Origin of the sequence: Streptomyces sp. NPDC059785 (assembly GCF_042732375.1) — a bacterium.
Lineage (GTDB): Bacteria > Actinomycetota > Actinomycetes > Streptomycetales > Streptomycetaceae > Streptomyces.
On record NZ_JBHWHV010000039.1, the window covers coordinates 1 to 57671 of the forward strand.

The 57671-nt window shown below is 72.0% G+C and carries 40 protein-coding genes and 2 pseudogenes; 15 read left to right on the forward strand and 27 right to left on the reverse strand.

The annotated features are described in order from the left end of the window. Nucleotides 1-138: 138 nt before the first annotated feature. The 4 genes and pseudogenes from ACFV6E_RS26670 to ACFV6E_RS26685 form a co-directional block, all read right to left on the reverse strand. Entirely contained in the window at nt 139-1824 is a 1686-nt protein-coding gene (locus ACFV6E_RS26670; protein WP_385177193.1) for a ribonuclease J, read from the reverse strand. Between the two features lie 137 nt (nt 1825-1961). Next, a complete protein-coding gene (dapA, locus tag ACFV6E_RS26675) occupies nt 1962-2861 on the reverse strand; it encodes a 4-hydroxy-tetrahydrodipicolinate synthase (protein ID WP_385177191.1) in 900 nt (299 codons plus the stop codon). 211 nt (nt 2862-3072) lie between these two features. Further along, nucleotides 3073-3522: pseudogene (gene thyX / locus ACFV6E_RS26680) on the reverse strand (FAD-dependent thymidylate synthase); the annotation flags it as partial. Nucleotides 3523-3525: 3 nt separating this feature from the next. Continuing rightward, nucleotides 3526-4722: pseudogene (locus ACFV6E_RS26685) on the reverse strand (FAD-dependent thymidylate synthase); the annotation flags it as partial. 181 nt (nt 4723-4903) lie between these two features. Here ACFV6E_RS26685 and ACFV6E_RS26690 point away from each other — a divergent pair. Both ACFV6E_RS26690 and ACFV6E_RS26695 read left to right on the forward strand, forming a co-directional pair. After that, nucleotides 4904-5143: a hypothetical protein gene (locus ACFV6E_RS26690; RefSeq protein ID WP_385177189.1), complete on the forward strand. Its 240-nt coding sequence runs from the start codon at nt 4904-4906 to the stop codon at nt 5141-5143. A gap of 137 nt (nt 5144-5280) precedes the next feature. Beyond that, the gene (locus tag ACFV6E_RS26695) at nt 5281-5838 is read left to right on the forward strand and encodes a hypothetical protein (protein WP_385177188.1); all 558 of its coding nucleotides are present in this window, start codon (nt 5281-5283) and stop codon (nt 5836-5838) included. A gap of 222 nt (nt 5839-6060) precedes the next feature. On the opposite strand, the gene ACFV6E_RS26700 is transcribed toward ACFV6E_RS26695, so the two are convergent. The 5 genes from ACFV6E_RS26700 to rpsO form a co-directional block, all read right to left on the reverse strand. Next, entirely contained in the window at nt 6061-6516 is a 456-nt protein-coding gene (locus ACFV6E_RS26700; RefSeq protein WP_385177186.1) for a hypothetical protein, read from the reverse strand. 17 nt (nt 6517-6533) lie between these two features. Further along, nucleotides 6534-7286: a 4-hydroxy-tetrahydrodipicolinate reductase gene (dapB, locus tag ACFV6E_RS26705; RefSeq protein WP_385465095.1), complete on the reverse strand. Its 753-nt coding sequence runs from the start codon at nt 7284-7286 to the stop codon at nt 6534-6536. 34 nt (nt 7287-7320) lie between these two features. Next, nucleotides 7321-8700: a M16 family metallopeptidase gene (locus ACFV6E_RS26710; protein ID WP_385465100.1), complete on the reverse strand. Its 1380-nt coding sequence runs from the start codon at nt 8698-8700 to the stop codon at nt 7321-7323. Beyond that, complete coding sequence (locus tag ACFV6E_RS26715; protein ID WP_385166292.1) at nt 8697-10937, reverse strand: polyribonucleotide nucleotidyltransferase; 2241 nt, start codon at nt 10935-10937, stop codon at nt 8697-8699. Before ACFV6E_RS26715 ends, ACFV6E_RS26710 begins: the two co-directional genes overlap by 4 nt. Nucleotides 10938-11270: 333 nt before the next feature. After that, nucleotides 11271-11558, reverse strand: a complete 288-nt coding sequence (rpsO, locus tag ACFV6E_RS26720) for a 30S ribosomal protein S15 (protein ID WP_344395211.1) — start codon at nt 11556-11558, stop codon at nt 11271-11273. Nucleotides 11559-11840: 282 nt separating this feature from the next. Between rpsO and ACFV6E_RS26725 the strand changes: the two genes are divergently transcribed. Next, complete coding sequence (locus tag ACFV6E_RS26725) at nt 11841-12164, forward strand: DUF397 domain-containing protein (protein WP_385166294.1); 324 nt, start codon at nt 11841-11843, stop codon at nt 12162-12164. A gap of 73 nt (nt 12165-12237) precedes the next feature. Here the strand turns inward: ACFV6E_RS26725 and ACFV6E_RS26730 are convergent, their stop codons facing one another. Continuing rightward, nucleotides 12238-13764: a PQQ-binding-like beta-propeller repeat protein gene (locus ACFV6E_RS26730; protein ID WP_385166296.1), complete on the reverse strand. Its 1527-nt coding sequence runs from the start codon at nt 13762-13764 to the stop codon at nt 12238-12240. A gap of 13 nt (nt 13765-13777) precedes the next feature. Continuing rightward, nucleotides 13778-15292 carry a type VII secretion integral membrane protein EccD gene (gene eccD / locus ACFV6E_RS26735; protein ID WP_385166298.1) on the reverse strand — a complete coding sequence of 505 codons (1515 nt, stop codon included), beginning with the start codon at nt 15290-15292 and terminating at the stop codon, nt 13778-13780. A 406-nt stretch (nt 15293-15698) separates the two neighbouring features. Between eccD and eccCa the strand changes: the two genes are divergently transcribed. Continuing rightward, nucleotides 15699-19667: a type VII secretion protein EccCa gene (eccCa, locus tag ACFV6E_RS26740; protein ID WP_385166300.1), complete on the forward strand. Its 3969-nt coding sequence runs from the start codon at nt 15699-15701 to the stop codon at nt 19665-19667. A gap of 119 nt (nt 19668-19786) precedes the next feature. Here the strand turns inward: eccCa and ACFV6E_RS26745 are convergent, their stop codons facing one another. The 9 genes from ACFV6E_RS26745 to ACFV6E_RS26785 form a co-directional block, all read right to left on the reverse strand. Next, complete coding sequence (locus ACFV6E_RS26745) at nt 19787-19981, reverse strand: hypothetical protein (RefSeq protein ID WP_385166301.1); 195 nt, start codon at nt 19979-19981, stop codon at nt 19787-19789. A gap of 127 nt (nt 19982-20108) precedes the next feature. After that, a complete protein-coding gene (locus tag ACFV6E_RS26750; protein ID WP_385465102.1) occupies nt 20109-22226 on the reverse strand; it encodes a serine/threonine-protein kinase in 2118 nt (705 codons plus the stop codon). 64 nt (nt 22227-22290) lie between these two features. Next, the gene (locus tag ACFV6E_RS26755; RefSeq protein WP_385465105.1) at nt 22291-24513 is read right to left on the reverse strand and encodes a protein kinase; all 2223 of its coding nucleotides are present in this window, start codon (nt 24511-24513) and stop codon (nt 22291-22293) included. Nucleotides 24514-24523: 10 nt separating this feature from the next. Next, a complete protein-coding gene (locus ACFV6E_RS26760; RefSeq protein ID WP_385465147.1) occupies nt 24524-25675 on the reverse strand; it encodes a serine/threonine protein kinase in 1152 nt (383 codons plus the stop codon). 224 nt (nt 25676-25899) lie between these two features. Continuing rightward, nucleotides 25900-26202 carry a WXG100 family type VII secretion target gene (locus tag ACFV6E_RS26765; protein ID WP_385166304.1) on the reverse strand — a complete coding sequence of 101 codons (303 nt, stop codon included), beginning with the start codon at nt 26200-26202 and terminating at the stop codon, nt 25900-25902. Nucleotides 26203-26279: 77 nt separating this feature from the next. After that, nucleotides 26280-26621 carry a WXG100 family type VII secretion target gene (locus ACFV6E_RS26770; RefSeq protein WP_385166305.1) on the reverse strand — a complete coding sequence of 114 codons (342 nt, stop codon included), beginning with the start codon at nt 26619-26621 and terminating at the stop codon, nt 26280-26282. A 137-nt stretch (nt 26622-26758) separates the two neighbouring features. Next, a complete protein-coding gene (locus tag ACFV6E_RS26775) occupies nt 26759-27955 on the reverse strand; it encodes a S8 family serine peptidase (RefSeq protein WP_385465150.1) in 1197 nt (398 codons plus the stop codon). A 90-nt stretch (nt 27956-28045) separates the two neighbouring features. Then, nucleotides 28046-29644 (reverse strand): hypothetical protein, encoded by a 1599-nt coding sequence (locus ACFV6E_RS26780; RefSeq protein ID WP_385465107.1) that lies wholly within the window; start codon nt 29642-29644, stop codon nt 28046-28048. 2 nt (nt 29645-29646) lie between these two features. Continuing rightward, nucleotides 29647-30093, reverse strand: a complete 447-nt coding sequence (locus ACFV6E_RS26785; RefSeq protein WP_385166309.1) for a hypothetical protein — start codon at nt 30091-30093, stop codon at nt 29647-29649. A gap of 366 nt (nt 30094-30459) precedes the next feature. On the opposite strand from ACFV6E_RS26785, the gene ACFV6E_RS26790 reads away from it, so the two are divergent. From ACFV6E_RS26790 to ACFV6E_RS26800, 3 genes are all read left to right on the forward strand, one after another. Beyond that, nucleotides 30460-30897: a hypothetical protein gene (locus tag ACFV6E_RS26790; protein ID WP_385166310.1), complete on the forward strand. Its 438-nt coding sequence runs from the start codon at nt 30460-30462 to the stop codon at nt 30895-30897. Nucleotides 30898-31021: 124 nt separating this feature from the next. Beyond that, complete coding sequence (locus ACFV6E_RS26795; protein WP_385166311.1) at nt 31022-33088, forward strand: hypothetical protein; 2067 nt, start codon at nt 31022-31024, stop codon at nt 33086-33088. Nucleotides 33089-33092: 4 nt separating this feature from the next. After that, the gene (locus ACFV6E_RS26800) at nt 33093-33653 is read left to right on the forward strand and encodes a hypothetical protein (protein ID WP_385465110.1); all 561 of its coding nucleotides are present in this window, start codon (nt 33093-33095) and stop codon (nt 33651-33653) included. Here ACFV6E_RS26800 and mycP read toward each other — a convergent pair. Then, a complete protein-coding gene (mycP, locus tag ACFV6E_RS26805; protein ID WP_385166334.1) occupies nt 33637-34875 on the reverse strand; it encodes a type VII secretion-associated serine protease mycosin in 1239 nt (412 codons plus the stop codon). The two genes, ACFV6E_RS26800 and mycP, sit on opposite strands and share 17 nt — an antisense overlap. A 107-nt stretch (nt 34876-34982) precedes the next feature. Then, nucleotides 34983-36506: a type VII secretion protein EccB gene (gene eccB / locus ACFV6E_RS26810; RefSeq protein ID WP_385465113.1), complete on the reverse strand. Its 1524-nt coding sequence runs from the start codon at nt 36504-36506 to the stop codon at nt 34983-34985. A 247-nt stretch (nt 36507-36753) separates the two neighbouring features. Here eccB and eccE point away from each other — a divergent pair, with 247 nt between their 5' ends. The 8 genes from eccE to ACFV6E_RS26850 all read left to right on the forward strand — a co-directional run bounded on the left by eccE (nt 36754) and on the right by ACFV6E_RS26850 (nt 49721). Then, nucleotides 36754-38088: a type VII secretion protein EccE gene (gene eccE / locus ACFV6E_RS26815; protein ID WP_385465116.1), complete on the forward strand. Its 1335-nt coding sequence runs from the start codon at nt 36754-36756 to the stop codon at nt 38086-38088. Further along, nucleotides 38085-38900, forward strand: coding sequence for a hypothetical protein (locus ACFV6E_RS26820; protein WP_385166317.1), 816 nt, complete (start codon nt 38085-38087; stop codon nt 38898-38900). Before eccE ends, ACFV6E_RS26820 begins: the two co-directional genes overlap by 4 nt. A gap of 336 nt (nt 38901-39236) precedes the next feature. After that, the gene (locus ACFV6E_RS26825) at nt 39237-42716 is read left to right on the forward strand and encodes an SCO5717 family growth-regulating ATPase (protein WP_385465118.1); all 3480 of its coding nucleotides are present in this window, start codon (nt 39237-39239) and stop codon (nt 42714-42716) included. Between the two features lie 337 nt (nt 42717-43053). After that, entirely contained in the window at nt 43054-44919 is a 1866-nt protein-coding gene (locus ACFV6E_RS26830; protein ID WP_385166320.1) for an ABC transporter substrate-binding protein, read from the forward strand. Between the two features lie 107 nt (nt 44920-45026). Further along, nucleotides 45027-46094 (forward strand): ABC transporter permease, encoded by a 1068-nt coding sequence (locus tag ACFV6E_RS26835; RefSeq protein WP_385166322.1) that lies wholly within the window; start codon nt 45027-45029, stop codon nt 46092-46094. Then, on the forward strand, nt 46091-47143 hold the full coding sequence (locus tag ACFV6E_RS26840) for an ABC transporter permease (protein ID WP_385166323.1): 1053 nt from the start codon (nt 46091-46093) through the stop codon (nt 47141-47143). Before ACFV6E_RS26835 ends, ACFV6E_RS26840 begins: the two co-directional genes overlap by 4 nt. Then, nucleotides 47140-48183 carry an ABC transporter ATP-binding protein gene (locus ACFV6E_RS26845; protein WP_385166325.1) on the forward strand — a complete coding sequence of 348 codons (1044 nt, stop codon included), beginning with the start codon at nt 47140-47142 and terminating at the stop codon, nt 48181-48183. Before ACFV6E_RS26840 ends, ACFV6E_RS26845 begins: the two co-directional genes overlap by 4 nt. Nucleotides 48184-48749: 566 nt before the next feature. Beyond that, a complete protein-coding gene (locus ACFV6E_RS26850; RefSeq protein WP_385166335.1) occupies nt 48750-49721 on the forward strand; it encodes an ABC transporter ATP-binding protein in 972 nt (323 codons plus the stop codon). A 59-nt stretch (nt 49722-49780) separates the two neighbouring features. Here ACFV6E_RS26850 and ACFV6E_RS26855 read toward each other — a convergent pair whose 3' ends face one another. The 5 genes from ACFV6E_RS26855 to ACFV6E_RS26875 all read right to left on the reverse strand — a co-directional run bounded on the left by ACFV6E_RS26855 (nt 49781) and on the right by ACFV6E_RS26875 (nt 57329). After that, a complete protein-coding gene (locus ACFV6E_RS26855; RefSeq protein WP_385177260.1) occupies nt 49781-50734 on the reverse strand; it encodes a bifunctional riboflavin kinase/FAD synthetase in 954 nt (317 codons plus the stop codon). A gap of 354 nt (nt 50735-51088) precedes the next feature. Continuing rightward, a complete protein-coding gene (locus ACFV6E_RS26860) occupies nt 51089-55288 on the reverse strand; it encodes a trypsin-like peptidase domain-containing protein (RefSeq protein ID WP_385465121.1) in 4200 nt (1399 codons plus the stop codon). A gap of 335 nt (nt 55289-55623) precedes the next feature. After that, nucleotides 55624-56529 (reverse strand): tRNA pseudouridine(55) synthase TruB, encoded by a 906-nt coding sequence (gene truB / locus ACFV6E_RS26865; protein WP_385177257.1) that lies wholly within the window; start codon nt 56527-56529, stop codon nt 55624-55626. After that, nucleotides 56526-56975 carry a 30S ribosome-binding factor RbfA gene (rbfA, locus tag ACFV6E_RS26870; protein ID WP_385177256.1) on the reverse strand — a complete coding sequence of 150 codons (450 nt, stop codon included), beginning with the start codon at nt 56973-56975 and terminating at the stop codon, nt 56526-56528. The genes truB and rbfA overlap by 4 nt, the downstream gene beginning before the upstream one ends. A gap of 57 nt (nt 56976-57032) precedes the next feature. After that, nucleotides 57033-57329, reverse strand: a complete 297-nt coding sequence (locus tag ACFV6E_RS26875; RefSeq protein WP_385177254.1) for a DUF503 domain-containing protein — start codon at nt 57327-57329, stop codon at nt 57033-57035. Nucleotides 57330-57671: the final 342 nt, after the last annotated feature.

Below are 57671 nucleotides of genomic sequence, written 5' to 3' on the forward strand. Positions count from 1 at the left end.
GTTCGTCCCGCGCCCGGGGGTGTGGTGCGTCCCCCCGGGGCCGGGGGTTGTGGTGGGGGGGGGTGGGTAACTTGTGGGGGGGGGGGCCGCCCCCCAAAACCGCGCCCCCCCCCCGCTCCTGGTTGGCGCTCGGCCGGGTCAGACCTCGACCACGACCGGGAGGATCATCGGGCGCCGGCGGAAGGTGTCCGAGACCCACTTGCCCAGTGTGCGGCGGATGAGCTGCTGGAGCTGGTGGGGGTCGACGACGCCGTCCTGGGCGGTGCGTTCGAGGACCTCGGTGATCTTCGGGGTGACGCCGGCGAAGGCGGAGTCCTCGATGCCGGAGCCGCGGGCCTGGATGTGCGGCCCGCCCGTGATCTTGCCGGTGCTGGCGTCGATGACGACGAAGACCGAGATGATGCCCTCGTCGCCGAGGATGCGCCGGTCCTTCAGCGCGGGCTCGCCGACGTCGCCGACCGAGAGGCCGTCGACGTACACGTATCCCGCCTGGACCTTGCCGGCGATCTTGGCCTTGCCGCCGATCAGGTCGACGACGACGCCATCCTCGGCGATGACGATGCGGTCGTGCGGGACGCCGGTCAGGGCGCCGAGCTCGGCGTTGGCGCGCAGGTGGCGCCACTCGCCGTGGACCGGCATGAGGTTGCGCGGCCGGCAGATGTTGTAGAAGTACAGCAGCTCGCCGGCGGAGGCGTGGCCGGAGACGTGCACCTTGGCGTTGCCCTTGTGCACGACGTTGGCGCCCCAGCGGGTCAGGCCGTTGATCACGCGGTAGACCGCGTTCTCGTTGCCCGGGATGAGCGACGACGCGAGGATCACGGTGTCGCCCTGGACGATGCGGATCTGGTGATCGCGGTTGGCCATGCGGGACAGGGCGGCCATCGGTTCGCCCTGGGAGCCCGTGCAGACCAGCACGATCTCGTGGTCCGGGAGGTCGTCGAGCGTCTTGACGTCCACGACGAGGCCCGGCGGGACCTTCAGATACCCGAGGTCACGGGCGATGCCCATGTTGCGGACCATCGAGCGGCCGACGAAGGCGACCCGGCGGCCGTACTCGTGGGCGGCGTCGAGGATCTGCTGGATGCGGTGCACATGGCTGGCGAAGCTCGCGACGATGATGCGCTTGCGGGCGCCCGCGAAGACCTGGCGCAGCACGTTCGAGATGTCGCGCTCGGGCGGGACGAAGCCCGGGACCTCGGCGTTCGTCGAGTCGGCCAGGAGAAGGTCGATGCCCTCCTGGCTGAGCCGGGCGAACGCGTGCAGGTCGGTGAGGCGGCGGTCCAGCGGGAGCTGGTCCATCTTGAAGTCGCCGGTGTGCACGACCATGCCGGCGGGGGTGCGGATGGCGACCGCGAGCGCGTCCGGGATCGAGTGGTTGACCGCGACGAACTCGCAGTCGAAGGGCCCGACGCGCTCGCGCTGGCCCTCGGCCACTTCGAGCGTGTACGGGCGGATCCGGTGCTCCTGGAGCTTCGCCTCGATGAGAGCGAGGGTCAGCTTCGAGCCGATCAGCGGGATGTCCGGCTTCTCGCGCAGGAGGTAGGGGACGCCGCCGATGTGGTCCTCGTGACCGTGGGTGAGGACGATGCCCTCGATGTCGTCGAGGCGGTCCCTGATGGACGAGAAGTCCGGCAGGATCAGGTCGATTCCGGGCTGCTCCTCCTCGGGGAAGAGCACTCCGCAGTCAACGATCAGCAGGCGGCCGCCGTACTCGAAGACCGTCATGTTCCGGCCGATTTCGCCGAGGCCGCCGAGCGGGGTGACCCGCAGGCCGCCCTCGGGCAGCTTCGGCGGCGGGCCGAGTTCAGGATGCGGATGACTCAAAAGACTCTCCTCACCACGCGCGCCACGTACCTGACAAGGCACGTGGCGCGCGTGACGTTCGTGCAGTAGCAGTTGTGTTTTTGGGGCAGGTCTGGAAGACCTGCGGCCGTTCGTATTCAGTTATGAAGTCTGTTGATTCAGAGCTGTACCCCGCCGGCGGCGAGATCGATCTTGAGCTGGCTGGTCTCCTCGGGGGAGAGCTCGACCATGGGGGCGCGCAGCGGACCGGCGGGCAGGCCCTGGAGGGCGAGTGCGGCCTTGGTCGTCATGACGCCCTGGGTGCGGAACATGCCGGTGAAGACCGGGAGCAGCTTCTGATGGATCTCGGTCGCCTTCTGCACGTCTCCTGACAGATAGGAGTCGAGCAGGGCGCGCAGCTCCGGGGTGACGACGTGGCCGACCACGGAGACGAAGCCGACCGCGCCGACGGAGAGCAGCGGGAGGTTGAGCATGTCGTCGCCTGAGTACCAGGCGAGACCGGAGCGGGCGATGGCCCAGCCGGCACGGCCGAGGTCGCCCTTGGCGTCCTTGTTGGCGACGATCCGCGGGTGCTCGGCGAGCCGGACGATGGTCTCCGTGTTGATCGGTACGCCGCTGCGGCCGGGGATGTCGTAGAGCATCACCGGCAGCCCGGTCGCGTCGGCGATCGCCTTGAAGTGCCGGTACAGGCCTTCCTGCGGAGGCTTGTTGTAGTACGGCGTGACGGTCAGCAGGCCGTGGGCGCCGATCTGCTCGGCGGTGCGGGCGAGCTCGATGCTGTGCGCGGTGTCGTTGGTGCCGACGCCGGCGACGACGTGGGCGCGGTCGCCGACCGCCTCGAGAACGGCTCGTACGAGATCCGCTTTCTCCGCATTGCTGGTGGTCGGGGACTCGCCGGTGGTGCCGTTGATGACCAGGCCGTCGTTGCCTGCGTCCACCAGGTGGGCGGCGAGCCGCTGCGCGCCGTCGAGGTCGAGTGCGCCGTCCGCCGTGAAGGGCGTGACCATGGCGGTGAGGACCCGCCCGAAGGGGGTCTGCGGAGTGGAGGTCGGAGCCATGGGTAACACGCTACTCGCTGCTCAACGGCTGGTCTGCCCTCGGGGCAGGTGACAAGTCCTGACAAAGGTGGAGCCCGGCACTGCCTGCTCGGGGGTTCAAGCAGTGCCGGGTCCGTTTGATCAGGCTAGATGAACTTCTAGAAATGCCGCAATCGGGACACTTCGACCGGCTGATCCGCACATCTGTACCGACTGGCGCGCCACCGGCGTGTTACGGCGCCACGCGCCCGTTCTTGTTGAAGGCGGCGTAGGTGAGGGGCATGAGCCGGGCCCACTGCTCCTCCATCTTCTCGCCGACCATCTCGATCTCCCGCTGCGGGAAGGACGGGACCTTGGCCAGCTCGTGCTGGGTGCGCAGCCCGAGGAAGTGCATCAGCGAGCGCGCGTTGCACGTCGCGTACATCGAGGAGAACAGGCCGACCGGAAGGACGGCACGGGCGACCTCGCGGGCCACACCGGCGGCGAGCATCTCCTGATACGCCTCGTACGCCTGCTTATACGTGTCTTCCATGGTGCGGCCGACCAGCTCCTGCTGGTCCTCGGTGCCCTCGACGAAGATGTACTTCCCGGGACGCCCTTCCTGGACGAGCTTGCGGGACTCGCCGGGGACGTAGAAGACCGGCTGGAGCTCGCGGTAGCGGCCGGATTCCTCGTTGTACGAGTTGTGGACGACGACGCCGTTCGCCAGGAAGTTGTGCCAGGGGCCCTCGACGGAGAGGTCGTACGTCATCTCCTCGCCGTCCGGCTCGATGGCCACGACAGGGTCCGGAACCGCCTTGGCGATCTTTCCGTCGCGCTGGGCCAGTGCCTGTTCGCCACCGCTCTTGGCCGTGTGGCAGGTCTCGCACGCCGGAGCGAGGTTATTCTCGTCGAGCGCCCGGGTCAGATCGCCTGCCACCGGGATCACGTGGTCGAGAGCGAGCTGCTTTCGCGGGAAATCCTGGCCGCACAGATGGCAGGTGTCCTCTTCCTTGATCAGCCGCTTTCGCTGCATGGAGGTCCACACTCCGATGCCGCGGCGCAGGCTCGGCGGAATCAGGGCCTGAGACGGCTTCGGGGCGGTACCCGCCACCATGACCGCGTCTCCGACGGTGAGTTCACCGGCCTTGGCCCATCCGTCCGGAGTGAACACCGCGTGGTCGACCGTGCAGCGGAGCGTCTTCCCGGAAGCCGTGGTGATCTTGATGAGTGGCTTGACGCCCGACTCGATCACGTCGACGATCTTGGCCCGCTGGGCGAGCAGGGTCTCCTCGTCGTAGCAGCGCACGTGGTTGCGGCGCACCGATTCGAGCTTGCGCAGACGGGTGCTCGGGTGCTCCTCACGGAACTCGGCGACGGCGGACTCGGCCGCCTCCCTGTTGTCGTAGAGCCCGAGGTAGTGGTCGGTCTCGCCGCGCCGCACCTGGGCCATCCACTTGCCTGCCCGGCTGTGCCAGGTGACTCCGCCGGCGGAGTGCGGGAGGCGGTCCTCGACGCCCATGTGCCAGAGCCTGTACAGGTCGGCGATGGTGCGGCGCCGGAGATTGCCCGCCTCGCTCTCCAGAGTGATCTCAGTGTCTCCCGCGATGCACCAGCCCACCCGGTGGCGCATGAACTCGCGGAAGACGAAGATCGGGGCGCTGATGAAGAAGGTCATCGAGTTGTGCTCGAAGGGGCTGCCGTGCCGGTCCCGCATCAGGTAGTTGATCAGACCCTTGGACCGCTCCGGGTCCTTCGTCAACTCGTCCAGCGACTGCTCCCCCACGGTCGAGACCCGGGCGGCGAACAGCACGTCGGAGTCGGCCGCACTGCTCTTCACCAACTCGACGCTCACGTCGCTGCGCAGGTGGATTTTGAGATCGTCGGCGGGGATGTCGGTCACGGTTGGCGGGGTCCTTCCCATCACAGCTCTTGAGGGCGGCGCCCACTCTACGTCGGACCGATAAGGGTGCGATCGGTGCCTTGCCATAATGAAGACGGTGAAACTGGGCACCCTTTCGGTCGTTCACCCGTCTGTCTTGGTGACAGACATCCCGTCCAGCCCCAGAGGAGAAGCGCTCCCCATGTTCCGTCGGCGCGAGCCCGTCCCGTTCGCCTTCATCGCCGAAGCCGACCAGTTCCGCAGCAATGTCACTCCCCCGCCCCGCCAGCGCGCCTCTGTCGGGGAGCTGGCCGGCCGGTGGCTCATAGGTCTCACCGTGGTCGCCGGTCTCGTCGGCTCCCTGCTCATCGGGATGCCGGCGCTGTCCGCCGACCAGTCGTCCGGACACGCGCAGCAGTCCGAGGCGTCCACCCACCGCTGACGCCCCTGCCGTCCGTCCGTCACCAGGGGTTCATGGCCCGCGGAGCACCCCCATGGGCCCCCAAGGGTGGTGAGCGGGGACCCGGCTCGATAGCCTCACCGGGCACAGCCCATGCGTGGATTGAGTGAGGATCAGTCGTGCCCCTGCCCTTCCTGACGGCGGACCGCGCTTTTGACGAGGCGGCCGACGATCTCGCGCTGCCGTTCGACGACCGCGACCGCTGGCGGCGTCCCTACCGCCCCGGCCCCTGGCGGGTAGCCGCCGCCGCACTCGTTCTGCTGCTCGCCTCGTTCGTGCTCTTCGCCGCGGTGATCACCGCGCTGACGGGCACCCTGACCGGAGCAGCGGTCTGCATGGGCGTGGCCGTCGTCGTCATACTGTGCGCGCTGCGGCTGCTGCGCATGGGCGTCTGGGTCAACGCCCGCGGGCTGCGCCGGGTGAGCTTCTTCCTCACGAGCACCGCCCCCTGGGACCGGGTCCAGGCGGTACGGACGGTCCAGCAGCCGGTGCGCTGGCTCGGCCTCCCCCGCACCGTCCAGGGACAGGCGCTGATCCTGGTCCGTACGGACCGCGCCCAGGAGGAGCCGACCGCCCTGCTCACTACGCACAACGCCGACTTCCTGGCCCGCTCGGAGGCGTTCGACCGAGCAGCGGACACCGTAGAGGTCTGGGCGGACGAGTACCGCCGCAACTAGCCCACTGCCAAAGTCCCGGGCCTCTGCCACCCACGACCCGCAGCCGCCGACGCCCGGACCCACGAAGGCCGGTCGGGCGCGCACCCGCACAGGCCGGTCAGGCGCGCACCCGCACAGGCCGGTCAGGCGCGCACCCGCAGAGACCGGTCAGGCGCGCACCCGCAGAGACCGGTCAGGCGCGCACCCGCAGAGACCGGTCAGGCGGGCACCCGCAGAGAGCGATCAGCCGACCCGAACCGGCCGCCCGTCGTGCAACGCGATCGCCCGCTGCATGGCCTTACGGGCCCGAGGAGTGTCCCGGGCATCGTGATACGCGATGGCCAGCCGGAACCAGCTACGCCAGTCGTCGGGCGCGTCCTCCGTCTCGGCCTTGCGCCGGGCGAAGACCTCGTCGGCCGAGTCCCGGTCGATCCGCCCGCCCGGCGTCCGCTTCAGCTCGTCCACCGGCAGACCCCCCTCGGCATCGAGCTCCGCGGCCAGCCGGTTGGCCTTCTGCACGAACCGCGTGTTCGCCCAGAGGAACCACAGCCCGATCACCGGCAGGATCAGCACCGAGACACCGAAGGTGACGGTGATCAGCGTGCCGTCCTGGATGAGCATGACCCCCCGGCTGCCGACCAGGACGAAGTAGACCACCAGAACGGCCGCCGTGACGGCGTAACTGATCTTCGCGCGCATGTACCGGACCCCCTCGCTCAGCCGAGATCCAGGAAGTGTTCCAGGCCGAAGGTGAGGCCCGGAGTCGTCACCACGCGGCGCGCGCCGAGCAGGATTCCCGGCATGAAGCTGCTGTGGTGCAGCGAGTCGTGGCGGATGGTGAGCGTCTCGCCCTCGCCGCCGAGCAGCACCTCCTGGTGCGCCAGCAGCCCCCGCAGCCGCACCGCGTGCACGGGCACCCCGTCGACGTCCGCCCCACGGGCCCCGTCCAGCGCCGTGGCCGTGGCATCGGGCTGCGGCGCGCTGCCCGCCCGCTGCCGGGCCGCGGCGATGAGCTGAGCCGTGCGCGTGGCGGTGCCGCTGGGGGCGTCGACCTTCTTCGGGTGGTGCAGCTCGACGACCTCGACGGACTCGAAGTACGGCGCGGCCACCTCGGCGAACTTCATGGTCAGCACGGCGCCGATGGAGAAGTTGGGCGCGATCAGCACGCCCGTCCCGGCAGACCCGCCCAGCCAGCCCCGCAACCGCCCGAGCCGCTCCTCGGTCCAGCCCGTGGTCCCGACCACAGCGTGGATACCGTGCCCGACACAGAACTCGAGGTTGTCCATGACCGAGTCAGGAGTCGTCAGCTCCACCACGACCTGAGCACCGGACTCGACCAGCACCCCCAGCCCGTCGCCCCGCCCCAGCGCGGCCACCAGCTCCATGTCCTCGGCGGCCTCGACGGCCCGTACCGCCTCGGACCCGATACGGCCCTTGGCGCCGAGAACCGCCACGCGCAGCTTGCTCATGTTGTCGCTTCCTTCTGAGTTACGGACCCGGCCGTCAGGCGACGGCGTCGTGCAGCCGGGCGGCCTGCTTGTCCTTCAGCGGCCCGATGACCGACAGCGAGGGCCGCTGCCCCAGGATGTCGCGGGCGACCGAGCGGACCTCGTCCGGGGTCACCGACGCTATCCGGGCGAGCATGTCGTCGACGGACATCTGCTCGCCCCAGCACAGCTCGCTCTTGCCGATCCGGTTCATCAGCGCACCGGTGTCCTCGAGGCCGAGCACGGTCGACCCCTGGAGCTGGCCGATGGCCCGGCCGATCTCGTCGTCCGAGAGCCCGTGCTCGGCGACGTGGTCGAGCTCGTCGCGGCAGATCTTCAGCACGTCGTGCACCTGGCTGGGCCGGCACCCCGCGTACACCCCGAAGAGGCCGCAGTCGGCGAAGCCGGAGGTGTACGAGTACACGCTGTAGGCCAGGCCGCGCTTCTCGCGGACCTCCTGGAAGAGGCGCGAGGACATGCCGCCGCCGAGCGCGGTGTTCAGCACGCCGAGCGCCCAGCGGCGCTCGTCGGTGCGGGCGAGCCCCGGCATGCCGAGCATGATGTGGGCCTGCTCGGTCTTGCGGCCGAGCAGTTCGACGCGGCCCGCGGTGCGGATGGCGCGGCGGCCGTCGCGCGGGGCGATCGGCGCGGCGGCGGTGTTCCGCAGCGCGCCGGCCTTTTCGAAGGCGGCACGGACCTGGCGTACGACCTTGTGGTGGTCGACGTTGCCCGCGCAGGCCACGACCAGGTGGGTCGGGTCGTAGTGCTTCTTGTAGAAGCGGCGGATGCGGTCCGCGGTGAGGGCGTTGACCGTGTCGACGGTGCCGAGGACGGGGCGGCCGAGCGGGGTGTCGCCGAGCATCGTGTGCGCGAACAGGTCGTGCACGCAGTCGCCCGGGTCGTCCTCGGTCATCGCGATCTCCTCGAGGATCGCGCCGCGCTCGATGTTCACGTCCTCTTCGAGGATCAGCGAGCCGGTGAGCATGTCGCAGACCACGTCGATGGCGAGCGGCAGGTCGGTGTCGAGCACGCGCGCGTAGTAGCACGTGTACTCCTTGGCCGTGAACGCGTTCATCTCGCCGCCGACCGCGTCGATCGCGGCGGAGATGTCCAGGGCGGATCTGCGGCGGGTGCCCTTGAAGAGCAGGTGCTCCAGATAGTGCGTGGCACCGTTCAGCGCGGGCGTCTCGTCGCGGGAGCCGACGTGGGCCCAGATGCCGAAGGTCGCGGAGCGCACGGAGGGCAGCGTCTCGGTGACGATGCGCAGTCCACCCGGAAGAGTGGTCTTGCGGACCGTGCCGATGCCGTTCTCGCCCTTGATCAGGGTTTGGGTACGGGCGACGGCCCGCGCCTCCGAGGAGGTGCGGGCCGTCGCCGTGGAGTTGCTCGATGTCACTTGTCGCCCGCAGCGGAGCTGCTGTCGGCCGCAGCGTCCTTCTTCTCTTCGTCGCCTTCGCCCTCGATCACGGGGATGAGGGAGAGCTTGCCGCGGGAGTCGATCTCGGCGATCTCGACCTGGACCTTCTGGCCCACGCCGACGACGTCCTCGACGTTCTCCACGCGCTTGCCGCCGGCGAGCTTGCGGATCTGCGAGATGTGCAGCAGACCGTCCTTGCCCGGGAGCAGCGAGACGAACGCGCCGAAGGTCGTCGTCTTCACGACGGTGCCCAGGTAGCGCTCGCCGACCTCCGGCATGGTCGGGTTGGCGATGCCGTTGATCGTGGTGCGGGCGGCCTCGGCGGCCGGGCCGTCGGCGGCACCGATGTAGATGGTGCCGTCGTCCTCGATCGTGATCTCGGCGCCGGTGTCCTCCTGGATCTGGTTGATCATCTTGCCCTTGGGGCCGATGACCTCACCGATCTTGTCCACGGGGATCTTGACGGTGATGATCCGCGGGGCGTTCGGGGACATCTCGTCCGGCGTGTCGATCGCTTCCATCATCACGTCGAGGATGTGGAGGCGGGCGTCGCGGGCCTGCTTGAGGGCCGCGGCCAGGACGGAGGCCGGGATGCCGTCCAGCTTGGTGTCGAGCTGGAGGGCGGTGACGAACTCCTTGGTGCCGGCGACCTTGAAGTCCATGTCGCCGAAGGCGTCCTCCGCACCGAGGATGTCGGTGAGGGTGACGTAGTGCGTCTCGCCCTCGATCTCCTGGGAGATCAGGCCCATGGCGATACCGGCGACGGGGGCCTTCAGCGGCACACCGGCGTTCAGCAGCGACATGGTGCTCGCGCACACGGAACCCATGGACGTCGAACCGTTGGAGCCGAGGGCCTCGGACACCTGGCGGATCGCGTAGGGGAACTCCTCGCGGGTCGGCAGCACCGGCACGAGGGCGCGCTCGGCGAGGGCGCCGTGGCCGATCTCGCGGCGCTTGGGCGAGCCCACGCGGCCGGTCTCACCGGTGGAGTACGGCGGGAAGTTGTAGTTGTGCATGTAGCGCTTGCGCGTCACCGGCGACAGCGTGTCGAGCTGCTGCTCCATGCGGAGCATGTTCAGCGTGGTGACGCCCAGGATCTGGGTCTCGCCACGCTCGAACAGCGCGGAGCCGTGCACGCGCGGGATGGCCTCGACCTCGGCGGCCAGGGTGCGGATGTCGGTGACACCGCGGCCGTCGATGCGCTTCTTCTCCTTGATGACGCGCTCGCGGACCAGGGTCTTGGTCAGCGAGCGGTACGCGGCGGAGATCTCCTTCTCGCGGCCCTCGAACTGCGGGAGCAGCTTCTCGGCGGCGAGCCCCTTGACGCGGTCGAGCTCGGCCTCGCGCTCCTGCTTGCCGGCGATGGTCAGCGCGGAGGCGAGCTCCGGGCGGACGGCGGCGGTGAGGGCCTCGAGGACGTCGTCCTGGTAGTCCAGGAAGATCGGGAACTCGGCGGTCGGCTTCGCGGCCTTGGCGGCGAGGTCGGCCTGGGCCTTGCAGAGCACCTTGATGAAGGGCTTCGCGGCGTCCAGACCGGCGGCGACGACCTCCTCGGTGGGCGCCTCGGCGCCGCCCTTGACGAGCTGGATGGTCTTCTCGGTGGCCTCGGCCTCGACCATCATGATCGCGACGTCGCCGTCCTCCAGGGCGCGGCCCGCGACGACCATGTCGAAGACGGCGTCCTCGAGCTCGGTGTGCGTCGGGAAGGCGACCCACTGGCCGTTGATCAGCGCGACGCGGACGCCGCCGATCGGGCCGGAGAAGGGCAGACCGGCCAGCTGCGTGGACGCGGACGCGGCGTTGATCGCCACGACGTCGTACAGGTGGTCGGGGTTGAGCGCCATGATCGTGGCGACGACCTGGATCTCGTTGCGCAGGCCCTTCTTGAAGGACGGGCGCAGCGGGCGGTCGATCAGCCGGCAGGTGAGGATGGCGTCCTCGGAGGGGCGGCCCTCACGGCGGAAGAAGGAGCCGGGGATCTTGCCGGCCGCGTACATCCGCTCCTCGACGTCCACCGTGAGGGGGAAGAAGTCGAGCTGGTCCTTGGGGTTCTTCGAGGCGGTGGTGGCCGACAGCACCATGGTGTCGTCGTCCAAGTAGGCCACGGCGGAGCCGGCGGCCTGACGGGCCAGGCGGCCCGTCTCGAAACGGATGGTGCGGGTGCCGAAGGAGCCGTTGTCGATGACGGCCTCGGCGTAGTGGGTCTCGTTCTCCACTAGCGATTCTCCGATACTTTTCGTCTTTTGTCCCTCCTGCCCGTGTGGCCGGGGGACGGTGGGCGGAGAAGCGCTCCGTCTGGTGCGGACCGGTCTTCGATCGAAGCACCCGGGGTTTAGCTCCCCGGGAGCCACTACCGAGGACCGGCGGCGGCGAGGTGCGCTTCTCCTCGTGCGGTGCGCGGCGGCCGTCTGCCCGGCCGGGCGGGCGGTGCCGCGCTGTGTCGTACGTCGTGCGTCGTGCTACCACACTACAAAGGCGCGGTGACACCGCGCACGTACAGCAAAGGGAGCGGCCCCCTGCGAAGTGGGAACCGCTCCCTTCACGCCGTCTTAGCGGGCGCCCGCCGCACCGCGGCGGATGCCGAGGCGGTCGACCAGCGCACGGAAGCGCTGGATGTCCTTCTTGGCCAGGTACTGCAGCAGCCGGCGGCGCTGGCCGACCAGGATCAGCAGACCACGACGGGAGTGGTGGTCGTGCTTGTGGGTCTTGAGGTGCTCGGTCAGGTCCGAGATACGGCGGGACAGCAGAGCGACCTGGACCTCGGGGGAGCCGGTGTCGCCCTCCTTGGTACCGAACTCGGACATGATCTGCTTCTTCGTGGCGGCGTCGAGCGACACGCGTACTCCTCGTAGTCTTCTTGAATGGCCACCGAGTGCCCCTGGTCCACTTCTCAGGGGAGCTTCCGTGACTCGGGAGGCGGGGATCCGCTGGGCGCGACCACCAGAGCGACTGGCTCCGGGGGTGCGTACACAAACGGCCGTTCCACAGGGTACCAGCCCGGCAGGACGCGACCGCCCCGGTGCCGTGAGCGCCCCGGCGGGGGCGGGGGCGGCCACTAGGGTGAGCGCACGGATCGTCGGGCGCGCCGGGAAGGCGCGCCGGGAAGGGGTCGCTTCGTCATGAGCGAGGCAGGGGACGCGGGCAGCTCGGGGAACGACGAGGTCAGGGCCCGTAAGGAGCGCGAGAAGGACGAGCTGTACGCCCTGGACATCTCGGGCGTGGAGTGGCACGGCGCACCGGGTACGGAGGAGCACGAGGAGCGGGTGGAGATCGCGTATCTGCCCGGCGGCGCGGTGGCCATGCGCTCGTCGCTGGACCCGTCGACGGTGCTGCGCTACACGGAGGCGGAGTGGCACGCCTTCGTGCTCGGGGCGCGGGACGGCGAGTTCGATCTGGAGCCGGCGCCGCCGGGCGGCGCGGCGGACGCGGAGTCCGCGCACTGACGGCACGCGTGCGAACGGTAGGCGCGCGAGCGGTACGGGCGGGGGCGACGGCGCCCCCGCCCGTACCGCTCGGTCAGCCGGTGCTCCCGACGCCCAGGACCAGCCACTGCCACGCCTTCTGGCTGCCGTCGGTGGGGCCGGTCGCGGCCCGGCGGCCGAAGAACAGCCGTCCGTCCTCGACGACGATGTCGTTGTCCTCGACGGCGGTGAGCTCGTACCCCTCGACGGGCAGGTCGAAGTAGAGGTACGGGGTCTCCTCGCCGGTGGCCGGGTCGAGGGAGACGAGTCCGTTCGGTGAGATGTGGTCGTTGCTCTCGCGCAGGGCGAGCAGCCGGTCGCCGCTCATCCGCAGCGGGTAGAGGACCTGGTCGGGGCCGGATTCGAACTTCTTGACGGTGTTCCCGGTGGCGAGGTCGAAGCCCACGATCCAGTTGGAGACGTGCGCGGCGCCCTCCTGCTTGTCGCCGGTGGCGTCGGTCTCCTTGCTGCGCAGGAAGACCTGGTCGTCGCCGACCGCGATCGTCGGGCAGTCCTCGACGGTGTACCGGTCGGTGTCCTCGGTGCACTCCCCGAGGTACCGCCCGCTCTTCAGACCGATCGTCGCGCGGTGCCCGCCCTGCCCGTCCAGCGAGATCAGCTCGGTGATCTCGGCGTCGCCCGCGGAGATGCCGATGACGGCGGGTTCGGCGGAGACCAGGGCGACGCCCCGGGTGTTCCGGGCGACCTCGTACGTCCAGCGGGTCTTCCCGGTGCGCGGGTCGAGCTTGCGGACCTGGTAGGTGGTCTCGCTGTTGGAGCCGGAGACGGCGTCGCCGTTGTAGCAGCGGATCCGCGTCAGCAGGGCCCGGCCGCCGCCCGCCCCCACATAGGCGCAGGAGTCGGCGGCCTTGACGCGCCACAGCCGCTCGCCGCTGTCCATGTCGTACGCGTCCGCGCCGTCGCCCCAGGTCACGGCGACCGTGGCGTGGGTCAGGGTGACGGCGGGCAGGTCCTGGCTCGCGCTGTCCTCGGAGCCGGGGACGGGCATCTCGGCCTGCCAGAGCTTCTTGCCGGTGTCGAGGTCCACGAAGGCCAGCCGGTCGCAGAGCGCGTCGTCGTCCTCGCCGCTGCGGAAGAGCACGGCCGTGCGGTTCTCGACGCTCACCCGCTTCGTCACCCCGCAGACGGGGCCGGCCAGCCGCAGGTTCCACTGCTCGTCGCCGACCGCGGCGTCGGTGCCGAGGGCGAAGCCGACGAGGGTCCGGTTGATGCCCTTGGCGAGGATCTTGTCCGTGGCCCACATGCCGGGCATCTCGTAGCGCTCACCCGGGCTCAGGTCGTCGGCCGAGAAGCGGAAGGCCATCTGCCCCGCGACGCTCGCGGGCCGCTCCTCGACCGTCTCGCGGACGTCCAGGCGATCCTGGGCGGCGGCCTGCCGGTCCGCCGGGACGGACCCGCTGTCGCCGTCCCGGAACAGCCAGACGCCGCCGCCCACCAGCACGGCGAGGGCGACGGCGGCGCCCGCGACGACGAGCGCCGTCCTGCGGCGGCGGTTCTTCCGGCGGTCGTCCGACGACAGCGCGGACTGGGTGTACGCGGACGAGGGTGGCCCGAAGCTCACGGTGTGCCGCCCTTCAGCTCGTCATGGCGCGGGCGGACGCGTACACGTCGAAGACCGCGAGGGCCAGCGGCACCAGGGTCAGCAGGACGAAGCCCTCGGCGATCTCCAGGAAGCGGCCCCAGAACGGGGTGAGACCGCCGCGCGGCAGGATCAGGCCGAGCGCGGTGACGAGGGCGGTGGCCGCGGCGATCACCGCGACGAGCCAGATCGTGCGGATGTCCAGGTCCGTACGGTCCCCGGCCAGGGCCTCGCGCATCAGGGACGGCGGCGGGTTGAGCGCCAGGCCGAGGCCGAGCAGGGCGAGGGCGGCGAGACCCGCCGCGAGCAGGGGCGCGACCTGGGCCGTGTAGCGGAAGAGGTGGGCGCGCATCACCAGCGCGACGCCGGTCGCCAGGGCGAGCAACTGGCCCCAGACGTCGTCGGAGAAGCCGAGCACCGCGCAGGCCCCGGCCGCGACGAGCGCGCAGCCGCCGACCAGGCCGACGAGCAGTTCGTGGCCGCGGCGGGCCTGTGCCTCGATGCGCTCGGTGTCGACCGGGTCCGGCGCGGCGGGTTCGTCGCCGTACGCGCCGCGCCGGGCGGTGTCCGGCGGTTCGAAGCCGATGGGGAGCCGGGCGAAGCGCATGGACAGGCCGGGCAGGAAGGCCAGGGCGCCGACGGCGAGCGGGGCGCACAGCGCGGCCGTCTCGGTGGGCGTCCAGTGCGCGAGCAGCGCCGTGAACACCGTGAGCACGCCGATGGCGGACGCGCACACGAAGGCCACGAACGGGCCGTCGCCGCGCGGCGAGCAGAGGGTGAGGACCACTGAGGCGACCAGGACGGCGGCGCAGCCGAGCAGGAACTGGAGCTTGCCGATGCCCTGGCCGTCGGCGAGGGTCAGCAGCCCGGAGCCCGCCACGGCCGTGTTCGGCAGGGCGCCGAGGCCGAGCGCGATCGCCGAGGCGCGGTCGTCGTAGACCCGGGCGCGGACGGCGGCGAGGACGACCAGGAGGATGCCGGTGACGGCCGCGAGGATGCCCGGCAGGCCGTGCATGTCGTGCCAGGGGTCGGCGGTCCAGGCGACGAAGGCGAGCAGGGCCGGCAGGACGCCGCCGGCGGCGAGTCCCGCGGCGCGGGTGAGGTCGCCGCTCCACAGCGTGCGTTCCCGGGTGACCGCGGCGGCCACGGCCTCGGACACGTCGTCGAAGACGGCCGGCGGCAGCGACTCGGAGAACGGGCGCAGGGTGAGGAGTTCGCCGTCGAGAATGCGCTGGGCCGCGAAGGAGCGGGAGCTGTCGAGGACGGTGCCGTCGCGGCGTACCAGGTGATAGCCGACCGGGGCGCCCTGGGCGGGGCTCTGCCGGGAGAGCCGGAGGATCTCCGGATAGATGTCGGCGACCGGGATGTCGTCGGGCAGGGCCACGTCGATCCGGCTGTCCGGCGCGACGATGGTGACCCGGCAGAAGCCGAGCCCTGTGCCCGCTCCCGAAGGTGCCCCGGGTCCGGGACCGCCGGGTCCCGCGGTCGTCGCGGAGGCCGTCATGCTCACCTGCTGCTCCCCCTAAGTGCGTCAGTGCTTCGGCGCGTCAATGCGTCAGTGCTGCGGTGTCAGTGCTTCGGCGCGTCAATGCGTCAGTGCTGCGGTGTGTCAGTGCTTCGGTGCCGGAACTGCGTCTGCCGTGTGAAGGTCCTGTGCCCGTTTCCCCGGTGTGCTCCGCCGATGGCCCGGCGGGCCGCCGGACCGGGGCCCGGCCGGACGGCCGACGGGCCCCGCGCACCCTCACCCGACGCGAATTGCCCTGCTTGTCCGGCCCGGTTCGCGTGTGCTCACGCGAACATCCGGCACCCTACCCCGCACCGGTCGTACGTGAAGTCAGTAGGATCACGCGGCGGCCTGCGCCCGCCTGACACGGGGCGGCGGGCGGAAGACCCGGGGCCGAGGGATTGGGTGAGCAGTGAGCCACATCGTCGTGAAGCGCCCGCCGCGGGCGCTGCCGTCCGAGGTGCCCGCGGAGGACGTCGTCCTCCAGCCTCCGCCCGAGCTGCCGCGGGGGCATCAGGAGAGCGTCCTGATGCAGCTGCTGCCGACGCTGGGCATGGGCGGTTCGGTGGTCTTCTTCTTCACCAGCGGCCAGCCGTTCATGAAGATCATGGGCATGGTGATGATCGCGTCGACGGTCGCCATGTCCGTCGCGATGGTGGTCCGCTTCCGGCGCGGCTCCCAGGACCAGCTCGCCGACATGCGCCGCGACTACCTCGGCTATCTCGCGCAGACCCGGCGCGCGGCGGTGACCACCGCCAGGGCGCAGCGCGACGCCCAGTACTTCCTGCACCCCTCCCCCGAGCAGCTCTGGGCGCTGGTCGCGGAGGGCAGCCGGGTGTGGGAACGGCGCCCCGGCGACGAGGACTTCGCACAGGTCCGCGTCGGCCTCGGACCCCAGTCCCTCGCCACCGCCCTGGTCAGTCCCGAGACCGGTCCGGTGGACCAGCTCGAGCCGCTGACCGCGGGCGCCGTGCAGCGCTTCGTCGCCACCCACGGCACCCTGGACGAGCTGCCGATGGCGGTCTCGCTGCGCGCCTTCTACCACGTCACCGTCAGCGGCGAGCCGCAGTCCGTACGGGCCTCGGCGCGCGCCCTGACCGGTTCGCTGGCCGCGCTGCACTCCCCCGAGGACCTGATGATCGTGGTCGCGGCGGGGCGCGAGGCGCTGCCGCACTGGGAGTGGGCGAAGTGGCTGCCGCACGTGCAGGCGCCCGGCGCGGTGGACGGCGCGGGCAGCCGCCGGCTGATCGGCGGCGACGCCCGTGAGCTGGAGGACCTGCTCGCCGGACGGCTGACCGGCCGCCCCCGCTTCCACCCGAACGCCGCCCCGCTCGCCGACGAACCGCACATCGTCGTCGTGCTCGACGGGCTGTCGCTGCTGCCCGACTCCGTCCTCGCGTCCGCCGAGGGGCTGCAAGGCGTGACCGTCCTGGAGGTCGTGCCGGGAGAGCTCTCCGGGGCGGGCGGCGATCTGTCCGTCGTCGTCCAGCCGCGGGCGCTGCGCCTGGAGTCCGGGCACGGCGTCGTCTACGAGGGCACGCCGGACGCGCTGTCCGCGGAGTCGGCCGAGGCGCTGGCCCGGCAGCTCGCGCCGCTGCGCATGGCGTCGGGCGGCGACGACGACGAACCGCTGCTGGCCAACCTGGAGTTCACGGACCTGCTGAACCTCGGGGACGCCGCGTCGGTGGACACCAGGCGCACCTGGCGGCCGCGTTCGCTGGCCGAGCGGCTGCGGGTGCCGATCGGGGTCGGCGAGGACGGCCGGCCGGTGATGCTGGACCTCAAGGAGGCCGCGCAGGAGGGCATGGGCCCGCACGGCCTGTGCGTGGGCGCCACCGGTTCCGGCAAGTCGGAGCTGCTGCGCACGCTGGTCCTCGGGCTCGCGGTCACGCACTCCTCCGAGACGCTGAACTTCGTCCTCGCCGACTTCAAGGGCGGCGCGACCTTCGCCGGCATGGCGCAGATGCCGCACGTCGCCGCCGTGATCACCAACCTGGCGGACGACCTGACGCTGGTCGACCGGATGGGCGACTCGATCCGCGGCGAGCTCAACCGCCGCCAGGAGATGCTGCGCGACGCGGGCAACTACGCCAACATCCACGACTACGAGAAGGCGCGCGCGGCCGGTGCGCCGCTCCAGCCGATCCCCTCGCTCGTCCTGGTCATCGACGAGTTCAGCGAGCTGCTGACCGCGAAGCCCGATTTCATCGAGATGTTCGTGCAGATCGGCCGGATCGGCCGCTCGCTCGGCGTGCACCTGCTGCTCGCCTCGCAGCGCCTGGAGGAGGGCCGGCTGCGCGGCCTGGAGACGTACCTGTCGTACCGCGTGGGTCTGCGCACCTTCTCCGCCGCCGAGTCGCGCGCCGCGCTCGGCGTCCCGGACGCCTACGAACTGCCGAACGTCCCGGGCTCGGGCTTCCTGAAGTTCGGCACCGACGAAATGGTGCGCTTCAAGGCCGCGTACGTGTCCGGCGTGTACCGCTCCGCCTCCGGGCCGGCCGCCACGCCGGGCGGGTCGCTGCCGCTGGACCGGCGGCCGGTGGTGTTCACCGCGGCCGAGGTCCCGGTGCAGTACGTGCCGGTGCCCCAGCAGCGCCCCGAGCCGTCGTCCTCCGACACGGACGACGCGCTGGCCGACACGGTGCTCGACGTGATCGTGCGCCGCCTGGAGGCGCAGGGCCCGGCCGCCCACCAGGTGTGGCTGCCCCCGCTGGACAGCCCGCCGTCCCTCGACGGGCTGCTGCCCGGCCTGACCGCGGTCCAGGGACGCGGCCTCACCCAGCCCGGCTACGAGGGCGCGGGACGCCTGGTCGTCCCCGTCGGCCTCGTCGACAAGCCGTACGAGCAGCGCCGCGACCCGCTGTGGGTCGACTTCTCCGGCGCGGCGGGCCACATGCAGATCATCGGCGGCCCGCAGTCCGGCAAGTCGACGCTGCTGCGCACCCTGATCGCCGCCTTCGCCCTCACCCACACCCCGCACGAGGTGCAGTTCTACGGACTCGACTTCGGCGGCGGCGGGATGGTGGCGGTCGCGGGACTCCCGCACGTCGGCGGCGTGGCCTCGCGCCTCGACCCGGAGAAGGTACGCCGCACGGTCGCCGAGGTGTACGGCGTGCTGACCCGCCGCGAGGAGTACTTCCGCGCCAACGGCATCTCCTCGATCGCCGACTTCCGCACCCGGCGGGCCCGCGGCGACATCCCGGTGACCGACCAGCCGTGGGGCGACGTCTTCCTGGTCATCGACGGCTGGGGCAACTTCCGCACCGACTACGAGGGTCTTGAGCCGGCGGTCCTCGACATCGCCGCGCGCGGCCTCGGCTACGGGATCCACCTCGTCCTGACCGGGTCGCGGTCGATGGAGGTCCGGGCGAACCTCAAGGACCACCTGATGAACCGTCTGGAGCTGCGGCTCGGCGACACGATGGACTCCGAGGTGGACCGCAAGGTGGCCGCGAACGTCCCCACGGGTGTGCCGGGGCGCGGTCTGTCGCCGCAGAAGCTGCACTTCATGGCCGCGGTGCCGCGGATCGACGGGCTCACCTCGGACACCGACCTCGCCGACGCGACGGCGGCGCTGACCGCGGAGGCCGCCCGGCACTGGCAGGCGCCCGGCGCGCCCGAGGTCCGGCTGCTGCCGCGCGAGCTCCCGGCGGCGCAGCTGCCCTCCGGCGACCGGTTCCCGGACCGGGGCGTCGCCTTCGCCCTCGACGAGGACAACCTCGAACCGGTCTTCGTCGACTTCGAGCAGGACCCGTTCTTCCTGGTCTTCGGCGAGAGCGAGTCCGGCAAGTCGAACCTGCTGCGGCTGCTGATCAAGCAGCTCACCGAGCGCTACAGCGGCGACGAGTGCAAGCTGTTCGTGGTCGACAACCGGCGCTCGCTGCTCGATGTGTCCCCGGCCTCGCACCTGGCCGAGTACATCCCGATGTCCAACGCCATGGACCACCACATGACGGCCCTGGCGGACCTGATGCAGCGCCGCTCGCCGACGGCCGACGTGACCGCGCGGCAGCTCCGGGACCGCAGTTGGTGGCAGGGCCCGACGGTGTACGTGATCGTCGACGACTACGACCTCGTGTCCACGTCCAGCGGTAACCCGCTCGGCGGCCTGACCGAACTGCTGCCGTTCGCCCGGGACGTCGGCGTGCGCTTCATCATCGCCCGCTCGACGGCCGGCGCGAGCCGGGCCGCCTACGAGCCGTTCATCCAGCGCATGAAGGAACTCGGCGCCCAGGGCGTCGTCCTGGCCGGCGACCCGACCGAGGGCGACCTCCTCGGCGGCGTCCGCCCACGCCCGATGCCAGCGGGACGCGGCATCTTCGTGTCACGGCGCCGGGGCAAGCCGATGATCCAGGTGGGTCTGACGGAGCCGGGGAACTGAGAACCGGCGTCCTGACGGAGTCCGGGTCCTGAGAACCGGCGTCCGGAAGCGGCGGGGCATCCTCGGATCCCCGCCGCTTTCCCTTGCCCCCGGATCCCGCCGTGTCGTGCCCCTCTTCCTCAGTCGTCCGACCCCTGGCGGTTGTTCGCCCAGATGCACAGGACCACGACCACGATCAGCAGGAGGGCGAGCCAGATCCACATCGAGCCGCCGCCTGAGCCGCCGTGGCCGCTGTAGGAGGAGTGGTAGTGGTGGTGGTAACCGCCGCCGCGTCGCCCGCCGATGGCGAGGAGGTGCACATCGCTCAAGGTCATGGACACGGACACTAATGACGCCGAAGCTGGCATGACCACGGCGAAGGGGTCCTTGTGACGGGGCTGTTGCAGCTCGTTACGCGCCCCGGACAGGGGCGGTCCCAGGCCCTCCTCTTCAGGTTCCCGTTCAGAACACCGGGAGCGCGTACAGCGAGTTGTCGTTCCTGATGAACGCCCGGTTGCCGTCGACGGCGAGGCCGTGGGTCTCGGCGTCGGGCAGTTCGAAGGACCAGATGGAGTAGCCGGAGTCGAGGTCCACGGTGGACACCTCGCCGCCGAAGTCGTCGTCGACCATCCAGACGCCGCTGCCCTGCACGAGCACCGGACCGTACTGGCTGCCGGGATCCCGGGAGCTCCAGATCTTCTTGCCGTCGCTCGTGGCGTGCCGTTCGGGCCAGGTGCCCGCGGCGGCGTACACGGAGTCGCCGTGCACGCGCGGCGGCCCCCATTCGACCGGGTCGCCGTACATGTCCTTGCCCGCGGCCTGCCAGAGTTCCTTGCCGTCGGAGAGACGGAGCGCGGTCAGTTTCTTGCCGTTGAGGTACACGGTGGCGTCCGCGACGGCGGGCACGACGGCGATCTCCTTCGCCTGACCGCGCCGCTCCCACACCTGACGCCCGTCCTTCGTGGACACCGCGAACACGTGCCCCTGCGTCGTCGAGAGCACCAGCCGGCCGCCGCCGACCGCCGCCGGGGCCTGAAGCTTCCCGCGGAAGTCCGCGGGCACCCGCGCCGTCCAGCGGATCTTCGCGTCCGCGCGGCCCACGCTGCGCAGCCGGTGGTCCTTCGTCACGACGTAGACCGCGTCCGCGTCGGCCGCGAGCAGCGCCGCCGCGTCCGCGTCCGCCGTCCACTTGGCCTCCCCGGTGGACGCGACGAACGTACGCAGCGTGCCCTCCTTGTCGGCCGCCGCGATCAGCCGGTCGGACAGGGAGAGGTAGCGGGCCGTCATGTCGATGCCGGGCACCGCCCAGCGGCGCTTGCCGTCCACGACGTTGAAGGCCCCGATGCCGCCCCCGAAGGTGCCCACGACCACCACGTCCCGCACCGGAAGCGGCGCCGGCGACTCCTTGCCGACCACCTCGCGCGGCCCCCACAGGGCCTTCGGGTGGCCGTCGACGAGATAGTCGCCGTCGTCCGCGGAGAGCAGCCGGGCGGCCGGGGTCGACACGGCGGCGGGAAAGGTGAAGGGGTCCTCCTGCCGCTCCCGGTCCCGCTCCTTCCCCGGCCCGAACCACCACGCTGCCGTGCCACCGCCCGCGGCGACCACCACTCCGCCCGCCGCGAGGCCGGTCAGCAGCCGCCGCCGCGACGGACCGCCCCGGCCGCCGGGTCCGCCGGTCACGGTCTGCGCGGTCAACTCCCGGATGGCGCGCTCGCGTTCCTGGATCCCTTCGGCCACCGGCCCCCGCCGCCACACCTTCGCGGCGGCCTTCTCGGCACCCTTCGACGGTGCGAAGGCCGCCGCGATCTGCGCCGGGGTGGGCCGCGCCGCCGCGTCCTTGGCGAGACAGGGCGCGATCAGCGCGTACAGCGCGGGCGACAGGCCCTCCGTACGGGGCTCGCCGTGCACGACCTCGTACTGGACCGCGGCCACGTGCGCGCCCTCGAAGGCGCGCCGGCCGGTCGCCGCGTAGACCAGCACCGCGCCGAGCGAGAACACGTCGGCGGGCGACGCGACGCGCTGTCCGAGCACCTGCTCGGGAGCGCCGTACCCCGGGGTGACCGGTATCTGGCCGGTCGTGGTGAGCGTCAGACCGTGCTCGGGCCGGGCGATGCCGAAGTCGATGACGCGCGGTCCGCCCGAGGTGAGCACGGTGTTCGGCGGCTTCAGGTCGCGGTGCACGAAGCCCGTGGCGTGGATGTCCGCCAGCGTGCGGGCGAGCGACGCGGCGAGCGCGCGCACCGCCGCCTCGTCGAGCGGCCCGTACCGCTCGACGGCCTGGTCGAGGGTCAGCCCGGCCAGGAACTCGGTCGCGATCCAGGGGCGTCCGCCCTCCGTCCGCGCGCCGAGGACCGAGGCCACGCCCCCGCTGGTCACCGCCTGCGCGGCCAGCGCCTCGCGCACGAAACGCTGGGCGAGCCCCTGGTCGTGGGAGAGTTCCGGCCGCAGCACCTTGACCGCGGCGACGGTGCCCGCGCCGTCCTGGCCGACGTACACCTTGCCCATGCCGCCTTCGCCGAGCACACCGAGCAGACGGTACGGTCCGAGACGCAGCGGGTCGCCGGTACCCAGGGGATTCATGGCTGAGGCCTTCTCGTGGTCGGGGTGACAGGTCGGCGGGACGCCGGGCGGCGGTCGGGCGGCGTCATTTCAGGGGATAGGCGGCGAGGAACTTGCCGCCGAGGGCGATCACCACCCCCGCCTTCTCATGGGCGATGAAACGCTCCCCCGTGGTCTTGTACGAGAGCGCGGGCGTCCGGGACGACAGATCGATCCCCCAGAGCAGGGACGAGCGCTTCGAGTACGCGTGATCCGTACCGATCACGGGCGCCGCGGTCAGGTCGGCCTTCGCGCCCCCGCCGCCCTTCTCCTCCCACCGCGCCTGCCCGCTGCCGGAGTCGAACGCGACCAGGCCGAGCCCCTTCTCCACCGCGTACACCACACCGTCCTTGACGGCGGGCGGACCGTACGTCTTCCCCGGCCGTTCGGACGCCGAGTCCCAGACCTGCTTGCCGTCGGCGAGCCGCAGCGCCCGCAGTCCGCCGACGCCCAGGTAGAGGGAGTGCTCGTCGGTCGCCAGCGGGATCCGCAGCTTCTCCGGCCCGGCCCCGGACAGCGTCCGCTGCCAGCGGACGGCACCCGTCCCGACATCGCGTACGACGACCTGGACCGCGCCCGAGTTGGTCTCCTGGAGCGTCACCAGGTGGTCGCCGACGACCTTGGCGGAGACGAAGTACAGCCGGTAGCTGCCCTCGGGCCGCGGGGGCAGCGCGCTGCTCCACAGTTTCCGGCCCGAGCCGACGTCGACGGCGCACAGCGACCAGGACTGGGTGGCGAGGAAGCCGTCCATCGAGTACTCCCCCGCGCCGCCCGCCAGATAGACGACGCCGTCGCCCGCGCACAGCACCTGGTTCTGTTCGATGACGCCGTTGAAGTCCGTGAACCGGGCGAACGGGTCACCCGCCTTCCCCGTGGCGAGATCGACGGACGCCAGCGTCATCGGGAACCCGCCCGTCTTCCCCGCGTTGCCCACCGACCCCTCCGGGGCCAGCATCCGCAGCAGCCGGTCACCGTCGACGGCGAGCTTCCAGGTCATCTCCGTCTGGTCGGAGACCCACGCGACCGTCCCCTTCTTCGCGCCGAGACCCGCGAGACCCGTACCGACGACCAGGGTGACCAGGTCGCCGACGGCGAGCGGCGCCGCCGGGACGGTGTCGTCCGGCGGGCCGGCGACCTGCCGCTGCCAGAGCGAGTCGAGCTTCTTGCGCGGGAGCACGCTGTTGCTGGGCCCGGGATCGGCCTGCCCCTGTGACCCCTCCATCCCGGAACCGCCGCTCCGGCTCCACGCCCAGGCGCCCGCCCCGGCGGCCGCCGCTCCGAGCGCGGTACCGCCGCCCGCCAGCAACAGCCGGCGCCGGGACGTCCCGGCGGCCGGTGCCGTCACCGCCGTGTCCGCCTCCGCGGGCGGCGCGGGCAGCCGCTGGGCGACGACGCCCCAGACCTCGCTCGCCCGGCGCGCGATCTCCGCGAGCACCGCGTCCGGCAGATGGTCCGCGAAGTCGCCCGAGCCGTCGTGCAGCCGGGCCGCCAGCTGTCCCGTGGTGGGGCGGCGCGCGGGGTCCTTGTCCAGGCACGGGGCGAGCACCGCGACCAGGGCGGGCGGGACCCGCGTGAGGTCCGGCTCGCCATACCGCACCCGGTAGAGCAGGTCGGCGGCCTGCCCGTGCCCGAAGGGTCCCTGGCCGGTGGCGGCGAACACGAGCACCCCGGCGAGGGCGAAGACGTCGCCCGCCGGCGAGTGCTCCTGCCCGGTCGCCTGCTCCGGCGACATGAACGCCGGAGTACCGACCGCCGCACCCGTACTGGTCAGCCGGTCGTCGCCGATCGCCCGCGCGATACCGAAGTCGATGACCTTCGGCCCGTACGCCGTGACCAGGATGTTGGACGGCTTAAGGTCGCGGTGCACCACGTCGGAGCGGTGCAACTGGCCGAGCGCCGAGCACAGGGCCGCGCCCAGGGCCCGTACGGAGGTCTCGGGCAGCGGACCGGCCAGCTCGACGGCGTCGTCCAGCGGCGGCCCGAGTACGTACTCGGTGGCGAGCCAGGGGGTCTCGGCGAGCGGGTCGGCGTCCACGACCTCGGCGCCGTGCCGGCCGCCGATGACGCGGGCGGCGTCGGCCTCCAGCCGGAACCGGGTCCGGAAGCCCGTGTCCGAGGCGATCCGGGCGTGCATCGTCTTGATCGCGACGGTCCGTCCGCCGGGGGAGCGCGCCAGATAGACGGTGCCCATGCCACCGCTGCCGAGACGGGCGACCGGCCGGTACGGGCCGAACGCCCGGGGATCGTCATGGGTGAGCGGAGTAGGCATACGGGGGTCGTCAGTCCTGGCGTGGGGCGGCGGGTATCGGCGGGACGGCGGCCATCGGCGGGACGGCCGGGGCGGCTACCGGTGGGACGGGCGGGAGCCGCAGCTCGGCGGCGAGCACGGACGCGGACTGGTGGGCGAGGGCGGCGATCACACGTCCGGGGAGCCAGCCTGGGGGCAGGAAGGATGCGGGGGGTGTGGGCGGTGCGGAGTCGAGCACGGTGGGCGAGTAGGGCGGGTGGGGTGAGTAGGGCGAGTAGGGCGCGGAGGGGTGGGGCTGCTCGGACGGCTGGAGTGACTGGGGTGACTGGGGTGGCTGGGATGGCTGGGATGGCTGGGATGGCTGGGATGGCTGGGATGGCTGGGGTGCGAGCTCCGCCAGCAGTTCCGCCGGTTCGGGGCGCGCCGCCGGGTCGCGGGTGAGGCACCGTCCGATGACGGTACGCAGCGCGGCCGGCAGTTCTTCACGTTCCGGGGTGGTATGGCCGGTGGCCGCGTAGGCGAGGGTGGCGCCGAGCGCGTACACGTCCCCCAGGGGCCGCGGGTGGCCGCCCGCGGCCTGTTCCGGCGGCAGGCTGCCGGACTCCAGGCCGGGCAGCCCGGAGCGCGACGCGCCGTCCGGACCCGCGATCCGCACCGCGCCGAAACCGGTCAGGCGCGGCCCGTCCGCCGTGAGCAGCACGGCGGACGGCGACAGGCCCGCGTACGCCAGGCTCTGCCCGTGCACCGCGAGCAGGGTCTCTGCGAGGGCCGCGCCGAGCGCCCGTACCGTCCGCTCGGGCAGTGGTCCGCCGTACACGGTGAGGGCTGTGGGCAGGGGCAGCGCGGGTACGTAAGGGCGGGCGTGCCAGGGGGAGTCGCCCGGGGCGGCGAGTTCGGTCACCGGCCAGGAGGCCGGTCCGAGCAGATAGCGGGAGACGTCCGCCTCCGCCAGGAAGCGGCCGGCGTCGGCGCCCGGCAGCGGTGCGCCGAGCAGAACGGTGCGGTCGCCGTCGGCGGAGCGGGCGATGTAACGGCGCTCGGGCACCGGGATGCGGGCGGAGCTGCGGTCCAGGGCGGTGATCACCGCGTAGGGGCCGATCCATCGCGGGGAACCTTCCCGCGTGCCCGAGCCCGTGCCAGAGTCCACGCCCACGCCCGAGCCCGTGCCCGTGCCCGTGCCCATGTTGTTCTGGCTTGCACCCGCGCTCGCGTCCGCGCCCGGCGCGCTCATGTCCCACATCCCCCTCGGTTCCACGCCGCCACGGTCGCCTCCACCGGTCCGTGGCCGCTTTCCCCTCACGAACGGTCCGCGGGGTGGGCACCTCCCGTGCGTGCCCACCCCGTCGACCTGCTCGCCACGCCGCACGCGCGGCTTCCCGCCACTACGCATGGAGCTGTACGCAGAAGCTACATGTAGTAGCTGGCGGCCTTGTGGTCGCCGCCCTTGTAGTCACCACCGGCGGCGTGCACGACCTTGGCGATGGACACCAGGGCCTGGTGAATGTCACGGGCTTCCTTGTCCCACGCGGCCTGCTGCTGCTTGTACGTCTCGTGGGCCTCGCCCTCCCAGCCCGAGGCGACGCTGGCGACCATCTTCTTGATGTCGTCCAGGTCGCTTTCGAGCTGCGACGCCTGGTTGCCGATCTCGGTGGCGGCGCCGCTCAGCGCCCCGTACTTGACGACGAGTTCATCGTAATTACTGCCGGCCATGCCTACTCCACTTCCCCTTGTTGCACGTTGACGGACCCCCGGCCGGGACGGCCGGACGAGTCACGGACTCGGAATTCTCAGAAGCCGGTGAGGCTGGACTTGGGCGCACCGTCGTACACGTTGATGTTCTGCACGGCCTGGCGGATGTCGTCCTCCGTGCCGTCCTTGATCTTGCGCGTGGCGCTCATGGCCTCGACAAACTTGGCCAGGATGTTGCCCATCCGGACCAGGGACGTGTTGATCTCGTACTGCTTGGTGTTGAAGGCACCGGCACCGATGCCCTTCCACTGACCGGTCTCGAGGCTGTCGATGGTCCCCTGGAGCTTGTGGACCTGGCCCTTGATCGACTCGAACTTGATCGCGATGTCCTGCTCGAGCTTCGCTACCTGGGAATCTGATAGCCGCTGTCCGTCTGCCATGACTGGGTCTTCCTTCCTCGCCTGCTCACTTGCCGCATTGACTTCGATAAACGTTCGGACTTGCCGAGGCGCGTCTCACCGCACGGCGAGACGCTGAACCCGGCCCGGAGACGGGCCGGAATCCTGTGGAGGCAGGGTCAGCCCCTGCGCCGGGCCCGGATCACGGCGAACGTGGCCCCGCCGATCATCGCCACCGCGGCGGCACCGAGGATCGTCCAGAGCGTGCCCCCGGACGAGCCCGAGTCGGCACCGGCCGCCGCGGTCTCGCCGCTCCCCTCATCGGACGACTGCGCCCCCTTGGACGCGGACGCGGAGGGCGAGGCACCGGTCGCGCCCGCCTCGTTCTCCTTCGCCAGCGGGTCGGTACCGGCCGCACCGGCGTCGATCCCACTGTCCGCGAGCACCACCCGCGGCCGGATCAGCCCGTAGCCCAGATACGTACTGGGGTCGTCCTTCGCCCACTTCCGGCTCGCCGTGTCGATCAGGACACGGAGCACCTGATTGGCCGTCCAGCCGGGATGCGCGGACCAGACGAGAGCGGCGGAGGCGGAGGTGAGGGCGGTGGCGGAGCTGGTGCCGCCACCGTTGTCGCAGTAGGCACGGAAGGTGTTGTCACACCACATCGGGAGATCCTCGCCGGGGGCTCCGAGATCGACGTAGTTGCCGTGGGAGGAGAAGTCGGCGACCTTGCCGTCTTCGTCGACTGCGGCGACGCCGACCACGTTGGGGTAAGCAGCCGGATAACCGACGTAATCCACGTCGCTTTCTCCATCGTTACCGGTACCGGCGATCAGGAGCTTGCCCCTCGATACGGCGTACTTGATCGCGGCTTCTTCTTCGTCGTCATGGACAGGACCCGCGAAAGACATGCTGATGATCTTCGCGTCAGTGTCCGCCGCTGCTCTGATCGCTTCCGCCGCCTCAGGCGTCTTCGCCTTCTCCGCCTTGTCCTTCAACTGGGAAAGGACCACCCGATACGGGACGATCTTGGCGCCGGGAGCGAGCCCCTTCAGACCGCCACCCGCGCCTGTTCCCGCAATCAGCTCAGCCATCGTCGTGCCGTGGCCGCCGTAGTCCTTCGTCGCGTGATAGGCGACGGACTTCGGCACCTCATCGGCCAGTACCTGGCCCTTCAGCGAGGAGGTCTCGGGATTCACCCCGGAGTCCAGGACCGCCACCTTCACGCCTTCGCCCGTGCTGACCTTCCACATCTCCTCGGCGTGCATGGCGTCCAAGTACCACTGCTTGGACTGGACGTCGTCCGCCACTGCCCCGGGAGCCAGCACGGCGGACACGACGGCCACGGCGCCGACCATGGAACCCACGACGGACAGCCGCCTGCTTCCGCGCCCTGCCGATGACACGGTCCGCCCACCACGGCGGCTCGTCCCTGACTTCATGCTTCTGTTCGCCCTCGCTCGTGCTTACTCGGCAACCGGCGGCACGTCGCGCCGCTGCTCATTCGTACGGGAGCCGGTCCGGTTGGTGCGCCCCTTGAGAGCGCCCACCACGCCATCGGCATTGGCGAGGGACCGGCGCCCCGCGCGTCCGTTGCCGCCCGGCCCCGTCTCGGGCTCGGGAACTCCGATGACTCCGCGCTGGCTGTTCCTCCCACCGGGAGGCGTATTGGGCCGCTCCGTACCTTCCGCACCGACGACCGTGCCACGCGGAAGCTTCCCCTTCGGAGAAGCCGGCTTTCCCGCGACCGGCTTGCCGCCGATGACACTGGCTCCGCGGCCGGGATTCGCCGGGTTGCCGGCTCCCGGACGTGTCCCGGGCCGGTTGCCGGGGCGAGGGGTTCCGCCCGTGATACCCCGCTGCACGGGTGTCTGCCCCTTCGGACTGTTCCCCCTGCCTGCCGCCTGCCCCGGCATCATGCCCCGGCCCATCGGCGTGCGAGAGGTGCCCTTGGCCACCTCGCTGCCGTTGGCCAAGGGACGGCCCTGCGGTCCCGTAGGCATCTTGGTCCCGCCTGCGGGAATGCCGGTGACACGCCCACCCGTACGAGTGAACGGCAGATTCGGCACACCATTGCTCGGCGGAAGCAGAGGCCCCTGTCCAGGGCCGGAAGTGTGCTGAGTGATCGGCGGGTTGCCCGTCGGAGGGTTCGCCGTCGGGGGCTGCAAAGTGTCGACGCTGTCGATCTCCGTGCTGACATGCCGGTCGGGAAGGGGGTCGACATGACGTGTCTCGTGCGGACCTGTGACGTCGCCGTGGTCACCTGTCGACCCCACGTCGGAGTACAGGACGTGCCGTGTCGTCTCGTGACCGCCGCTCGTGGACGCGAAAGTCGCAACCTGCCCACGGTCCCCCTCGCCGGACCCAGGAGCGACCCACCCCGGAGCCGGCTTCGGCACCCCCACATTCGGCATCGTCTGGAACTTCGGCGGTTCCTGGGCCGCCAGCACTTCCTCCGAAACCGCGTAGAAGGAGGCCAGCCGGTTCATCTGGTTGATGGCCTCTTGCCGGTGCTTCTCCGCGCGCACCGCGCCCGTGTACTCGTCGTTGCTGTCGACCCACTTGTCTTCGGGGATGTCCTCGACCGTCACGGGGTCGGCGCGGCCGTCCCGAGGAGGCATGGACTTGATCACGGAGTCGAGGCCCGTCGCGGCCGCCACTATCTGGATGCCCGCCGTGTCCGCGAAGTCCGCCAGCAGCCCCGCGTGCTTGACGAGCCGATCGCCCCAGTCACGGAAGGCGTCGCCCGACTCACCCACCCAGTGCACCCGGCCGATGTGCCCCTTGAGCATGTCGGCGGCCTCTTTGATGGCGTCGCGGGCGTCCAGCAGGACCTTGCCCGCGCTCTCCAGGTCCTCCGGCCTGGTGTGCGCGACCAGGTCCTTCATCTCGTTCAGGCCGTGGTTCTCGAAGTCCGTACGACTCGCGCGGATCCCGGCGCCACCGAGGAAGGTGCCGTCGAGGAGGTTCGACATCCTGGTGGCCGCGTCGGTGACGCCGACCTGGCCGGCCACGCGCTCCATGTCCGCCGCGTACCGGCCCTCGTTCGGGTGTTCGCCGCCCATGCCTAGAAGTCGCCCCCGTCCTTGGCATCGTTGGTGCGTCCGCCCTGTCCGTCGGCGGAGTTGATCTGCTTCAGCCTGGTCTGGATCTCCCAGAACCGGCGCCGCACGTCCTCTTCCAGGCTGTCGAAGCCGAACCTGGCGCCCTGTACGGCGATCTGGATGGCCTCTATCTGGAGGCCCAGCGTCTTCGACAGCGAAGTGAGGTGTTCGTGGACGCGGTGATACTGCGCGTAGAGACCGTCGGCTTCGGCGAAGCAGCTGCTTCCGCTGCTCAGCGAGGTCCTGGCGATCGTCTGGGCGGCCACCTTCGTCGGGTTGCCCGGTGATCCCTCGAAATCGTTCAGTACGCCGTCGACACGCTTCTGGAATTCCTTGAGCAGGTCTCCGCTGACCTCGAGGTTCGCCTCCCTCGATGTCGAGACACCACCCACCATGTCCGCAGGAAGCACCGACTCAACCTCCCCGTTTTCCCCCGTTGCGCTCCAGGTGGCTCCGAGTCCCCCCGAACGTTCCTGTCTGCAATGTGACCACCCTAGTCGGTTCCTATGACAGTCCCAACTCACATGTGCAACAGCATCGGCACCATCACCGGGAGCTTCACGCGCCCTTCACACCACCGGATGGTTCCGCCGGTGGCTCGGGTTGACGCGCCCCGCGCGAGACGGGCCGCTGCGAACGTCCGGAGCGTTGCGGTCGCGCACCACCGGCCCCCGCGCGGCGACCAAGTTGCGCGAGTACGCCACGGAAAGTCCGCTACTGTGCGCCAGCATTCGGCCACTCCGAGTGCCTATCGGGGTGCGGGGAGGGAGCAGGGCGTGACGTGGGACGAGTGGGAGCAGGCACGGGAACGCGCGGCAGCGCACAGGGGCGGCATGCGCTTGAACCAGCTCCCCGCACAGCGGAGCGGTCCGGGAGGCGGTCAGCCGGATCTGGTGTCCAGTCCGGCCCGGAAGAAGGCCGCGGCGCGGGCCATCGAGGAGCATCTGGAGCCCGATACGCGGCGGGCGGGGGCCTGGGCGGAGGAGGAGACGGAGTCCGCGGTCAAGGAGTTCGGCGCCAGGGACGGGCACGGATGGGTGACGTCAGGGGCGCTCAAGCGGGCGCACAAGACCTGGCACGGCCAGGTCAGGACGCTGCTGAACCGGCTCGGCTCCGAGAAGGAAGCCCTCCGGGGCACCGCCGGGCTCTTCCAGGTGACGGACATCGACGTGGGCGCGCAGCTGCGGCAGCCGTCGGGACTCGATCATCTCTAGACGCCGGGCACCCATCTCTGGGCGACCGGCACCGCTCGCCCGCCTCCGTTCCCTTCTCTTCTGCTGTGCGTACGTACTTGCCGAGACGACCGTTCCGGGGACCATGCCGACCTACCACGAGATCATGACCACCGATCTCTCGACCCTGACCAGCGCCGCCGACCGGTGGGACGGCATGGCCGGTGAGTTCGAGAAGCGTGAAGCGCAGTACAAGCGGGACGTGCAGGGCATCTCCCTCGGGCAGTCGTGGCAGGGGCTGAGCGCGCACGCGGCCGACGCCCGGTTCAAGGTCACGCTCAAGGAGTTCCAGGCGGCCCAGACCGAGGCCAGGGCGGTCGCCTCGCTGCTGCGGGACGCGCACACACAGTTCGTCGCGCTGCGGGGTGCGGTACGGACCGTGCGGCAGGAGGCCATCGAGGCCGGCCTGCGGGTCTCCGAGCGCGGCCTCGTCTCGTACGTGCCTGGCTCCTCGGCCGGCGACCGCGACGGCGGTGGTGACGGCGATCGGGATGCCGGGGATCCGGAGCGGAAGGTCTGCGCGTCCACCGCCTCGTGGCAGGAACGCCTCGACCGTGCGGTCCACGCTGTCGGCGACGCCGACCTGGGCGTCGAGATCGCCCTCAAGGCCGTGGTCACCGACTCCGACACCCTCGACGGCACCAGCGACGGCTTCAACGCCCGGGCCGTCGGGGACGTCGAGCGGTACGAGGCCATGCGCGCGGACGACATCGCCCGCAGGCTGAACAACGGGGAGGACCTGTCCGCCCGGGACCTCGCGGAACTGCGGCGCTCGTTCCGCGACAACTCCGGGGACAAGGTCTTCGCCAGGACGTTCCTCGACGGTCTCGGTGCCGAGGGCACGATCAGAATGACCAATCGCCTGAACGACCTCGTGCATGTGCAGGGCGGCGCGGGTGCGGGCGCGGGCACGTTCTCGACGATCGAGTCCGGTCTCGCGCACACGCTCGCCACCGCCACGAGGGACACCCGGTCCGGCTGGTACGAGGACTGGCGCGCCGATATGCGAAAGGCGGGCGTGGCGACGTACGCGACGGATTTCAACGGCATCCATCTCGACAAGGCCCGCGGTTACCAGTCGCTCGTCACGCTCATGCAGCACGGTGACGGGTACGCGCCGCGGTTTCTCGAGGACGTGGGGGACGACATCATGCGCGCGGAGAAGAGCGACCCCGATATCTGGGATCTGAAGGGTGATTACGCCGGGAAGCACGGTGGCTGGTTCGCGAACGATCCGCTGGACGGGCTGCTCGGCGTGATGAGCCACGATCCGGACACCGCGGCGTCGTATCTCAAGTCCGAGGACCGGATGAAGTACCTGACGGAAGAACGCGATTGGGAGGTGGCCCTCCACGGCACGGAGGGCCCGAAGGGCACGTTCTACAGCAATGCCCTGGACGGCGACGACCGGGCCGGTTTCGGCGCCGCGCTCCAGGCGGCGACGACGGGTATCGATCCGGCGGACAAGGACGCCGCGTTCGTGCGGCATACCGACGACAACAATGCGGTGCTGCGGTCCTCGCTCCGGCATCTCGCGGACCGCGGTGACGAATTCCCCGCCTCGCTGCGGGAGCCCATGGCCAACATCCTCGCCAATCATGGCGAGGCCGTGCACACCTCTGCGAGCGACATCGACATGGCGCACGCACCGCTGAAACAACCCGAACTCTTCGAAGTCATCAAGCAGGTGTCCCGGGACGCGCAGGCCTACGGCACCCTGAACAGCGGCATCAACCATGCCATGGTCACCAACATTCACGAGTCGGACGCCCGACATGCGCATGAGTCGCTTATCCGCGCGGGGCGCACGGTGGGCTTCCTGGAGGAAGCCCGCGTACAGACCATTGGACAGCCGGGAACCGCCGAGTTCGACGGCAAGTGGGCCGTCGACCTGGCCATCGGCCACCTCCCGGTAGCCGGTAGCGAGGTACAGGCGGGGGTCGACTACGTCACTGAACAGTGGCTCGCCGATGAACAGAGGCGATTGGAGGAGAAGACGAGCGATGAGAAGGTCGCCAGCTACGAGAATCGGAATCATCAGTTGATGGCGCTGTCGCAGGAGTGGTGGAAATTGCATAGCCCTAGTAACACCACATCGTTCGACGTTCGGCACACCCTCGACGTAGCCACTGACTCTGGCATCAATCGCGCCAAGGGAGTTTCAGGAGAGTGAGCAGATGAGCCTCATCCGACGAGATCTCCTGCGCACGTGCACTGTTGCAGCGCTCGCATCGTTGCTGGTGACATCCTGCAGCGGAAAACTGCATGACTACGCCATCCCACACTCCATTTGCGAAACGCCCATCAGCCGTCAGCTCACTGAGCCCTTGTTGCAGCCCATCGGCACAGTAAGCGAGTGGACCAGCGTTGGCTTCCGCACGGCGGGAGAATCTTCCTGGTGCGTTGTCTTCGTAAATGGGAATGATGCCGTGCACGTGAACTTCGCATCGCATTCGGGCACCATGGACCCCATGTCAGCCGCCTCACCTGACGATCCAGTGACCGGCCTCCAGAACCCTCGCCCTATCCGCCTGTCCGATAGCGCCGTCGTCGGTGACGACGGCGCCATCGCCACCACTCATTGCAAAGACAAAGCCGGAGCCGATCACTTCACGCTTGCGCTCAAGGTGACCCGTGGTGAGGTTTCCGCTCGGCGTACTGTCGCTATTGAGAGGTTCATGCGGGCCTATATGCCTGCGACGGTCAGGACGTTGGGGTGTCTCAAGGAGAAGGAGTAGGGCGGCGGGCAAGGGCGCGGCGCGCGCGGGCGCGGGCGTCGCGGAGCGCTACCGCCGTGCCTGCGAGGCCGGCCACCAGGACCGCCGCGCCGACCGCCACGTACGTGCCGAGGCGGGCGTTGCGTTCGTCCGCCGTCTCGCCGAGCTGGAGCTTCGCGGGGGTGGGCGCCTCGGCCTTGGTGAGGCCCTCGTGCGGGGCGGGTGACTCGATCGGGTGGTCGTCGTCGGTCAGGGCGCGGACCGGGTCCACGACGCCCCAGCCGACGAGCCGGTCGTGGCCCGCGACGGAGCGCTCCGCGGTCTGTTCGATCTGGGCGACGATCTGGCGCCGGGTCCAGTCGTGGTGCTTGGCCTTGATGAGCGCGGCGACCGCGGCGACGTACGGGGCGGAGAAGCTGGTGCCGTTGTCGGAGCAGTGGCCGCCGCCGGGCACGGTGGAGATCATGTCGACGCCGGGGGCGGCCACGCCGACGAACTCGCCGGACTGGGAGAAGGAGGCGCGTTCGTTGTTGCGGTCGGAGGCGGCGACGGCGAGGACGCCGTCGAAGGAGGCCGGGTAGGTCTCCTTGACGTTGCCGCCGAGGCCGTCGTTGCCCGCGGAGGCCACCACCACGATGTCCTTGGCGAGGGCCGCGTCCACCGCCTGCTTCAGGGCGGGGGCCGGTTTGACGGCGTTCGAGGTGTCCTGGGAGATGTTGATGACGTCGGCGCCCTGCTCGACGGCGTAGTCGATGGCGTCGGCCAGGGTCTCGGCCGTGCCGTGGCTGTCCGCGTCGTTCTGCGTGATCGGGATGATCGTCGCCGCGGGGGCCAGGCCCACGAAGCCCGTACCGTCGGCGGGGCGGGCCGCGATGATGCCGGCGACGCGGGTGCCGTGACCGACCTTGTCCGTGGTGCCCTTGGAGCTGCCGCGGTCGATCTTCTCGCCCTTGTCGTCCTTCGCGGGCAGGAAGTTGGCGCCGTGCGCCGCGTCCACGGCGTGCGTGAGCTGCGGGTTCTTCACGTCCACGCCGGTGTCGATCACCGCGACCCGTACGCCCTTGCCCTTGGACTGGCTCCACAGTTCGTCCAGCAGGACGCGTTGCAGGGCCCAGGGGCGGCCCGAGTACTTCTCGTTCGGGAACTCGCACTGGTCGGTGGTGGAGTCCGCGGCCGCGGGCGGCGCCAGGACGAGGGGGGACAGGGTCAGGGCCGTTGCCGTCATCACGGTCGCGGCCGTCATGGCCGTCGCGCGGCGGGTCACCTTGGTCAGTACGGGCTGTGCATGCGGCATGGTCGCGGCGTCTTTCGTCTCAGGAGCCCTCTCGGGAACCGTCTCGGGAGCCCTTTTCAGGAGCTCTGCGGCTGGCGGGCCGCCGTCGTCGAGAGGCGGGGTCCCGTGGAGAGGGCCTGGGACCAGGCGGCCGGAACGGGGGCCGGGTCCACGTCGGCGTAGCCCAGGCGGGTCTGGGCGAGCTTGGCCTGCTGCTGGAGTTCCTTGCGCTGCTTGTCCGTGATGCCGATGCCGGCGTCGTCCGTGGCGCTGTCGTCGTTGGACTGCATGGCGTACCGCAGGCCGGTGTCGGTGACCAGGAAGACACCGCCCGCGTCGGTCTCCTCGCCCTTGAACTGGCGGTAGAGCTGGCCGGAGCCGGGGGTGACGTACGCGCTGTCGGAGCCGGTGGGCAGGGTCGCGGGGAAGTCGGTGCCCGCCCAGGTGCTCAGGGTGGTGGCGCCCTTGGCGCCGACGTCGCGCAGGACGTTGCAGACGGTGTTGCGGCTGCCCTCCGCGGTGTCCGCCTCGTTGACGGCCTTCGGCGCGGCGGCCGGCCAGTCGCGGTCGGCGGCGAAGGCGGTGGTGGTGGGCACGAACGCGCCCGCGCTGACGTCGAGCGCCCGGCCCGCCTGGCCGAGCCCGACCAGGTCGCGGCTGTTGAGCAGCAGTTTGGCGGTGAAATCGGAGACGGGGACGACCTCGCCCGGTTCGACGAGGTAGTACTGCTCGCTGTCGCCGTTGGGGGCCTTGAGCACCATGCCCACCTTGTTCGCCGCGGCGGGCAGGTCGCCCTCGATCCCGGCCGCGCTGCCGACGTTCCCCTCGACCTTCGGGAAGGCGACGGGGTCACCCTGATGAAGGGTCTCCAGCCACGGCCCGGACACCCGCTGGGGTTCGCGTCCGGAGCCGACGAGGGTGCGCAGCAGCAGCTCGTCGGAGCCGTCCACCTCGTACGAGGTGCCGTGCGCGTCCACGATGTAGCGGGTCTTGTCGGGACCCTCGACGTACATCAGCTCGCCGCCGCCGAGCTTCTCGTTCCCCTCGGTCCGCTTCATGTCGCGGGCGGCGAGGACGAACGCGGCTTTCTGGATGGACCGGCCGCCCGCGCTGGGGCGTTCGCAGACGGCCCAGCGCTTCGCGGCGCCGGCTTCCTTGGCCGACGGCAGCCGGTCGGGCGCGTACGGGATGCCGATGGTGACGCCGCGCGGGATCCTGCCGTTGTCGAGGATCGACTCGTCGACGGTGACGACCTCGCCCTCCCCGGTGTCGAGCAGGAGCTTGGCGGACGCCATGTTGAGCACCGGGTGGAGCTGGACCTTGCCCTTGGTCTTCAGGACGACGTAGCGGGTGGTGGAGTCGCTGGCGACGATGACCTTCTTGCCGGGCTCGTCCCAGCCGTCCGGGGCGGTCGGCTTGAACAGGCCCCAGGCGCCGAAGACGGCCAGGACGACCACGCCGACGACGGTGCCCGGCAGCACCGCGCGCAGCGGACGCGGCGCACCCTCCTCGGAGCCGTCGCGGGACGACTGGACGAAGGACGCGAGCATGCGGCGCTTCGCGAAGGTGTAGGCATTGAGCTGGTCCCGCCGAGATGCCATGTGTCCGTGCTTCTCCCCGTGTCTCGCCGTGTCCCGCCCGGACGGGACCGGGGAACCACTGTCCCCCGCCCTCCGTTGTCGGACCGGGCCCCTACTATGCCTGGTGGCGGGACCCGTTCGCGGAGCGGGTAGGGTACCTGGATCTTCGCGGGCCCGTCCGCCGGCGGAATCCTGTGGCATTACGTCGAATTCCGTGGAATTCCGTGGACGCACCAGCGAGTTGTGAGCAGAACGGGGGGATGGAGTGATGGCTTCCGTCACGCGTGTCCGGGCGCGCGGCCGGGCGCGGGCCGACGGGTCCACGACCCCCGCGCCGCCGCAGCCGCGCCGGCCGTCCGGATCGTCCGCGCAGGGCCGGGAGCCGGGCGCGCTGCATCTCAGGGCGCGCCCCGGGCAGTTCGGGTCGTTCCGGTTGCAACGGGTCGTTCTGGTCGAGATCGCGGCCGCCCTCCTGCTCGTCGGCTGGGTCGTCGGACCGCTGGCCCTGATCCCCGCCGCCGTCGTCGCGGTCGTCCTCGTCCTGCTCGCGTTCGTCCGCCGCCGGGGCCGTTCGCTGCCCGAGTGGCTGGCCACGGCGCGGGCGTTGCGCGCCCGCCGGCGCCGCGCCGCCGCCACCCCGATACCGCCGGGCACGGAGCCCGGACTCGCCCCGGCGGTGGAGTGCGACCCGAGCCTGCGGACGTACGCGTACGGGGGGCGTGACCGGCGCTCCGTCGGGATGATCGGCGACGGCTCGTTCGTCACCGCCGTCCTCCAGGTGGAGGCCGACGCGACGGCGCTGCGCGCGGAGCGCGGCCGGCAGCCGCTGCCGCTGGGCCTGGTGCGGGACGCCCTCGAGGTGGACGGCATCAGACTCGAGTCGGCCCAGGTCGTGCTGCACACCCAGCCCGCGCCCGCGCTGCACCTGCCGCAGCAGTCCGTCGCGGTGAGCAACTACGCGCCGCTTCAGGCCCAGACCGGCGCCCCCGCCGTGCGGCTGACCTGGATCGCGCTGAAGCTGGACCCCGAGCTGTGCCCCGAGGCCGTCGCCGCGCGCGGGGGCGGCCTCACCGGCGCGCAGAAGTGCGTCGTACGGGCCGCCGACCACCTCGCCAGCCGGCTGACGGGAGCCGGGTTCCGCACCACGGTGCTGGACGAGGAGGAGCTCACGGCGGCCGTCGCCACGTCGGCGTGCGCCAACCCGCTGGTGACGGCGGAGGCGCAGCGCACCGACGCCCCGGAGCGGCGCACGGAGGAGTCAGGGCGGAGCTGGCGCTGCGACAACCGCAGACACACCACGTACTGGGTGCGCCGGTGGCCGCCGCTGGGCGGCCGGGGGCCCTCGCTGCCCCAGCTCGTCGCGGCCCTGACCGCCGTACCGGCGCTGGCCACGACCTTCAGTCTCACCCTGGGCCGCGGCGAGCGGCAGGAGGTGTCGCTGACCGGGCATCTGCGGGTGACCGGGCGCAGCGACGACGAACTGGTGGCGGCGCGGCGCTCGCTGGAGGACGCCGCGCGGCAGGCCGGTGCGGGCCTCGCCCGCCTGGACCGCCAGCAACTGCCCGGCGTACTCGCGACGCTGCCGCTCGGAGGTGCCCGATGACGGCCATGACCGCGCAGCCGGCGGGCAGCCCCGGCGGCGCTCCCCAGTTCCCGAACACGGGTTCCGGTCCGGACATGGGTCCGGACATGGGTCCGGGCGGGCTGCGTGGGCGGCTGCGCAGCGGGTTCGGGCTGCTCGGGCCCCGGCACGGGCGGCATCTGCTCCCCCCGGAGCAGCTCGACTCGCTCGCGCTGCCCATCGGGGACGACGGCGTCGTCATCGGTGCGGACGCCGAGGGACAGCCCGCGGTCCTCGGCCTCAACCGCCCGACTCCGTACGACGTCGTGCTGATCGGCGGGCTGTGGACGGCGCAGGTCCTCGCGCTGCGCGCGGCCGCCACGGGGACGCGCGTCGCCGTGGAGACGGGGCGCGCGCGGTCCTGGGCGCAGCTCGTGCAGGCGATAGGCGGCGGCCAGTCCGGCATGACCGTGTACGACGTGGGGCGGGTGCCGCCGCAGGGCGCCTCGGCCGGCGGTCCGGTACTGGTGGTGCGGGACTGCGGCATGCGGCCGCCGCGCGGGCGGGTGGTGTCGGGGCCCTGGCAGGCGGTGCTGACGCTGCTGCCGTACCTCAGCCCGGTGGCGCCGCGGTTGATGCGGCAGGCGCGGCTGGTCGGCGTCCAGCGGGTCTCGCCCGACGAGGCCGCGGAGATAGACCGCGCCCTGGCGCTGCCCCGGGGCGACGTGGACTCGCTGCCGACGCTCGCCGACGGCGTCACGCTGTGGTGCGCCGACCGCGACCGGCAGTACGTGATGACGCGGCCGACGGACGCCGAGACCGGATTGTTGGGTACGCCACGGCGGATGGACTGATCCGGCACAACAGCACGGCGGCATGGGGTGTTTGTGACCGATTCGACCCTTCTTTCGTCCGACTTGTTGGCCCCAATCGCCCGTTATACGCACGGCCGTGAAGGTCTCTTACGCCCCCGATGAGCCGTATGTGACACGGCAGGCGGGCGCGGAGGGGTGGACGGGCCTGCCCTGGTGGCGCTTGTGGTGATTAGGCTGGTACCGGGCGCGCCATCGGTTCCCGTCGGCGGGCCGTCGGCGCCCAGGGGGACAGCCGGGCGGACTCGGACGACTCAGGACGACAACAGCGGTCGCCCCAGCACGGCATGAGGGTGCTCGACCACACCAGGAGGAACTGTGAACAGCGATCGGGACGGGATCCGCGGGGGCTGGGCCACACCCGGCGATGACCAGTCCGACGCGGAGTCCGCCATCGAGACGACGGGCGAGTTCACCATCGACTACGCGCCGCCCGCCTGGTACACGCAGAACGCGTCGGGCAGTCCGGCGGAGCCGTCACCGGCTCCGGACCCGTACGCCCCTCCGGCGCCACCGGCCGCGCCTTCGGCTCCGGCCGCCCCTTCGGCTCCTTCCGTCCCGTCGGCGCCGTCGGTTCCGTCGGCGGGTTCCCTGGCGGTGCCTCCGCCGCCGGTCGGTGGTCCGGCCGGGCCGCCGCCCCCGCCCGCCCAGGGTTACGCGCAGACGCCCGCGCCGCCTGCGCCGCCCGCCCCGCCCGCGCAGGGTGGCTACGACCAGCCCGGCGGGGGCTACCCGCAGCAGTCGGGCTGGACGCCGCCGCCCCCGCCGCCCGCCGCCGGCCCGAACGCCGCGAGCAGCGGCGGTTCCGCGAGCGGCGACGCCCCGGGGAACGGTGATCTGGAGAGCGGCGCGACCATGCGCTTCTCCTCCGCCTCGCTGAAGCGCGAGATCGCGGAGCTGGCCGAGGCGGCGTCGGCGTCGGCAGCCGCGTGGCAGCCCGCCGGCGTGCCCGCGGCCGCACCGGCCGACGAGCCGCCCGCCGTGCCCGCCGACCCTCCGGCCGCGCCCTCCGCGAAGCCGGCGTCCGCCGCGACGGACGCCGGGGAGCCGGCGCGGAGCGAGGCGTCCAGCACCTCGACCGGCACCTCGACCGGCGGATCGATCGGCACCTCGACCGGCGGTACGTCGAGCGAGGGCACCGCTGGTGAGGCGGGCGACGGCCGTGACGTCGCCGCGCCGTCGGTGACCGACGCGAGCACCGGCGCCGCCGACGCCACCCGTGTCGCCGATGCCACCGGTGACGCCGATGCCGCCGAGCCGGAGGGCACGGACGGTCCGGACGGTCCGGCCGACGGTGACCGTGACCCCGCCGCCGCAGACCTCGCGGACGCGCGGGACGAAGCCGCCCCGGCCGACCGGGACCCGTCCGACGCCGAGAGGGCCACGTCCGAGGGCAGAGAACCGCGGAACGAAGAACCGCAGGACGAGGCATCGCAGGACCAGGACAAGGCACCTCAGGACGACGCTCCCGCCCGGGACGAGTCCCAGCCCGAAGCCGCGCCGCAGTCCCAGCCCGAGACCGCGCCGGAGTCGCAGTCCGAGGCCGAGCCGGAGCCGCGGACCGGCCCGCGCTCCACCGACCCGCGCGCCACCACCCCGGCGGCCGACGTGCAGGACACCCCGGCCGCCACCGAGGACGACGAAGCCCGCCGGGCCGACGACGTACACGCCACCGCCGACGTACACGACACCGCCGACGTACAGGACGCCGTGCCGGACTCGACCGCCGGGGACTCGACCACCGGTGCCCCCGGCCTCCCCGACGCCCTCGTTCCCCCGCCCGCCTGGGCGCCCCCGCCGCCCGTGCCGCAGGGCGGGCTGCCGCCGCTGCCGCCCGCGTACCAGCCGGCCGCGCCCGCCGCCGCCGCGCAGTGGCCCCCGACGGGCGCCGCCGCACCGGACACCTCCGGCACCCCTGGTACGCCCGGCCCGGCCACCCCGGACGTCCCCGCGAACCCGGCACAGCCCGCGCCCCCGCAGGCCCCGCTGCCCCCGCAGACGTCCGTCCCTCCGCAGACGTCCTTCCAGCTCCAGCCGCCCGTGCTGCCCGAGGCCCAGCAGCCCGCGCAGCCCACCCCGCCCGCGCCGCCCGCCTGGGACACCACCCCTCCGGCACCTCCCGCGCCGCAGGCACCCCAGGCGACACCCCCCGCCGGTTACGGCTTCCCGCAGCCCCCGGCTCCCCAGCCCCCGGCCCCGCAGGCCCCCGGCCTCCCCGAGCAGCAGGCTGGTTACGGGTTCCCGCAGCCGGGCGCTCCGGTCCCGCCGCAGGGCGGCTACGGCTTCCCCCCGCCCGAATCCCAGCCGCAGCCCCCCGCTCCGGCGGCCGGCGCCCAGCCCCCGACCCCCGCCCCGACCGCCGCTTACGGTTTCCCCCACTCGGCGCCGGCCGGCCAGCCGCCGATGATGCACGGGCAGCCCCCGGCGCCCGCCCCCGCCCCCGCCGCGGACCCCCGTGCCGGTGCGGCCTGGCCGCAGCCCATTCAGCACGACCAGCGGCAGCCGACCAACCCCGGTGCCGCGCCGCTCGGTTACACCGCCGCGGTGGAGCTGTCCTCCGACCGGCTGCTCAACAACAAGAAGCAGAAGGCGAAGAGCGGCCGTCCGGGTGCGGCCGGCGCGCGGTTCAAGCTCGGCGGCAAGAAGGAGGAGGCGGAGCGGCAGCGGAAGCTGGAGCTGATCCGCACCCCGGTGCTGTCCTGCTACCGCATCGCGGTGATCAGCCTCAAGGGCGGCGTGGGCAAGACGACCACGACGACGGCGCTCGGTTCGACGCTCGCCAGTGAGCGGCAGGACAAGATCCTCGCGATCGACGCCAACCCGGACGCCGGTACGCTCGGGCGCCGGGTCCGCCGCGAGACCGGGGCCACGATCCGCGACCTCGTGCAGGCGATCCCGTACCTGAACTCGTACATGGACATCCGGCGGTTCACGTCGCAGGCGCCCTCCGGGCTGGAGATCATCGCCAACGATGTCGACCCGGCCGTGTCGACGACGTTCAACGACGAGGACTACCGGCGGGCGATCGACGTCCTCGGCAAGCAGTACCCGATCATCCTCACCGACTCGGGCACCGGCCTCCTCTACAGCGCCATGCGCGGTGTGCTCGACCTCGCCGACCAGCTCATCATCATCTCCACGCCGTCCGTGGACGGGGCGAGCAGCGCGTCCACGACGCTGGACTGGCTGTCCGCGCACGGGTACGCGGACCTCGTCTCGCGGTCGATCACCGTCATCTCCGGGGTGCGCGAGACCGGCAAGATGATCAAGGTGGAGGACATCGTCCAGCACTTCGAGACCCGTTGCCGCGGTGTCGTCGTGGTGCCGTTCGACGAGCATCTCGCCGCCGGTGCCGAGGTCGACCTCGACATGATGCGGCCGAAGGTGCGGGAGGCGTACTTCAACCTGTCCGCGATGGTGGCCGAGGACTTCGCGCGCCACCAGCAGTCGCACGGTCTGTGGACGTCCGACGGCAACCCGCCGCCGGTGGCCGCGCCGCCGCTGCCGGGACAGCAGGTCCCGCCGCAGCCGCTGCCGGGCCAGCCCGTCCCCGGACAGCCCGCGCCCGGACAGCAGCCCTATCCCCCGCAGCAGCCCGGCCAGCCGGTTCCCGGTCAGCCCGCTCCGGGTCAGCCCGCTCCGGGTCAGGCGCCGCCGCCCCCGGGCCCCGGCCAGCCGTACCCGCACCAGCCCGGCCAGCCGCCCTATCCCCCGCAGCCGGGACAGAATTACGCCCCGCCCGGCTACCCGCAGCACCCGGAGCAGACGCCGCCTCCGCCGCCACCCCCGCAGCAGTAGTCCGACCGTCCCCAGGGCCCGCACCGTGCACCACGGTGCGGGCCCTTCGCGCGTCCGGAACGCACGTCGTACACCCTCTGGTCAATCCCCGCGTACGCATGGACGATACGAACCGTCAGGCCCCCACCAGCAGCGCTTCACCGGTCTGGACCAATGAGCGAGAAATCCCCATCAATTCGTTATTTCCGCAGGCCACATGGGGTTCAGGTGCCGTTGACGCGCGGAGACCGCCGCTGATAGACACACACTTCAACCCGCTGGCGTCACCCCGTTCAACCCTGATCAAACAGTTCGAGAAGCCATCTCCGTGCGAGCGATGACGCGAGGTCACCGACCCATGAACACACCAGATCAGCAGAACAGAAAGCGCCCCCGCCGACCGCACCGGCTGCCCCGGCTCGTCGCTCTGGCCGGCACTGCCGCGCTCACCCTCACGGCCGGTTACGCCACCCCGCTCACCCCCGCACCGCAGCAGGCCCGGGCCGCCGACGGCGAGGGCAAGAAGGTCCTCACCGTGGCGGTGGCGCAGAGCGTCGACTCACTGAGCCCGTTCCTGGCGACACGGCTGGTCAGTACGAGCATCCACCGGCTGATGTACGAGTACCTGACCAATTACGACACCAAGGACGACCACGCGATCCCGGGTCTGGCCACCAAGTGGACACCCTCCGCGGACAAGCTCACCTGGACCTACACGATCCGCACGGACTCCAAGTGGTCGGACGGCGAGCAGGCCACCGCCGAGGACGCGGCGTGGACCTTCAACAAGATGATGACCGACGAGGGCGCCGCCACCGCCAACGGCAGCTTCGTCACGAACTTCAGGAAGGTCACCGCGCCCAGCCCCACCAAGCTGGTCATCGAGCTGAAGAAGCCGCAGGCCACGATGGCCGCGCTCGATGTGCCGATCGTGCCGAAGCACGTGTGGGAGAAGGTCGGCGACTTCTCGAAGTTCAACAACGACAAGACCTTCCCGATCGTCGGCAACGGTCCGTTCGTGCTGACGGACTACAAGCCCGACAGCTACGTGCGGCTGAAGCCCAACAAGGGCTTCTGGCGCGGTACCCCCAAGTTCGACGAGCTGGTCTTCAAGTACTACAAGGACAACGACGCCGCCGTCGCCGCGCTCCAGAAGGGTGAGGTCTCCTTCACCTTCAACCTGACGCCCGCGCAGGCCGCCGCGCTCAAGAACCAGCCGGACATCAAGGTCAACAACGCGCCGGGCCGCCGCTTCTACGCCATCGCCGTCAACCCGGGCGCCAAGGCGAAGAACGGCGAGACCTTCGGCAACGGCGACAAGTCGCTCCAGAACCAGAAGGTGCGCCAGGCCCTCTTCAAGGCGGTCGACCGCAAGGCCCTCGTCGACAAGGTCTACCAGGGCTACGCCGTGGAGGGCGCGGGCTACATCCCGCCGCGCTTCTCGACGTACGCATGGCAGCCCTCGGACAGCCAGAAACTCTCGTACGACACCGCCGAGGCGGCCAGGCTCCTCGACGAGGCGGGCTACAAGAAGAATGCGGACGGCAAGCGCGTCGGCAAGGACGGCAAGCCGCTGAACTACCGGATGCTGTGCCACGCCACCGATCCGAACGACAAGGCGGTCGGCAAGTACCTCAAGGAGTGGTGGGGCGAGCTGGGCATCGGGCTCACGCTCGACTGCCTGGACAACGTGACCGACCCCTGGCTCGCCGGCGAGTACGACCTCGCCTTCGACGGCTGGTCCGCCAACCCCGACCCCGACTTCCTGCTGTCGATCCAGACCTGCGGCGCGCTCCCGGCGACCCCGAAGGACACCGGCGCGACCGACAACTTCATCTGCGACAAGCGGTTCGACGACCTCTACACGAAGCAGCTCGCCGAATACGACCCCGCCAAGCGGGCGGACATCGTCAAGCAGATGGAGTCGCGGCTGTACGACACCGGGTACATGAACGTCATGGCGTACCCGAACGCGGTCGAGGCGTACCGCACCGACCAGATCAAGTCGATCACCACCATGCCGGAGGCCGCGGGCAACATCTACGGGCAGGACGGCTACTGGAGCTGGTGGTCGGCCGTGCCGGCCGCCTCCGACGGTGACTCCTCCGGCGGTTCGGGTTCGGCCGGTGTCGTCATCGGCATCGTGGCGGGCGTCGTCGTGCTCGCGGGCGCGGGAGCCTTCTTCGCGCTGCGCCGCCGCTCGACCGCCGAGGACCGCGAGTAGCGCACACAGTGCGACCAGCGCGAACGGCGCACGCGGAACGCCGTCGCCGCGTACCGCCGTGTACCGCGAGCGGCGCACGCACACTCCGTCGAACGGATGAGTAGTTCATGACCGCTGAGGCAACACCCTCGCTGGTCGAGGAGACCGGCGGTCCGGCCGATGCCGGGCCGTCGGCCCGCGGACCACGGGCGCGCACCAGAACCGCGTATCTGCGGTACGTGGCGGGCAAGCTGGGCGGCGCGGCCGTCTCGCTGCTCGCCGTCCTCGTCACCAGCTTCTTCCTCTTCCGGCTGATCCCGGGCGACCCGGTGAAGTACATGACCGGCGGCCGTCAGGTGTCGGCGGAACAACTCGCCGTCTACCGCAAGGAGTTCGGGCTCGATTTGCCGATGTGGCAGCAGTTCACGGACTACTGCGGCAAGGCGCTGACCGGCGATCTCGGCACGTCGTACCAGTTCCGGGCGCCCGTCATCGACAAGATCACCGAGGCGCTGCCGCACACGCTGCTGCTGACCGGCACGGCCTTCGTCCTCTACACCGCGCTCGGCATAGTCCTCGGCACCCGCTCCGCCTGGCGCAATGGCCGGCTCGGCGACCGGCTCAACACCGGTCTTGCGCTGACCCTGTACTCGATCCCGTCGTTCTGGCTCGGACTGCTGCTGATCATCGTCTTCTCGGTGGGCATGGGCCCGATCCCGGGGCTCTTCCCGACCGGCGGCATGGAGTCGGGCGGCGAGGAGGGCTTCGCCTACGTGCTCGACGTCGCCCACCATCTGATCCTGCCGGTGATCACCCTGGTCGCGGTCGAGTACGGGCAGACGCTGCTCGTGACGCGCTCGGCGCTGCTCGACGAGATGGGCAGCGACTATCTGACCACCGCCCGCGCCAAGGGCCTGCGCGACGATCTCGTACGCCGCCGGCACGCGGTGCCCAACGCGCTGCTGCCGACCGTCACGCTGATCTTCGTCAACCTCGGGCGGACGGTCGCGGGCGTGATCCTGGTCGAGACGGTGTTCTCCTGGCCGGGCCTCGGCGGGCTGTTCTACCAGGCGCTGAGCGTGCCCGATCTGCCCCTCGTACAGGGGCTGTTCTTCATCTTCGCGTCGGCGGTGATCGTGATGAACACGCTGGCCGATCTGATCTATCCGCTGCTCGACCCCCGGGTGGGCCGATGACCACGATCGAGCCCGACGGGGCGAAAGCGACCGAGAACACCGAGAACACCGACAGCACTGGCAGCAGCGGCAGCACCGGCGGCAAGGTGTCCGGGCAGGGCGGACCTGCGCCTGTGCCCGCGCCCGCTTCTGCCCCCGCGCCCGCGCTCGCGCCTGCGAAGAGCCCCCGTGCCCTGGCCTGGCAGCGCCGCCGCCACTCCGCCGCCCGCTTCTGGAAGCAGTACCGCTCGCACCACGCCGGTGTCTTCGGCCTGGCCGCGCTGGTCCTCTTCGCGCTCGTCGCGCTGACCGCGCCGCTGACCGTCGGCGCCGACGTGCAGAACGTGACCGACGCGCCGGGCGGCCCGATGGAGAGCCCGAGCGGTCGATTCCCGCTCGGCACCGACCAGTTCGGGCGCGATCTGCTGGGCCTGTTGGTGTGGGGCTCCCGCGTCTCGCTCCTCGTCGGCCTGCTGGCCGCCGTCCTGTCCGTGGCGATCGGGGCGCTCATCGGCATCACGGCGGGGCATTTCCGCGGCTGGTACGCCACGGTGATCATGCGCATCACTGACTGGTTCCTGGTGATGCCGACGCTGGTGCTCGCCATCGCGCTCGCCACCGTCATGTCCCGCTCGCTGAGCACGATCATCCTGGCGATCGGCGTCACCACCTGGCCGACGACCGCGCGGCTGGTGCGCGCGCAGACCCTCGCGGTGGAGTCCCGGCCGTACATCGAGCGCGCCAAGGCGCTCGGCGGCGGGCACTGGCACATCATGTCCCGGCACGTCCTGCCCAACGTGATGCCGCTGGTGCTCGCGCAGACGACGCTCATCATCTCCTCGGCGATCCTCGCCGAGGCGACGCTCGCCTTCCTCGGCCTCGGCGACGCCACGATCGTGTCGTGGGGCGGGCTGCTCCAGGACGCGCGGGAGGCGGGCGCGGTCAGCGCGGGCGACTGGTGGTACCTGGTGCCGCCGGGTGTCGCGATCGCCGTCGTCGCGCTCGCGTTCACGCTCTGCGGCCGCGCCGTGGAATCCGTCCTCAACCCCAGGCTGGGGGTGGCCAAATGAACCTGCTCGACGTCCGTGACCTGCGGGTCACCTACGCCGGCGGGGCGGCCGCCGTGCGCGGGGTGGACCTCACCCTGGAGGCCGGCCAGAAGCTCGGCATCGCCGGGGAGTCCGGCTGCGGCAAGTCCACGCTGGCGCTCGCGCTGCTGCGGCTGCTGCCCGCCGGGACCCGCGTCAGCGGGGAGATCCTGCTCCAGGGCGAGGACGTGCTGACGATGAAGTGGGGGCGGGTGCGCGCGGTGCGCTGGGCGGGCGCCTCGATCGTCTTCCAGGGCGCGATGCACTCGCTCAACGCGGTGCACCGCATCGGCGACCAGATCGCCGAGCCGATCCTGCTGCACCGGAAGGCGACCGCGGCGGGCGCGAAGCGCAGGACCGGCGAGCTCCTCGAACACGTCGGACTGCCCGCCGCCCGCGCGGACGCCTACCCGCACGAACTCTCCGGCGGCCAGCGCCAGCGCGTGATGATCGCCATGGCGCTCGCCTGCGACCCGAGCCTGATCATCGCGGACGAGCCGACCACCGCCCTCGACGTGATGATCCAGGCGCAGATCCTCCGCCTCCTCGAAGAGCTGGTCACCGAGCAGGAACTCGGCCTGATCATGATCAGCCACGACCTCGCGGTGCTCGCCGACACCTGCGACCGGCTCGCGGTGATGTACGCGGGCCGCGTGGTCGAGGAGGGCCCGGCCCAGCAGGTGTACGAGGACGCCCGCCACCCTTACGGGCGGGCGCTGTCGGCCGCGTTCCCGCGGATCGGCGACGCGGCGTCCCGGTTCGCGCCGCGCGGTCTGCCGGGCGACCCGCCGGACCCGGCCGACCTGCCGGGCGGCTGCACCTTCCACCCGCGCTGCCCGGTCGCCCTCGACTCCTGCGCCACCGAGGACCCGGCCCCGCGCGAGGCGGGCCCGGCCCGCTGGGCGGCGTGCGTACACGTGGGCACGGGCACGGGCACGGGCACGGGCACGGGCACGGGCACCGACCGTCCGGCCGCGGAGCGCCCGGCCCCGGCGACGGACGACGCGAGGAGCACCGCATGACGACCTCACCTGACGCGTCCGGCCCGACCGGCGGGCCCGGCACGCCCGGCACGCTCGGCGAGCCCGGCGCGCCCGACGCATCCGGCGCGCCCGACGCGCCCGACGAGCCCGACGCGCCCGACGCAAAGAGCGAGCCCGGCGCAGCCGACGCAAGCGGCGCCACCGACGAGCCCGGCGCAACCAACGCAAGCGACGCTCCCGGCGCGAGCGGCGCAACCGGCGAGCCCGACGCAGTCGGCACGCCCTCCGCAGCCGACGCAGTCGGCACACCCGGTGCAAGCAGCACGCCCGACGTGCCCGGCGCAGCCACCGCAAGCGGCGCCACCGGCGAGCCCGGCGCAACCAGCAAGCCCGCACCCGAGCCCGCCGAGCCCGACGCACCCGACGAGCCCGGCGCAACCAACGCAAGCGACGCTCCCGGCGCAAGCGGCGCAACCAGCAAGCCCGCACCCGAGCCCGAGCCCGCGCCCGCACCCGAGCCCGCCGCGCCCAACGAGCCCACCGCACCCACCGCCCCCAACACAAGCCCCGCCCCCAACGCCGAGCCCGCCCCCGCGGCCGCACCTCTGCTCAGCGCCCAGGGCCTGCGCATCGCGTTCCCCGGGCGGCACGGCGCGGCCGTCGCGCGGGCGGTCGACGGGGTCGACCTGGACATCAGGCCCGGCGAGATCGTCGCGCTGGTCGGCGAGTCCGGCTGCGGCAAGACGACCCTGGCCCGCTCCCTGCTGGGCCTCGTACCGCCGACCGGCGGCCGTGTCACCTTTGACGGCAAGCCCCTCGACTACGCCTCCCGCGCCCTGAAGGCGTACCGCAAGCGTGTCCAACTGGTCCTTCAGGATCCCAGCGGCTCGCTCAACCCCCGGCACACCGTGTACGACGCGGTGGCGGAGGGGCTGCGCATCCACGGGTACGGGGGCGACGAGCGGACGGCGGTCGCCGAGGCGCTGTCCCGGGCCGGGCTGCGGCCCCCGGAGCGGTTCTTCCTGCGCTATCCGCACGAGCTGTCCGGCGGTCAGCGGCAGCGCGTGGTGATCGCGGGCGCGCTGGTCCTCGAACCCGAACTCATCGTCGCCGACGAGCCGGTGGCGTCCCTGGACGCCTCGGTACGAGGCGAGATCCTGGCGCTGCTGCTGCGGCTGCGCGCCGAACTCGGCCTGTCCGCCCTGGTGGTGACGCACGACCTGGGGCTCGCCTGGAACATCGCCGACCGGGTCGCGGTGATGTACCTCGGCCGGATCGTGGAGACCGGCGAGGTCGAGCAGGTCCTCACCGCGCCGCGCCACCCGTACACCCAGGCGCTGTTGTCGGTGCTCCCGGAGGCCCCGGGCGATCCGGTCGTGCTGACCGGCGAGCCGCCCGACCCGTCCCGGATCCCGTCCGGCTGCCGCTTCCACGCCCGCTGCCAGATCCTGGCGAGCGGCGAGGCGGCCGGTGCCGGGGTCGCGGACGCGTGCCGCACCCGGGACCTGGAGGTGCTGTCCGGGGGCGGCGAGGCCCAGGTGGCCTGCCACTGGGCGAGGGCGCGCGAGAGTCGGTGACCCCGTGGGTGGAGGGGGCCGACGGCCCCCTCCACCCACGGTCCGTCACTGCTTCGCTCTCACTTCTCCGCGTGCCCCTCGACCAGTTCCCGCGAGCGCTTCACGTCGTCCGCCATCGCCTCGAGCAGCGCTTCGAGGGTGTCGAACTTCGCCTGGCCGCGGACGAAGGCGAGGAAGTCGACGGCGACGTGCAGCCCGTACAGGTCGAGTCCGACACGGTCGATGGCGTACGCCTCGACGGTCCGCTCGGTCCCCTCGAACTGCGGGTTCGTGCCCACGGAGATCGCGGCGGGCATCGCCTCGCCCTGGGCGTGCAGCCAGCCGGCGTAGACGCCGTCGGCCGGGATGGCGGTGTGCGGGAGGGTCTCCACGTTGGCCGTCGGGAAGCCCAGTTCGCGGCCGCGCTGGGCGCCGCGCACGACGATGCCCTCGACGCGGTGCGGACGGCCGAGGATCTCGCGGGCGCCGGCCACGTCGCCCTCGGCGACAAGGCGCCGGGTCAGGGTGGAGGAGAACGGCTCGCCGCCCCCGGCCTCCCCGGTCACGAACAGGTCCACGACCTCGACCTCGAAGTCGTACGTCTCGCCCTGCTCGCGCAGGAAGTCGACGTTGCCCGCGGCCCTGTGGCCGAAGCGGAAGTTCGGGCCCTCGACGACGGCCTTCGCGTGCAACTTGTCGACCAGCACCTTCACGACGAAGTCGGCGGGCGACAGCTTCGAGAACTCGGTGGTGAAGGGCAGGATCAGCAGGGCGTCCACACCCAGCTCGGCCACCAGCTCCGCACGGCGGTGGTGCGGGGCGAGCAGCGGCGGATGGCTGCCGGGCCGCACGACCTCGCTCGGGTGCGGGTCGAAGGTGACGACGACGGAGGGCACGCCCAGCTCGCGGGCGCGGGCCACGGCATGCCTGATGATGAGCTGGTGCCCGCGGTGCACGCCGTCGTAGGAGCCGATGGTGACGACGCTGCGTCCCCAGTCCTCGGGGATGTCCTCCAAGCCACGCCAGCGCTGCACTGTGACTGCTCCTTGTCGCAAACTCGTCGAACCGGTGTCCCATGGTTGCTTTTAACGCTGGTCTAAGGGTGCCATGCCGGGTGCGCTCGGCTCGCATCGGCATGGGGGCTGTGACGGGGCGCACGCCGCGGCAGGGACCGCTCGCCGCACCGCCCGGCGGTTTCTGCCGGGGACGGGGTCGCCATCCGGCTCCGGCGGTTTCTGCCGGGGATGGGGCCGCCATCCGGATCCGGCGGTTTCTGCCGGGGACGGGGGCCGCCACCCGGATCCGGCGGTTTCTGCCGGGGACGGGGGCCGCCACCCGGATCCGGCGGTTTCTGCCGGGGACGGGGGCCGCCACCCGCATCCGGCGGTTCATGCGGGGACCCGTACGCCAGCGAGGCTGCCGATGACCCGGTGGGCGCTCGGGCCGACCACGGCCGACCACTCGCGCGGGGCGCTGGTCAGCCAGCCCGCGACCGCCGGGGCGAAGCCCGGGACCCGGCGGGCGAGATCGACCAGGCAGCGGTCGAAGCGGGTGGCGCCGGCCGGCGTGCGGACCAGCAGCAGCCCGACCCGGCGCACCAGCTCTCCGGCGTGCCGGCCCCCGTCGTCCGCCGTACCGCCCACCGCGCCGTCCCACCCCGCGCCACCCGGCTCCGTACCGTCCGACTCGATGCTGGCCGACTCGATGCTGTCCGGCTGGGCGTCGGAGCCTCCCGTTCTCGCCACCTCGGCGGCGACCCCGCGCACGACGGCCTCCAGGACCGCCGGGTCGCGTTCGTGGGCGAGCAGCAGCTCCAGCAACTCGCCGCGCAGCGGCTGCGACCGCGGACCACCGCGCACGGCGAGCACACCGGCGAGCGCCTGCCGCAGCGGCGGCGGCCCGCCGTCCAGCAGCCCGGTCACCAGCGACAGCAGTACGGCACGGGCGGCACTCCCCCGGTCCAGGCACCGGTCGACGTACGCGGCCACGGGCGTCGCGGCCGCGGGCCGGTGCCCGACGGCCTGCCGCAGCAGGGTGGCGACGCGCGGCGCGAGTACGGGAGTGGTGGCGTCGGCGAGGGCGTCCAGAGTGCCGTCCACGTCCTGGCCCGGCCGCTCGAGACGGGTGCGGAAGGCGTCGAGGACCGGCTCGGGATGGCTGTCGAGCGCGGCGACGAGCGCACTGGCGGGCACGTGCGGATCCCCGGCGCAGAAGCGCTCCAGCGCCTGCGGCAGGTGACGTGCCCGGGTCTGCGGTTCGCGGACGAGCAGCGCGAGCGCCGCGCCGTGCGGGGCGTCGTGGCCGGGGCGGCCGAGCACGGTGAGGGCCGCGTAGCGCAGCAGCAACCGGTCGGCCTCGGTCCGCACCCGGGGCGCCACACGCAGTCCGTACGCCATCGCCGCCGTCTGCCGCGCGGGCCGTGCGTCGTGCGCCCACCGGTCGACGGCACGGCAGACGGCCGACGGCTCCTCCTCCGCGAGTACGGCGAGCAGCTCGTCCCCGCGGGGGTGCGCGCGGTCGGCGAGCGCCTCCGTCAGCTCGTCGAGCGCCTGTCCCCGGTGCGCGTACAGCAGCGCCTGCGCCGCCGTCGCCACGGTCGCGTCAGGGGTGGCGGGCAGCGGACGCTCGTCGTCGAACCACCCGGTGAGAAGCGGCTGCACGCCTTCCGGCCGGGCGACGAGCATCCGCGCGACGGCGTCCAGATAACGCCCGCCGAACCCGCTGCCCGCTCCCTCGGCGCTACCGCCCCCGGCACATTCACCCGCCTCGTCAGGCGCGCCGTCCGCCACCACGAGGACCCGCAGCAGGTCGAGCCGGTCGGTCTCCGACAGCGCCAGCGCTTCCCAGAAGCGCGGGGCGAACTCCGCCGGTACGTCCGCGCCCCGGGCCCGCCAGTCGGTGATCCGCTCGGCGAGCAGCCGCAGCACCCCGGTGTACGCGGTGGCGTCCGGCAGGCGCGGCAGGACCTCGGCGAGCAGCCGTGCGGCCCACCAGGCGGCGTCGCGCGACCGGCCGGCCGCCCCCGTCCCGAGGTCGTCCAGCGCCTCGGTCAACTCCCCCAGGCACGGGGCGAGTCCGGCGGCACCGCGCTGCCGGTCGAGAAGCAGCAGGGCCTGGACGACGGGGCCGGTCCGGTGCCGCGGGACGGGGAGCCCGCGCCGGGACGGCTCCCCGCCGCCCCGCCGCACGGCCCGCCCACGGCGCCGCCGTACGGAGCCGGCTCCCGCACCCGCGGAGCCGGCACCCGCTCCCGGCCGGAACGGCGGCGGACCGGCGTCCACCGCCTCCGCCGGGAGTTCCCGGTCCCGGTGGACGAGGCCGTACAGGGCGGCGTCCAGGTCGAGGTGCGTGCCCTGGATCCAGTCGGCGAACTCCTCGTGGGCGAAGCGGTATCCGTGCCCCGCCGGGACCAGCAGACCCTCCGTGAGCACGGCGGAGGCCCAGCCGTGGACGGAGCCGAGCCGGCCGTCCCGCGGAGTGCCCCAGGGGAAGACGGACTCGAAGGCCTCCCGGTCCAGCTCGCCGTGCCCGGGCCCGAGGCAGCGCCGCGCGGCCTCGTGCACCTGGCCGCAGACCCGCGCGGCCAGCCGCCGTACGGCCGTGCCGCGCAGCCCGTTCGCCGCCGCGAGCCGGACCGCGATCCGCAGGCACATCAGGTCCAGGTGGGCCGCGAAGACCTCGTCACGGCCCGCCCGTCCCACCGGCACCCCGGGCGCCGTGCCGGGCAGCGCCGCCCGGACGTCGGCGAGCAGGCGCAGGGTCAGCGGGTGCCGGGCGTCGGCGTCCGGCAGATCACCGCCGGGAATGCCGTAGTGCTCCCGGACCCGCCGCGCCGCCTCCTCGTCCAGATCACCGACCCACACACAGGCGGGCAGCCCGGAAGGGAATCCGGAAGGGAATCCGGGAGAAAGTCCGGAAGGGAGCCCGGGAGAAAGTCCGGAAGGGAGCCCGGGAGAAAGTCCGGAAAGGAGTCCGGAGGACTGCCCGACCGGCCCCGACCCGGCCGATCCCTCCCCCGCATCCCCCGCATCCCCCGCATCCCCCGCGTCCCCCGCGTCCCCCGCGCCTTCGCCGTGCAGCAGCCCCCGCGGAAAGTACGCCCCCGCCTGTTCCCAGTACTCCGCGCGGCAGGACACGACGAGCCGGGCGCCGTTCGCGCGCAGCCACGCGGCCGTGCCCTCGCTCCACTCGGCCAGATGATGCGCGAGCACGGGCGGCATCTCCTCGGGTCCGTCGAGGAGGAGCAGCAGGGGGCGCCCGGCGGCGCGGGCGAGCCGGGCCACCCGTTCGGGACCGATGTCGCCCAGTTCGCCTCCGTAGCCGCACGGTGGCAGCAGGTCGGCCGCGGCGTACTCCCCCGGCCGGTCCCCGTACTCCCCCGACCGGTCCCCGCCCTGGCCCGGCCGCCCGTTCGCGGAGGCGGCCACGATCCGGCCCGCCCGCTCCAGCGCCCGCGCCGCCGCGTCGCCCACCGAGCCGTCCGTCGCGAGGAGGTCGGCGCCGCGCAGCCACAGGGTGGGCGCCGGTTCCGGCCCGGCGGCCCGCCGTGCGGCGCAGGCCGCAAGCTCCGTCGTACGGCCGCTGCCGGGCGGCCCGACGAGCCCCAGCACCACCGCGTCCCCGGTCTCGAAGGCCGTCAGTTCACGGATCACCCCGGGACGTGCCGCCACCGGAGAACAGGCACCGAAGCGCACGCTCCCGAAGCCGCTCCGGCACCTCCCCGGACCTTCCCCTTCGCCCTCCCCCTCTCCTCCCGTGGACAGGAACGGGCCGGGCACAGTAGGCGCCACGAAGCTCGCACCGGATCCCCCACCGGATACCGGTCCCCCTGCCACCGGCCCTTCCGATCCCACGGACAGGGCGGTGAGCTCGAGCACGCCCGCGGGATTGAGATCGGCTCCGTACGCGGGCACCGTGGCCGCGTTGCGTGCCAGCAGTTCGGCGAGCGGGCCGTCGGCGGAGGCGCGCAGCGGCACAGCCAGCCCCGGCGACCGCCGCTCCGCGTGCAGCGCCGTGCCGAGCACCCCGATGACCGCACCGGTGGACGGGTCGACCACCGGTCCCCCGGCCGCTCCGCCGCCCAGCCGCAGCGCGTCCGCCCCGGCCGTGCCGATGGCCAGCTCCAGGGCTCCGTCGACGACGTGGAAGCGGTCCGTCGCCGCGTACGTCACCGTCGTGGTCTCCAGAACCCGCGCCTCGCGCCAGCCGCCCGCGGCGATCCGTACGTAGGCGCCGGTGCCGACGCGGTCCCGGACGGTGACAGGCAGCGGGACGAGCGCGAGATCCGGGGCTTGTAGGAGGGCGAGACCGGCCTCGGGCAGGGCGGTGACGGCGTCCGCGCGGACCACGCAGGCCCGGCCGTCGGCGGTGTGCAGGACGAGGCGGGCCAGGCCGTCGACCGTCTCGTGGGCGGTGACGACGGTGCCGTGGTGGTCGGCGGCGAACCCGGTGCCGCGCGGGCGTCCCGCCAGGTCGCGGACCTGCACCAGGGACGCGTCACGTGCGGCCTCACGGTCGGCTTCACGTGCGGCCTCCCGCCCGCCGTCCGGCCCCTGCCGGCCCGCGGTCCGCGGCCCCCGTCCCGCCATGGTCGAACCTCCGCCGCCGTACGCCTCGTTCCGTTCCCGACGGTAGGGACACGATGATCAGCGGGACAGATCGCGTGGTGAACGCGCCCCCTTCCGCTCCCCCGGTTCACTCCGAGCGCCTGCCCGAAGGGGTGAATGAACCAGGACGGATGGATACACCCTTGGATGGGGGAACCGAGGGGGGACCGTGGAGCGGCGACCAGGACCATCCCCGTGATCGCCGCTCCACGGGCACTCGCCTCGTCGCCGCTCGACGGGCACTCGCCGGAGCCGACGGGTACGCGGCGGGCGCGCACCGCACACCGCGCACCGCGCACCGCGCACCGCGCACCGGCTCAGCCGAAGACGGCCAGGCTCTTCGCCTTCCCCTTCTGCTCCTCCACCAGCGCCAGGAAGCGCCCCGAGGGATCGAAGACGGCCACGGCGCCCGCGCCCGCGTACTCCTCGGGCATCTCGAGCCGTACGCCGTTCAGCAGCAGCCGGCCGCGCTTGTCGTCCACGTCCCAGCGGGGGAACGCGGCGGTCGCGGCCTCGGCGACGGGCATCACGGTCAGCTCCTCCTGGAGCTGGTCCAGGGTCTTCGCCGTGTCCAGCCGGTACGGCCCGACGCGGGTGCGGCGCAGCGCGGTGAGATGGCCGCCGACGCCCAGGTCGGCGCCGAGGTCACGGGCGAGCGCCCGGATGTAGGTGCCCGAGGAGCAGACCACCGAGACGACGAGGTCGAGCACGGGGGTGCCGTCCTCGGCGACGGCGTCCCGGACGTCGTAGACCGTGAAGGACGAGACGGTCACCGGGCGGGCCGGGATGTCGAAGTCCTCGCCCTCGCGGGCCCGCTTGTACGAGCGCACGCCGTTGATCTTGATGGCGCTGACCTTGGACGGCACCTGCATGATGTCGCCGGTGAGCTTGGCGACGGCGGCGTCGATCGCGTCCCGGGTGACACCGGAGGCGTCGGCCGAGGACGTGAGTTCGCCCTCGGCGTCGTCCGTCAGCGTGTTCTGGCCGAGCCGGACGGTGCCGAGGTACTCCTTCTCGGTCAGGGCGAGGTGGCCGAGGAGCTTGGTCGCCCGTTCGACGCCGAGGACGAGGACGCCCGTGGCCATGGGGTCGAGCGTGCCGGCGTGTCCGACGCGGCGGGTCTTCGCGATCCCGCGCATCTTGGCGACCACGTCGTGCGAAGTGAAGCCCGACGGCTTGTCTACGACGACAAGCCCGTCGGGCGTCCTGTGGTTCTGCGTCATTCCGCGGCGTCGTCCTCGTCGTCCTCGCCCGGCTTGCGGTACGGGTCCGCCTCACCGGCGAACTTCGCACCGGCGGAGGACTCGCGGACCTTGGCGTCCGAGGCACGCGCCCGGTCGAGCAGGTCCTCGATGTTCTTGGCGGTGTCCGGCAGGGCGTCCGCGACGAAGGTCAGGGTCGGGGTGAACTTCACGCCCGCCGCCGCGCCGACCGCCGAGCGGAGCACGCCCTTGGCGCTCTCCAGGCCCGCGGCGGCCGCCGCGCGCTCCTCGTCGTCCCCGTACACCGTGTAGAAGACGGTCGCCTCCCGCAGGTCTCCGGTGACCCGGGTGTCCGTGATGGTCACATGCGAACCGAGCCGCGGGTCCTTGATCCCGCGCTGGAGCTTCTGGGCCACCACCTCTCGGATGAGGTCCGCCAGCCTTTTCGCCCGCGCGTTGTCGGCCACTGGTCCGTCTCCCTCTTTCTTGCTGTTCTGTGTACGGCCGGTCGTGCCGCCGTACGCTCAATCGTCGTCTTCGCCGTGGAACCGCCGCCGCACGGACAGCAGCTCCACCTCCGGGCGAGCGGCGACGAGCCGTTCGCACCGGTCCAGGACGTCGGTCAGGTGCCCGGCGTCCGCGGACACCACCGCCAGGCCGATACCGGCCCTGCGGTGGAGATCCATATGGTCGACCTCCGCCGCGCTCACCGCGTACTTCCGCTGGAGTTCGGCCACGATCGGGCGGACGACGGAGCGTTTCTCCTTCAGAGACCGTACGTCGCCGAGGAGGAGATCGAAGGACAGAGTCCCCACGTACATGTGTAACCGGATGTCCCGCCGGTACGGGGTAGACGGCCCGCCGTTCACCGGCAGGAACACCGGAACCGTACAACGAACCCGTCCCCCGCTCGACGGGATTTCGCCCCCTCCGCCCCTGCCCGTCCCGTACCCGGGGGCGCTGCCCCCGGACCCCCGCTCCTCAAACGCCGGAGGGGCTGGAATCTTCAGCCCGTCCGGCGATTGAGGACGAGGCCGTCCAGGCCGAACCGTACCTCTGGGGGCGGCAGCCCCCAGAGGTACGGGAGAGGGAAGGGGCGGAGGGGGCGAAAACCCCGGCGGGGGGCGGGCGGCGGGGAGAGATCCCGTCGGCCGGCCCCGCAC

What these genes read in the sequence shown, in the direction of transcription:
- dapB (WP_385465095.1), bottom strand. Translation starts at nt 7,286, where the DNA reads ATGAGCAAGCTGCGCGTGGCGGTTCTCGGCGCCAAGGGCCGTATCGGG.
- eccB (WP_385465113.1), bottom strand. Translation starts at nt 36,506, where the DNA reads ATGGCATCTCGGCGGGACCAGCTCAATGCCTACACCTTCGCGAAGCGC.
- ACFV6E_RS26820 (WP_385166317.1), top strand. Translation starts at nt 38,085, where the DNA reads ATGACGGCCATGACCGCGCAGCCGGCGGGCAGCCCCGGCGGCGCTCCC.
- ACFV6E_RS26795 (WP_385166311.1), top strand. Translation starts at nt 31,022, where the DNA reads ATGACCACCGATCTCTCGACCCTGACCAGCGCCGCCGACCGGTGGGAC.
- ACFV6E_RS26860 (WP_385465121.1), bottom strand. Translation starts at nt 55,288, where the DNA reads ATGGCGGGACGGGGGCCGCGGACCGCGGGCCGGCAGGGGCCGGACGGC.
- ACFV6E_RS26835 (WP_385166322.1), top strand. Translation starts at nt 45,027, where the DNA reads ATGACCGCTGAGGCAACACCCTCGCTGGTCGAGGAGACCGGCGGTCCG.
- ACFV6E_RS26760 (WP_385465147.1), bottom strand. Translation starts at nt 25,675, where the DNA reads ATGGGCACGGGCACGGGCACGGGCTCGGGCGTGGGCGTGGACTCTGGC.
- ACFV6E_RS26765 (WP_385166304.1), bottom strand. Translation starts at nt 26,202, where the DNA reads ATGGCCGGCAGTAATTACGATGAACTCGTCGTCAAGTACGGGGCGCTG.
- ACFV6E_RS26750 (WP_385465102.1), bottom strand. Translation starts at nt 22,226, where the DNA reads ATGAATCCCCTGGGTACCGGCGACCCGCTGCGTCTCGGACCGTACCGT.
- ACFV6E_RS26875 (WP_385177254.1), bottom strand. Translation starts at nt 57,329, where the DNA reads ATGTACGTGGGGACTCTGTCCTTCGATCTCCTCCTCGGCGACGTACGG.
- dapA (WP_385177191.1), bottom strand. Translation starts at nt 2,861, where the DNA reads ATGGCTCCGACCTCCACTCCGCAGACCCCCTTCGGGCGGGTCCTCACC.
- ACFV6E_RS26725 (WP_385166294.1), top strand. Translation starts at nt 11,841, where the DNA reads ATGAGCGAGGCAGGGGACGCGGGCAGCTCGGGGAACGACGAGGTCAGG.
- ACFV6E_RS26770 (WP_385166305.1), bottom strand. Translation starts at nt 26,621, where the DNA reads ATGGCAGACGGACAGCGGCTATCAGATTCCCAGGTAGCGAAGCTCGAG.
- ACFV6E_RS26800 (WP_385465110.1), top strand. Translation starts at nt 33,093, where the DNA reads ATGAGCCTCATCCGACGAGATCTCCTGCGCACGTGCACTGTTGCAGCG.
- ACFV6E_RS26690 (WP_385177189.1), top strand. Translation starts at nt 4,904, where the DNA reads ATGTTCCGTCGGCGCGAGCCCGTCCCGTTCGCCTTCATCGCCGAAGCC.
- truB (WP_385177257.1), bottom strand. Translation starts at nt 56,529, where the DNA reads ATGACGCAGAACCACAGGACGCCCGACGGGCTTGTCGTCGTAGACAAG.
- ACFV6E_RS26755 (WP_385465105.1), bottom strand. Translation starts at nt 24,513, where the DNA reads ATGCCTACTCCGCTCACCCATGACGATCCCCGGGCGTTCGGCCCGTAC.
- mycP (WP_385166334.1), bottom strand. Translation starts at nt 34,875, where the DNA reads ATGACGGCCGCGACCGTGATGACGGCAACGGCCCTGACCCTGTCCCCC.
- ACFV6E_RS26745 (WP_385166301.1), bottom strand. Translation starts at nt 19,981, where the DNA reads ATGACCTTGAGCGATGTGCACCTCCTCGCCATCGGCGGGCGACGCGGC.
- ACFV6E_RS26780 (WP_385465107.1), bottom strand. Translation starts at nt 29,644, where the DNA reads ATGGGCGGCGAACACCCGAACGAGGGCCGGTACGCGGCGGACATGGAG.
- ACFV6E_RS26840 (WP_385166323.1), top strand. Translation starts at nt 46,091, where the DNA reads ATGACCACGATCGAGCCCGACGGGGCGAAAGCGACCGAGAACACCGAG.
- ACFV6E_RS26830 (WP_385166320.1), top strand. Translation starts at nt 43,054, where the DNA reads ATGAACACACCAGATCAGCAGAACAGAAAGCGCCCCCGCCGACCGCAC.
- ACFV6E_RS26845 (WP_385166325.1), top strand. Translation starts at nt 47,140, where the DNA reads ATGAACCTGCTCGACGTCCGTGACCTGCGGGTCACCTACGCCGGCGGG.
- eccE (WP_385465116.1), top strand. Translation starts at nt 36,754, where the DNA reads ATGGCTTCCGTCACGCGTGTCCGGGCGCGCGGCCGGGCGCGGGCCGAC.
- ACFV6E_RS26700 (WP_385177186.1), bottom strand. Translation starts at nt 6,516, where the DNA reads ATGCGCGCGAAGATCAGTTACGCCGTCACGGCGGCCGTTCTGGTGGTC.